The sequence below is a fragment of the Paenibacillus sp. J31R120 genome (assembly GCF_056269225.1).
This window is the reverse complement of the sequence record NZ_JBWDNN010000002.1, coordinates 172,884-230,218: the sequence shown is the minus strand read 5'-3', so window position 1 is coordinate 230,218 and position 57,335 is coordinate 172,884. Positions and strand designations below refer to the sequence as shown.

The following is a 57,335-nucleotide window of genomic DNA, read 5'->3' as shown; positions in this document are numbered from 1 at the left end:
CGTCTGCTTCCCTTTATCGATCCAGTCCCCCGCCAAAATAACTTTCGCTTGCTTCACTTTATCTGTCGGTTGAAGCCTTCCGTTCTCCACTTGAAAGCCATAACCCTTGAGCAGCCCTTGCAGCTCAGACACGCACTCATGAACGTCACCGATGACGATATGTCCATGTTGGGGATGCAAATGGACTGCCATATATTCGTCCCAATTCTGTATAGCTGTCTCGTATTCGCTATTCGCCTCACCACTAGCCGGATCATAGAAATCCTTCGCCCGAACTTTATGAATATTCTCGTAGCCTTCTCTCGACAATACAGGCAAGACTTCACGCTTCAGTCGCGTCAAGTGATTGCTGATCAACTTCTTAGAACGTTCTGATGCGTAATAATCTTCCCGCTTGCGGTAATCGAATAAGATAACCTCTACGTTATAATTGTTGTCCTCCGCAATCTGCCGAACCTTGCTTCGGAAATCTTCTGCCAGCCCTAATGTATCCAGCACGACAAACTCAGCGTTAATCGGGAAGGATGTCACAAGCCTTAATCGATCGAACAACAACTCGAATGCATGTGAGCTGGTTTCTAGCATAACCTGATCGTATTTGTCATGCGGGTATCCAAGAAGCTCTTGGCGGATCGCGTCGGAGGACAAGTATTGCACATTTGTCCGGACATTTGCGGAGGCATCGATTTTCGTCAACTGAGGGATAAGCACTTTTCTCGCAAAGGTAGACTTCCCGCATTCTGTAGGTCCGACCAGCATAAATATCGTATGAACCTTAACGGCAATATTCACAGTTGAACCTCCCTTCCATGGACAATAACCCCTTGTGTTGTATGTACGTCGTTGACACGATCGCCAATATCCACAAATTCATAGGTCAATCCTGTATGAACAACCAAGTCGCTGAACCATTGTCGGAATGACGCCTGCCCCTTCTCCCACTTGTGATCGTCGTGGCGGAACTGGTCCAGTTCATAATACAGATTAAAGTCAGCATTCGGAGTAGTGATGATCAATTGGCGGAAGGATACCTCCTTGCACAATTGACCAATAAGCGCCGAAGCCTCTTCTTCCGTCATATGCTCGATTACTTCTGTCAGAATAATATCTACCTGTTCGCCATTGTACGATTCCAAATAATGATCAATCGACTGATACAAGGCGATATTAACTATTTCCTTAGCAGCCGCTTTCCGCTCCACTACTTGATGCAATTCTTCATTCGTATCAATCGCATAATACATGCCTTCGAGTTTTCCAGCGAACGGAATCGCATAGAAGCCTTCACCGCAGCCCACATCCAAAATAGGTAAATCGAACTTGAGCAGGCTCTTAATATAACTCCTCCGTTGATGAGCTGTGCTTCCGTGCTGCAGCGTAATCTGGTAGCGGTTCGTCCGTTCAATCTCGGTTTTGTACCGGCCGAACCTCTCGCGAGAGACCAAGAAGTTGCGTGCGAATAAGCTTCGGATATAGAATGGCGCGTCAATCACATTCAAGCTGCGGATGTATTTATCCAAAATCTCATCGGAAATATCGATATATTCTTCTCCGAACATCGACAGGAACAAGCACAGCACGCTAACGGTATGCAGCAAGTGATACAAGCTTTTCTCCGTACTGATCGCGAGCGTATAGCTCTTGTAGGATTGATGCTGCAGGCTGAATTCATAATCTGGCATATGCTTTCGGAAAAAATCGATATAATGCGACCGCTGTACATGGATCATGTTCATCAGAAATGTGTGCTTGAAGCCCTCTGCATCACGATCATCATGTACCTTGAACGGCGAAGCAAAATATTCGTTAATTGCATTAAGCGGAAACATAGGCGTGTTGTAACGAGACACATTCAAGTATTCAAAATTGTCCTGCTCATGTTTCTTATAGGAAATACCGTTGTCCGCATCCTTGAAATATACGTTAAAGGTCGAATGATCAGAATACCATCCATAAGACATCCCTTGACGGATAGGCCGAAGCAGCATGCCTGTGCCGGGATTTTTCCGAATTAGAAATGTAAATTGCGGATTGGTTGAAGTTAATTGTACGATTGCCATTGTTCACACCCTCTTTTCATCAAAGTTATCTATTTCCCGTCAGCCCCACGCTTCCCCTAACAACTCGCGGAACAGCTCATCCAACTTGGCATCAATAGCAGACTTTGCACCTGGCAATTGTGATGCGGCTTGCTCCAATGAAGTCAGGCGATCTTCAATATATTCATTGAGCAACGGAAACCTCGGCTCATCGTCCAGTTCGTCTCCTGCCTTCTTGCGAGCAAGCAGCTCCCCAATCAATCGGTAAAGCTCGCCGTCCTTAGGAAGAAGCTCATCTACCAGGCTCTCGAAAGCCATGGGAGGCATCTTGCCCATTCGCAATATCCATTCACAGGCGAGAATAGGCCGAAGGACATAAAAGTATTTTTTAATCCGAACGACTTCGCCTTGTAAGTAAGTCCGGTAGTTACCTCGCGCCATGTGCAAATAATGATAGATGCTCGCTTTCGGCGAATACGCTTCATAACTGAGCTCACGCAGCCGGTCCGCCGTTTGGAACGCCTCGGAATAAATAATCGGTGAGTCCAGCCACTCCATCAGCGGCGGATTGGACTTGCGGAACAAGTTCAGCGTCTTTCGGAGATCCCATCCGCTTATATCCAGCATCTCGCTGATTGGCCGCTCAATCACATCCCGCTTCTCAAAGATGGAGAGGTACCAATCGACAGGACGCACATAGATGAAACGCACATCATAGTCGCTGTCTTGCGACGGGAAGCCCCACGCTCTGCTGCCCGATTCGCACGCATAGAGGATACGAATCCCTTCCTCTTGCTCCAGCCGTTCCAGCTCGCGTCTAATCTTCGTCGTCATTTCGATCATTGTACCCATTCTCCCGTCTATTCGCTTCTTCTTGTTGACCCTATTGTCCTTCATCTACGCGTGCGCGAACAGGGCAAAAGTATGGCGACCCGAAGAAAAAGCCTCCATTTCCACCACTCCATCCTTTTGATAGAATAAAGCGTAAACCGTTCAACAATTCAACCAGTGAGGAGATGCTGCTATGGCAAGAGAGAGCTTCGATAAGGAAATCCAGTTTCTACGGCTGCTCGCTCTGACTGGGGATGCGTACAACCGGCAGCAATTCGCCGCCCGACTCGGCATCTCCGTACATACCTATGACAAAACGCTGCGGTACTTGAAGGAAATGATGAACGCCAACCAACAAGGTCTTACGAATGAACAGGGTATAGCATTGACCGAAGCCATCAGGTACAACCACTATGAATCGGCCGACCCGCTGCTGTTGTTTCTATATCGGGCGAAGTCCATTAAAACTTCGGAGAGCGTGCGTCTCACCCTGCTGCTCTCAGCTATGCGCGAGCAAGCGTTAACCGCCATGGAGCTGATGGACCTATGCAGCGATAGCATGCCCGCTGACTATCCGGTTCCCGATGAAAAAACGATTCGCGGGGATCTGAAATATTTGGAGGAGATCGGGGTCATCTACCGTGCAGACGGCAAACGCCCCTACCGCTACCGCGCTTCAACCGAACTTGTAGATGCGCTGTCAGATGACGAATTAATCGATCTCTATGATTATGTTGATATATTAGCGAATACGCAGATCCCATCCGTACAGGGCTATCTGCTGCGGGATACGCTTAAGAAAGCGCTGCGGCTAAGAGGGCTTGAGACGGACATCACTGAGTCGCATGTGTACAAATACCACTACCATTCCCGCATTCTGGACGAGGCGCATCTCTATACGATCTATCAAGCGATCGAGGCAAGGCGCAAGCTGACTTTCCTCTATCTGTCACCAAAGAAGGAGAAGCGATACGCTGCCAAAAACACGAATCCGCTCTTCGAGCGTGAATCGGAAGGCTTGCTTCTGACCGTCCTGCCGCTCCGTGCGATCTATGACCATCAGTATGGCAGATGGTATTTAATCGCCCATGGCAAGCAAGGCGTCATGAAATTCCGTATGGAAGGATTAACGGGCGTGGAATTAAGCGATGCCGTAGCAGAAGAAGAATTCAATATACGGCTTGCCCATGCCGAGAAGCAGTTGCAGCAAAGCTGGGTGATCGATTCTATGAAGCCGATTCCCGTCAAAGCGCGCTTCTTCCGGCCGGAGGGCTCAGCCCATGATTTTGTCCGGGAGCGTGTAGAGTCGCAGGGGCAGTGGGGGACGATTACAGAGGAGTCGGAGACAACCTTTATCTATCAGATTATCGTGAATGGCATAACGGAGATCAAGCCTTGGCTCAGGAGCTTCGGCTCCAGCTGCGAGGTTCTCGCCCCCTTATGGCTGCGCAAGGAATTCATCGCGGAATGGAAGGAGATCCAGTCGTATTATGAACCCATTCGAGAAGATCTTTAACTATCAAATTCTATCGCGTCTGGATGAGAGCGGCGCATTCGCCCTTACCTCTCAGGAGCGGATATGGCTCAAATCCATGCTTGAGCTGGATGCAGCCGGGCATGCCTTTACGCCGGAAACGCTGGATAAGCTGAATGCTCTGCTGCAGAACGAGGCTCCCTTCCATCTTCAGCGCATCATTGTCGAGAAGGGCCGGAACAAGGATCGGCATGTGTACCATCCCCTGCTGCGCCAGCTTCGACGCTACATCATACAGGGTCAAGGCATGAAGCTGACTACCACACTGAAGCATGGAGGACAGAAAACCGACCAGACCGGTATTCCTTACAAGCTGGAGTATTCCATGGTGAAACGGGAGTGGTACCTGCTATGGTACGGCACAAGGCAGCATAACCTCATGTCGACCAAGCTTCGCAATATTGTCGAGCTGCATCCGTGGGAGCTGCCGGTAGAGCGTACAGCAGCAGCCAGAACAAAACTTCTCCTACTGATGGAGGCGCGCAAGCGGACGGCACTCGTCGAGGTCAATCCGCTGTACAATGCGGAGCTGTCCCGTATCCTGTCAGCCTTCTCCTGCTTTGATAAGAATGTGTCCTATGAGGAAGCAACGGATACGTACCGCATCCATATTCAGCATCTCGCGGACGAAAGCGAATTTTTGCTTTCCAAAATCCGTTTTCTGGGGCTCCGTGTCAAAGTGATTGACCAAGACTATATGAGAAGACGGATGCTGGAGGCCTCCACGAAGGCACTCATGAGATATGAAGCAAGCGAGCCTCTCCCTTAACGGGCAGAGGCTCTTATTCATTGAATGATCCATCAAGTCAAAGCCCGATATGCCAGCTATCGCTGCTCCTCTTCAGATAATCCCCTTCGACCAGTCCAACTCCAGCATCATGCGAAGCTCATCGAAGCTCCATCTTTTCACATTCGGAGGAAAACGATCAGCCTCAGAGCAAGCCGCCAGCTTATGATGCTCATCCAGCTCGTACGTCCTGAAGAAACAATGCTCGCCCTCTGGCTCCAACGTTATACTGCGATCTTCATTCACCATAATGGAGAAGGAATGAAGCGGAATAGAGAGCCCCTCCCCCTTGCACTTAATATAGCTTTCCTTGAGTGTCCACAATTCGTAGAAGTGCGGCAATCGCTCCCCGTGGTTATAGGACATCAGCCGCTGATATTCCCGTTCGGACAGAAACGATTCCGCAATATTCATATCAATGGGCTTAATCTCCTCCACATCAATGCCCACAGGGGCTTGGCTTACGAATACCGCCACCCATTCTCCTGAATGAGAAACGTTAAAATGGAAGGAGCCATGGCTGACTAATGACGGCTTGCCGTACTCATTTTTCGCAAAACGAATATGTTCATTGCCCAGCCCAAGCCGGCTCACAATTGCAGCACGCACAAGCGCTTCGCCCAGCAGTGTCCGGTATGCATCCTTCAGAAACCGCAGCTTCTTTACTCTCCCCCTCTTCTCCTCAGATACTTGATTAAGCAGCCAGTTATAATCATCCATCCCCATTACGGATGGTATGTTTAATACAATGATTTCAACGTTCAACTTGTCAAACACCCCCCGCTCGATGTCGGCCTTTGGACATATATCCATTACACATGTCCCACCCCTATCGTAGTGAATGCATCCGACTTTTGTAAGGGAGATTTTTGTGAGAATTGGGGGAAATTTCAATCATTTTGCATGAATTAGTCATTTTAGCGGTTGAAAATGGCATTGTATAGGAGGTATGCTAATAACGTTTTTTTATAACTGTTTTTTGAAAAGGAGGGAGTGCTTTCGCGTATTCGGATTGCACGGTCCATACCATCAGGGGGAGTCCAACATAATGTATAAACCATGCCGATCATTCCAGCTATGCTCGAATCTGATGATTGAAGGAGGTATACAAGATGTTCCCTGCTTCGCCGGCCTATGTCCCGGTACTCTTACACGTAAAATGGTTCATTCGGGACCATGACTGGACACCGCAGGCTATTTCTCGCGTTATAACCCCTACGTTTCTCTTTTGGCTAGGTTTTACCCTGTTTGTACTGTTAATCATTTCTTTAAGCACCCCTTATTTTAACCGCCATCCATGGAGCATGGCCATCGACCGTTTTATGAACCGGCTTAAGCCCCATATGCTTACCGTCCTTCGTGTTGGCCTTGGCATCGGGCTGATTATGCAGCTGGCCACTGGCACTTACCTGGCGCCGACGCTTGTATCCAATGACCCCGGCGTCTATGTCATCCTTACGATCGCCATATTAGGACTGGTGCACAAGCGAACGCTCGTCATAAGCGGGGCCGCTATTCTTACGCTTTACCTTATCGTTTCACGTCAATATGGATTGTTTCATGCGTTCGACTATATGTTTTACCTCGGCATCATCTACACATTGTTCGTTGCGAATACCCGCTTTCACTACACCTACCCCATCGTACTCTATCTCTTCTCGGGAATCTCGCTCGCTTGGCTGGCGATGGAGAAATTCACGCTCGCCAAGCTCGCTTGCTCGCTGATGCATGAATACGGCATTCCTTCTTTAGGTTTTACGGTAGAAGATTTTGTCTTGATCAGCGCCTTTATTGAAATCGGACTGGCTTGGGCTTTTATAGCCGGCTTGTTGAACCGATTCAGCGCGCTTATGTTAACGGGTCTCTTCCTGACGACTACAATGATATTCGGCGTAACCGAAATCATCGGCCATGCCGTTGTCCACACGCTTCTCCTTGTTTTCATCATCGGCGGCAGAGACGCCTCCACAACGCTTCATCGCCTTGTGCCTAACGCCATACTGCGGCATACGAGCGTGCTTGTATCGTTCGCGCTGCTATTATTCGGCCTCATGGCGATCTACGTCTGGATGGGACAGCCGAGTGGCTGGTTCGTCTAACGACGCTCCATTCATTCTGTCATCGTATGCCAACAAACTTTCATTCATGAAGCGGATGTTCATTCCTCTAGCGTATAAGTGCAACCGAAAGTCTCAGAATGGTGAACTTCATGCCAAATGACTCTCCTTGCGGCGTCTTCATTCGCACGCCCTCCATCTCTGGCCTGGCGCACAAGATGCAGCCAAAACCCCGGACAGGCAGCCGCCTTGGCGAAGGAATCATTCGTCGGCGGCTGATTATTCCTGTAGAAGTGAGCGAGCGGTGTCCGCGAATTTATTCGCATCGGATAAAGCCGGTAATCGCTCGATCATACCCGATCCCTCCATCTGCCGGATCGGGTTCATTCTTGTCAAAACAACTTTGCAGGCAAAGATATGCTAACAGGAGCGCCAGCTCCCTCCTAACTGTTGATGCCCCCGCCCTCCGGTTCGATCAGCTCCAGACATGTTCCTCTTGCTATAAGATACAGTCACCGTATTCTGACTTGAAATCTCTTTAACATGGTTATATACTTATACCTAGATATTCGATGCATTGAAAATATAGGTGTAGGAGGGAGATAAGACGTCACCATGAAAATTAACAAGGAATTGATGAAAGGAAGCACCGTCATCCTGATTCTGTCGTTGCTTGGCCGGAAGGATATGTACGGCTATGAAATGACGAAGGAAATCGAACGGAGCTCGGCCAATGTGTTCACCTTCAAGGAAGGTACGCTGTACCCGATTCTGCATACGCTTGAGGTGGAGCGCATGGTTGAGGCCTATTGGAACGAGGAAGGCGGGCGAAAACGCAAATATTATCGCATCACAGAGGAAGGACGGCGCCAGCTGGAGGAGAAGCATAAGGAATGGACGCTGTTCCGCACAACGGTAGACCGCGTAATCGGGGAGGGCAGCCTATGACCGGCCATATTGCCAGCCACCCTCTGGTTGTCACTTACATAGAAGAAATTTGCGCACATGTGAGAGCCAGAGATGTGCATGAGGATATCAAGCTGGAGCTGCTTGGGCATCTCACTGAACGAATCGAAGAGCTGATGGAAGCCGAGTCATTATCCGAGGAAGAAGCCATCAAGGCAGCTGTTAAGCAAATGGGCGACGCCAAGCAGGTGGGCGTTGGCCTTAATGCCGCGCATAAGCCGAAGCCGGAATGGAGCGTTATCGGCATTATCGCGGCTATGATTGGCATTGCGTTGTTTACAATTTTATTCGCCTTGCCGGAATCGACGCAAGTCAGCACATTTATTTACTCAAAGGTAGTTTTTAGTATAATAGGAGTCCTCTTGCTGGTTGTACTCTACTTCGCTAACTATCGCAAGCTGTTGAAGTTGTCGTGGCCCCTGTATTGGGTAACTATCCTATTGATGGCATTTGCCCAACTGTACGGGCCTCAAATTAATGGTTCGAGACAATGGATCTTAATAGGTAACGTAGGGTTTAATATCTTTTCCCACTCTCCTTATTTGCTCATCATAGCACTTGCAGGCATTCTCTATAGGCAAAAGGAAAACGCAAGGCCTGGTGCAAGCCTTGGTCGATACAGTCAATTCATTAAAGGAATAAAACAACTTGTTACCTTTATCCTGATACCAGCCTATTTGTACATAGGCGCTCCTGGGCTGGCTCAGCTCATTGTATATTCTTTCAGTTTGATCATCCTGCTCATTCTCTACAGAAAACTTCGGTTTCTATGGATGTCTATCGCTACACTGGCAACAGGTATATTTCTTGTTCTTTGGAATGATTTGAACCCTTATCGCTTGCATTATATTTGGCAGCGAATTGCAGGATTATGGGGGCAAGAAACCAATTCCAATTACCAAACCGTACGCTCCATCGAAGCCATCCAATCTGGCGGCATGTGGGGACAAGGACTAGGCGCGCCCTATACACGTTTACCGTTTTCTCACAGCGAAATGATGTACTCCTACCTCGTCTACAGCCTCGGCTGGGTATTCGGAGCTGCGATTGCCCTTCTGATCCTGGCTTTTATCGTTCGTATTGTCCGCATGGGCTTCAAGACTAACGATTTCTACGGAAGAGGCCTTGTCATCGGCTTATGCGCCGTGTTCGGCATTCGTCTCTTCTGGAATTTGCTCATGTGTCTCGGTTTGTTGCCAATCATGGGCATTGAATTGCCGTTCCTGCATCTCAGCTCCGTATCCGTCCTGGAATTCGCCTTGGTCGGTCTTATGCTCAGCGTGTATAGGCGCAAGGATATGGCGGGCAGTTCCGCCACCCTGCAATCGTCGACTCCGACCTGAAACGACGTGCAAAACAAAAAGGAATTTGCTCCTATCGGAAGGCGAAGCTCTGTTGCTAGGGCAACCTCTTCCCTCCATATGGACAAATTCCTTTTTGTTAATCAGACGGCTTTATTGCTTTTTCGCCAGCAATAACGAAGTGATTTTTTGCAGCTGCATCTCCAGGGAGAACGGATCTTCCATGACGAACTCGTCGCCAGACTGGCCGTATACATAGACATTGCCTTTTTTGACCGCCTCGGCACTTTTCCATACCGCGCTATCCATAATTTCTTTCGCATCCTCTGGCGTATTGATATAGACAAATACATGATCGCCCAGATATTCCGGCAGAGCCTCGAGGGATATGCTAGCAAAACCTTCAGGCATGTTTTTAGCTTGCTCCGTTGGAGGCAAGTCCATCATTTGATAGATGGTAGAGCTGCCATAGTTGCCTCCTTCTGCAGCCAGTACATAAAGTCCCTTGTAAGCAAACTGCACAACCGATACCGTCTCGCCTTCTTTGATCACGCCGGCGACTTGCTCCTTTGCTTCGGCTACTTCCTGCTCATAGCTTTTGACCCACTCATCAGCTTCCTGCTCTTTGCCGAATATTTTGGCAATATTTTTAAACTTTTCAATCGGGCCAGCCGTCGACAGCTCTTCCCAGTAAGGGAGAAATACAGTTGTGCCGATTTTTTGATACTGCTCGATATTGTCTTCGATAGAACCGATAATGAGATCTGGCTCAAGCATAATAAGCTTCTCCGGGTTCATCGGGAAGTCGCCCAGATTTTCAATCTTGGAGAGAATCTCGTCGGTTAAGCCTGCCTTCTCCATCCAAGCTTCATCCAGCATCTCTTCCCTTACACCAATAGGAATAATGCCGAGTTTAACCAAGTGGCCCATATATTGATCCGCCGCAACGCGCTGGGGATTGAACGGAACCTCAACATCGCCTTTCAGCGTAGATACTGTTCTTGTCTCCTTCTGTTGGGCTGGATTCTTCTGCTCTTGCTGTTCTTGATTACTTGTCTGCGAATTCACAGCCGTTCCGGAATTCGCCGTATTATTGGCAGCGCTGGAACACGCGCTCAATAACAATGTAATGCACAGCATAACCGTCATTGCTGTTAATTTAAAGCTCTTATACATGGACTTACTCACATCTCCCTTTAATTGATAATGATTATCACCCTCAAACACACTATAGCGGTTTGAGCGTTTTGGGAGAATAGCAATTTTTGATCTGTTGTATAGCAAATCTTCATCAAGCTGAACGCTCTTCCGTTCTCTGAACAGGGCGGGCGATACCCCTTTGTAACGTTTGAAGCTGCGGCTAAGCGTAAAACCGTCCGGGTATCCGACCTGCTCGGCGATCTGTTGCAGCGTAGCATTCGATTGCAGGAGCAGCCGGCTGGCATGCTCGATTCTAACCTTGCCCAAATAATGGATCGGGCTCATATTCAGCTGCTCCTTGAACTGCCTGGATATATACCCGGCGCTATAGCCTGTCGCTGTCGAGATCGAATCCAGAGAGATTGGCTCATAATAATGATCATGCATATAGTTCCGCACGTGAGCAAGCAGATCGGGCTTGATGACCGTCGTATTGTCTTCCTCCAATTGATCCATCAACTCGACAACAAATTGATACATGGACGATTTGACCTGCAGCCTGTGCCAGGAATGGCTGGACTGCCAATGATTGAACATGCCTTCTGCAAGGTTGTATAGAGGCAGCGGATGGCTGGGCTGGATCGCATAGTGGTCATAGAATGGATTCTGTTTGTGCCACAGCTGCATAATATCAGCCCTGAAGGTGAACGGCAGTATCGCTTTGTACATGATCATGTAGTATTCAAAATCGTCTAAAGCCTCAATGCTTATCGCCAGCCCCTTGCCGCCATGCAGCAGTTGAAAGCTGCTCGCCTTATGCCGCTCGCCGCCCAAATCAATATAAGCCGATCCATTAATGGCAAAGATGTATGAATGGGCTGGCAAGTGATAAAGGGGCAGCGTTTGGCCCCTCTCCATCCTAATATGCCGAATGTCCAATATTTTGATATAGGCATAATTCCACATTAACAGGTGCTTGTCTCTATCGATCACGAGAAAGGCTCCTTCCTGATTAGTTGTATAAGAAAATGACGGTGTTATGCCGCATCTCAGTGAGAATGATTATCAATATCTTTCAATGTCCAGTCTAAATGAAAAAGAGAAGCTTTTCAATGATGAATTGAAAAGCTTCTCTATGAAAACATCTTATATCTCCTTGCGCTGCATATAAGCCAGGCCCCCAAGCAGAAACACGCCAAAGCTTCCTCCGATTGTGATGAGCACATTTTCAAACGGCAATGTAAACGCCCCGAAGTCCATGCCTCCGCCGTTGACTGACAGCATCGCTAGTGCAGGCTGAGCCCACGGGTAGAACGGACCGTAATCTGCGGAGTTCACGATCAGTATATTCGGCAGCGTAAACGCCACATTGATAGCAAGCGGAGCGGCAAAGCTGCTCCAGCCGATAGAAGCCCACAGCTGCAAAGCCGCAAGCGGCAGGCAGGCTATCCATCCGCTGAGGAGTGAAGGCCACGCGATTGCCCAGTCTACACCGCCCGATATGTCATGATAATAGGTTGCCAGAACCAGCGCAGCCACAATCAACAGCTGCGTAATAGCCAGTAACACGGCTACCGTCACGAACTTCGCCATATACAGCCCCGTCCTCGTTACGGGAAGTGACAGCATGCTCTTCCATCCGCCGCCCCCATGCTCGAAGCGGCATACGAACGAAGCGAAGATGCCGGTCAGAATCGGGAGCAGCAGCATGGCGTGGAGCGTAAGCACGGCCGATTGAAGCACGGCATACTGCTCTGCAGCGGTCGTGCCGTCAAGCGATGCAAGCAAGCCGATAACAAGACCGATCACCGGGCTAATGGGAACAAGCAGCCAGATTGGGGAGCGCCCCAGCTTTAGCCGCTCGGAGGCCAGCAGCCCCATAAAGGATTTCAGCTTCATCTAGTTCACATCCCTTCTCGCAAAATGAACCGTTCCCGCAAGCAGCACAATGAATCCGCCCAGAGCCCCTGCCGCCAAAAAAATCTCTTGCTGCTGCGCCTTATAGGCAAGCAGCGGCCAGGTGAGGGGAAGCCATTCTGCGATGGCGAACATGGACAAGACGGCGAGCACGACGCCAAGCGTAATGGGAATCGCCTGATTGCGGAGTGTCAGGCACATCCAGAGCAGCAAGGCCAGGAGCGGCAGCGCTGCGATGAACGGGTAGAAGCCCAGCTTGGCAAGATCAGCCAAAGGGAGCGGCGAGCCGAAGCCAAGTCCCAGTCCAAGCGCCGCACTCCCGAGCGCAAGCAGCATGCAAGACACGCCGAGCATAATAACGGTAACTGCAAACTTGGAGAAAAATACAGCCGTCCGCGAGATAGGCAGCGCCAGAAGCTGCTTCCACGAGCTTGTATGATGCTCGATATTCGCGATAAGCGAGCATAGAATTGTAATGCCCATCAGCAGGGCTATCGGCACAAAAACAGCAATACTGTCAAGCAAGCCGCCCCATAGGTCGTCCGCATAACTTTTCTTCAAGTAGTCGTAGCGCAAGCCGAAATTAAGCGCCTGCATCGCGACAAGGCCGACGGGACCGAGACAGACGAGAAACCAGAGACCCTTTCCCTTAAGTTTGAGCCAATCGGAACGCATGGCTTTCAGTATCATAAGCTCCGGCCCTCCCCGACAATGCGCAGGAAGAGCTCCTCCAGCGACTTCCGTCTCTCCTCCACCCGATAGACAGCATGACCGCTTGCTACCAATTCCCTGACTGCCTTCGCGACATACTCGTCATCCGTTCTCCCGATTGTTAGCAATGAGCCGTCATGCTCCGATTGGATGCCGCTGCGCGCCAACACCCGCATCGCCTCCATTGAATCGGATACGCGCAGCGCCATCTTGCCTTGCGCTTGCTCCTGCAGGCCTGCCATGGAGTCCTGGAACACCATCTCGCCTTGGCGGATAATACCTACCGTATTCGCCATTTGCTCCACCTCGCTGAGCAGATGACTGGAGATCAGCACCGTAATGCCATGCTCGCGCGGCATCGCCTTAATCAGCTCGCGAATCTCCAATATGCCCGCAGGGTCCAGGCCGTTGGTCGGCTCATCCAGCACCAGCAGCTCCGGGCTGCCGAGCAAGGCGCTAGCGATGCCGAGCCGCTGCTTCATGCCGAGCGAGAACCCTTTGACCGGCCGCTTCGCTTCCTTCGCCAAACCGACAATGCCCAGCACCTCGCTAATTCTGTTCTTCGGCGCATCAATAATTCGGCGAATGGCCTCCAGATTGTCCGTTGCGCTCAGATGCCCGTAATAGGACGGGTATTCGACCAAGGAGCCTACTCTTCTAAGAATGTGCATACGATTGCGGCGCAGCGGCTGTCCGAAGATTTGAATATTCCCCCCGCTTGGCTGAATCAAGCCAAGCAGCATCCGTATGGTCGTCGTTTTGCCCGCTCCGTTCGGTCCGAGAAAACCGAATATTTCCCCTTTGCCGATCTTCAAATTCAAGTTGGAGACGGCATAACGTCCTTTATATCTCTTGCTAAGACCGCTCGTCTCGATAATCCATTCCTTCATCTCCATCACCTCGACTTCCAGCATACCGGCGCCAGGTTAAAAGAAGAGACGGCCAAGTTTAAATTTGGTTTAAAAAAAGCCGGCATCAGCCCCCGGCTTCATCACTTGTATGAGATTCATAGATTAAGATACGCGTCCCTTGCTCCAAGCTATCCCGCTGCCACGAAAGCCCCATCTCCCGCAGCAAATACTCCACGATCGCAAGCCCAATGCCTGCTCCCTTGGCCGCATCATGACCGTTACCTGCATCAAGGCCGGGCCCCCGGTCTTCAATGATAAGAACCGTCTGGCCGTTGCGCTGGCCCAGACCGATCCCGACATAACGGCCTTCGGCAGCATGCCGGACCACATTCTGGAACAGATTATCCAGTATGCGGCGGAAGCCCTCGCGGTCCACACTCCAGATAAGAGGTTCCTCTGGCAGCCTGATATCCGCCTCAATCCCTGCATTCTCCCATACCGGGTACCAGGATGCAGCGCTCTCGCGCGTCAGCCGCAGCACATCCTGTGGCTCCAGCGACAGCTGGTATCGCCCGCTGGTCATAAGCGTGTACGACAACAGATTATCGATCAGGCCTCCGAGCCCTTCCGTCTTTTGCTCCAGAACGGTTACCGCTTCCTTGCCCTTGCCGGTTAACGGTTCGTTCTTGAGCGTATAGAGATGCCCTCTCATCACCGTCAGCGGCGTTCTTAGGTCATGCGACAAATTCGAGATAAGCCGCTTGCGCAGCTCCTCCTCCTCCGCTTGCCTGATTCGGCCTTCCTTCAACTGCTCCACCATGCCATTAAAGGCGGACTCCAGGCCGCCGATCTCATCCTGCCGCTTCTCCTCTACAGGAGCAGGCAATCCATGCTCATCCTTCAGCGACATGGCTGCCTGCAGCGCCAGAAGACGCTTGCGGATATGCATGAAGAACAGCAGCGATACCGCCGCCAGAAAGGCAAACATCAGAAAGATAAAGCCAACGATGAATGGTGTGCCCGACGCAGAGCCGGTGGACGCATGAAGTTCACTTCGCGGCAATTGCAGCACCATAAAGGCGGTATCAGCGTTCTCCTTACCCAGGAAGGAGACAACGGTGAACGGATCCCCGTTAATGCTCGCTTTCATGAACCGGATTGCACCATCCACTGTCCACTGCTCTCCTCCCGCAGCTCCCTCCGGGAGCTCCAGCCGGGTTCTGCCCTCCCGGTCGACCCAGAAAAGCGTGGCGTCCGGATAGTTGATCGCCAACGCGTGCAGACGGTCGTTGATCTCAGCGTACGACAAGCCGTCCATCCTTCTTGCTTCGGCATGCCATGCGGACTCTACTTCGCTCGCACCCCCGTACTTCATCTCTCTTGTCGCATCAGGGTCCATCGCCACCTGCGCGAGCATGTAAAGCACGCTAGCGAGCGGAATGATAATCGGAATAAACAGAAACGCCCCCAGCACGATAAACAGGTACCGAGTAAGCAAGGATTGCCGCGACAGCCAGCCCCGCTTTCTGCCCTGAGCCTGGCGGCCGCTCACGCCCTCACCCGATAGCCGATGCCTCGCACCGTTTCGATGATCTCGGGGGCGGCCGGCTCTCTCTCAATCTTCTCGCGCAAATAGCGGATATGAACCATCAGCGTCTTATCCCCGTCGAGATATGGCTCCCCCCATACCGCCTCATAGATTTGTTCCTTCGTCATAATCTGATTCAAATGCCTCAGCAAATAATGGAATATATGAAACTGCTTGCCGGTAAGCCCGATCTCCTCGCCCGTATCCTGATTTACGATCCGATTCTCCCGTTCATAGATCAGCAAATGCTTAACGACTAGACATTCAGGCGCCGCCGAACCGGAGCGGCGCAGCAACACTTCAATGCGGGCGGTCAGCTCATCCGGATGGAATGGCTTCGTGACATAATCGTCCGCGAATTGCAGTCCTTGCAGCTTATCGTCAATGGCCGTCCTGGCCGACAGCAGCAGAATAGGCAGCGCGGGCAGCGATTTCTTCAGCCTCTGTCCCACTGTAAATCCATCCAGTCCCGGCAGCATAACGTCCAGAATAACCAGGTCGCAATTCGGCGCTTCATCAAGCGCCCGTTCCCCGCTCCGCAACCACTTCACTTCATAACCGCGGTCCTCCAGATGTCCGCTTACGAATTCCCCAATCTCCCGATCATCCTCTATGTACAGCAAAGTCGCAGACACTTGCTCTCTCCCCCCAGCAATGCGTAATGCACTTGTCAGCTTGTCATCAAGCTTGACCGATCTCGTCTATGGTAATTATCGCTATGTCTATCATCGTGTTAGTCCCTCCTTCATCATACCATGGGCATTGTCATTCTCGCACATCGCCTCCCTTGCCATCAGTCTCCAGCTTTCATCACGGCCCATACGAAAAAACCCGGCGTTTCCGCCGGGCCCTCCGCTTGCGCTACTGAATTACATGAGGCACTTGATCATAACCAATCAATTCGGATACGGTTACGAACCGGAAGCCTCGCTCCTTCAGCTCAGGCAAGATTTGCTTTAGTGCAGACACCGTCTGGGACTTCCCGCCCACAAAATCATGGAAGAGAATGATATCTCCGTTCCTTGCATTACGAAGCACCTTGTTCACAATCTTATGTACGCCGGGCCGCTTCCAATCCTCCGTGTCCTGATGCCAGGACCATAATACGACCTGATAGTGAAAAGCCTTCGCCGCATCAATCAGCCGGTCGCTGTAATAGCCGCCTGGAGGACGGAATAAGGCCGGTTTTTGCCCTGTAATACGCGTAAGCGTCTCCTCGGTTTGCTCGATTTCCTTCTTCATGGCGTCCAGAGAAGAGTGATTATTGAAAAAAGGATGATTAAACGTATGATTCGCCAGCTCGTGTCCTGCTTCCACCTCTTGTTTCACGATATCTGGATAGCGCTCCGCATGTTTTCCAATAATAAAAAACGTGGCTTTCGCATCGTATTCCGCCAGCAGCTTCAAGATTTCAGGCGTATCCTCGGGGCTAGGTCCATCGTCGAACGTGAGAGCGATCACCTTCTCCTCCGTTGGAACTTCCCAGACGATCTCGCCTCTTGTCTCATAATATTTCCGCTCCTTCGCACCTGCTGCCGGGCTTGCGTTGGAAGTCGAAGACATCATCAGCATAACGCAGCATAGAGCCGCAGCCGCTTTCCATTTCACCCTACTCACTCCTACTCGTCGATTCAAGATGCCTAACGAGTAGATTGCCTTGTTCAGCGCAAAACTATACTTTACAAAGGAGAATGATCATGAACCGTTCATTGCAAAGCTTACAATCCGTGGCGCGGAAAGCCGCCTTATTCGCTTTTCTCTCCGTCATCATCGGCCTGGCCTACTCTGCCAATTATGCAATAGCTGCGCCTTCCCGCGCAGAGCTGCATGTCCGGTCCTCCCCCGATGCCCGGCATGAATCCGTCAAGCCTCTGCCGCCCACGCTGCTGGACGGAGCGATGAGCATTGGGAGCGGGCCGCAAACTGCCTCCGATCTCTATCTTTCGATCCCTCAGGCTAAAGGGAGCAGTACCCTGGTCTATACCGTAGATACACTTGGCAATCTCCACCGTGAAGACGGACAAATCCTTCTCATGCGGCCTGCAGCTCGCAGCAAGCTCCTGCATGAGGCCCGGCAGTTGCGCACCCAGCATTATGGCGAGCTGCTTCCATGGCAGGAAGCGAAATCGGTCATTCCGCGAAAAGCCAACCTGACAGTCGTCGATCTGGAGACCGGCCTTCGCTTCAACGCCCAGCGCAGAGCCGGGAGCAGCCATGCGGATGTGCAGCCTTTGACCAAAGCAGACAGCGAGACAATGAAGGAAATCTACGGCGGCAAGTGGAGCTGGCACCGAAGGGCGATCCTTGTCATTGCAGGTGGCCGTACGCTCGCTGCTTCCATGCATGGCATGCCGCATGGCGGAGACGGCATTCCGGACAATGGCTTTAGCGGTCACTTCTGCATCCACTTCCAGGGCAGCGCCACGCATGGCAAAGGGAATATCGATCTGGGCCACCAGCTTATGGTCGCCAAGGCATCGGGGACGCTTGAACCCTTTATAAGCGCGCTTGATCCGTATGATACGGTCAATGCGTTCTTCCTGGCCAATGAATACGGTGATCGGGCGCTCATGCGCAGCGTTTTTGCCAACAGTCTGTCTCCCCAAGCGAATACCAGACACTTCGGCGTAGAGGAAGCCGCTATTCGCCATCAGTTTATACAACCTGAGGATATTCCAGACACGGCGCTGGCGGCTGACATCCCGGTTGAGACTTGCCAGGCGCGCGGAGGCCGATGCGTGAACAAGTCCGTGAGCGTATTTCATCTGGGAAGACTATCTCCGCTTGATGCATGGAGAATTGATGGCATTACAGGGTCGCAGCAATAGGAGCAACAATGCTCGTATCGCTTTCTTCTCTCGCCTTCTCTAATCCCGCAATCGCAAATGCGCCGGAGATGACCAGTACCAGAGCCGAGAAAATAAGCAAGCTGTCCGATAAGGAAATCTCCGGCTCGGAGACTTTTTTCTTAGCCATAACGCCATTACCTTCCCTTCACAGAAATGATACTTACCGCCAGCATATGTACGGGCGAATGCCCGCTGCACGGCGTACGCCTATTGTGATATGGAAAAACGGCCGCCTCCCTGATTGGAAGACAGCCGCTCTAACGGTAAAACCTTAAGTTTAATCATTATTTCAATTAAAGAGCTACTCATCCTAACCTTCTACTTCCAGATGTCTTAATGCAACGCAAAAACAAAACCGTCTTGTGAAGCGTAATAAATCACGCCGTCCCCGATGGCTGGCGATGATAGAATAGGCGCCTTGGTCCCGTCGAAACGCCATAGCTCCTGACCGGATTCCATGTCTATGGCATAGAACGCATCAATACCCAGTGAATTATCGGTGTACGCCGAGCCGAAGTAGGCAATCTTGCCAGCGATGGACGGCGAACCAAATACCCTGCTGGGCAGCCGGAAATCAAGGTGATGCTCGCCGCCGAGCCGTTTGAATATATGCACCACCTTGGCATCGGAAGAGCCAATGGTGACATATTCCTCGCTCACGGCAGCTGACGAGCCGAGCCAGGAGCCGCTCGGCGAGCGATAGCTCCACAGCTGCTTGCCGGTATTGGCATCCGTCGCATAGACATATTGGTCCCGGGAGCCGTAATACAGTACGCCGTCCTTATAGGCAAGCCCTCCGTGTATCGATCCGTGCGTCACCGACCACACCAGCTCGCCAGTCTTGCGATCCAGCGCTGTCACCTTGCCCTGATTGTCAGCGGCATAGACCCGGTCCTCGGTCACAACCGGCTTCCCATGTACGGTAGACTCCAGCGCATACGACCAAAAAACCGAACCGTCCTTGCGGTCAATCGCATAAAATAAGTTGCCTTCCGAACCCACATACAGCGTATCGCCATCCATAGCGGCCGAGCTATAATAGTAATCCCAGTAGTCTTTGTTCTTCTCTGCAAATTGATTATCCAGCTCCACCGACCATGCCTGCTTCCCTTCTCGCGTATCCAAAGCATACAAATTGGACTTCCCGTCCAGAAAGTAGACATATCCGCCTGCCACAAATGCAGAGGAGCGTATGGCGCCCTGCGCCTGGAACGTCCATATCTCGCTCCCATCGTCGGTATTCAGCGCATAGAACGCCCCCGCTTCATCCCCGATATATAACGTCTCTCCCGCCAGAACCGGGGAGCTGTTTGTCTTCCCTCCCAGCTGCATGCGCCACTTCTCGCCCGTCAGCTCCGGCAAACCGCTCACCTCGAATACGCCTGTATTATGCAAATCTCCCCGATACTGCCCCTTCGCTCCGTCTTGCACAGCCGATTCGCCGCCAGCCTTTGCGCAGCCCGCAGCAAGCGTCGCGCACATCGCCAGTATAACCAACCACTTCTTCGCCATCGGTATCCCTCCATCGTCATCAATAGCGCATTGGCGCCCAATAGGATGATCCCGGCACGGCTCATTTTCTTACACTTTTTTATGACAAAAGCTGCAGCATCAACTTGAGCTTATTGATCCCCCTGCACTCTGCTTCCCGAATAGAACGAAGCAACTCGACACCTTCATCTCTGACCTCATGCCGATCGATCAGCCCCCCATGGGGAAAAGGAAACAGCCGCTTCAGCTTCTGATAGGCGGAAAGCGCTTCCATATATGCCGCTGCCGCTTCGCCGGCCAGCTCTGCGAGTCTGGTGCCTACCGCTCTGTAGCGAGTACATTCCTGCTTCAATTCCACTAAAAATTGATAAGCAAAATAACGGCTGCTTGCCGAGCTCCAGACGAGATGTGCATGCTCGCAGGGGTCGGCTTTCCCTGCAGCCAGCCCGCTCATCCAGACGCCGTAGGCAGCAAGCCCGTATTCATATTCCGGGTAACGCGAGCTTTCCATCCCTTCCGCATGCTCGATAATATCAGTCAAGGCCGCAATCAGCGTATCCTGCTGCGCCGTTCCCGCATATCGGCCAAGGGACAACACGAACAGCTCCGAGCTGCCCGCAGGACCAAGCTCTTCGTATGGAATGCGCGTCCCCTCGAACAGCCCCGTCATATGGAAGCAGCGGAGGTTGTCATCGTATCCGTGAATCAGGGCAAAATATCCCACTCGAATCCCCCATACGATAACGGGATGCCCTCCGTCCAGCGATTGCTGGACGAACGAATAAGCTTCCATTAGCTTATCGCTGGCTGAGGAAACCTTCTGCCCGTCCCCGATGCTCGCAGGCTGGAAACCCAGCCGCCGAAGCGCTTTCTGGTATACGGCAGGCCAATGAATGCCCTTCACGGCATTGTCATCAATGACCGTCCGCTTCACCTGCAGTCGGAAGGCAAGGCCCGTCCAACCCATAATCTGGGGCAGTGTATACGGGACGTTCTCCTTATATTGGGTCGCATGCAGCACGCAAAGGGCGAATGAATCCCAAATTTCACCGAAATACAGGCTGTCGATGCCAAGCTGTTTGCTGCGTGTTGTCTCCCCGCCACCGGATCTCTCCTTCAAGTAATGAGTCAGCTTAGTCTGATAAGTCAGCATCTGCAGCTTGCGGCGCGACCTTGACAACGTCGTATATACATTGGTAGAGGAGGTGTCATACAGACTTGCGATTTCCTGCGGAGTACGCTGATAGAACGCGAGCTCCTCCAGCATGCCGCGCTCCTTCCGGTTTAATTGGCGCAACAGACGATGCAGCGACTGCTCGTTCTCACTGCGCATCAGCCGTTCAAGCGGGTTGTCATCCAGCTGAAATGTACCGGATGCGGACAGCCGTGCATGGAGCCGCCACTCCATTGTCTCCTCGTCATACCCCGAAGAACCGTCCCCATTCGCATAGTCGGCGAAAGGCAATTCCTTGGCATACGGCCCTCCCCTTCGGACCGCCCGATAAGCGCGATTGCGTACGATGCGCCTCATCCAGCCGAGAAACTTCTCCGGCATGCGCAGCGTGCCCAGCATCATATAAGCGCGCAGCATCGATTCCTGGAGCACATCCTCGGCCAAGTACGTCTCGCGCGTCACCTCCAGCGACCATCGCAGCATACGGCCGCGGTGCCGCTGCATCAGCTCATTGTAGGCCGTGTCGCTGCCGGATTGCGCAAGTCGGACCAACTCTTCGTCCATCAGTTCGTGATAGCTGTCTATCCACTGCATCCGCAACTCTCCTTAGCGTCTTGCATTGCATTCTTCCTCCATGGTAGCAAATAACTTCAGCCCGAATAAGGTGACAAATTAACGATTAATAGGCCATACAGCGGAACTTTCCCTGCATGGCCTTGTATGATCCTACATGTATAACGATAAGATGGGTGAAGATGATCTCTCACATCCTACATAAAACCTACGGAGCCTCTTTCCTTCATCCAATCGCCGCTGCGGCTCTTTGAATAGTCCGATTTCATCTCGTCGATGATGCCCATCAGCCGCACTTCGCCTTCGTAATGCTTCTGCAGCGCCGCCGACACATACAGCTCGCTCAATTGGGCGAAGGTGAAGCCGTCCGTCCGCCTGGCCGCCTCGCGCATCGTCTCGCCGTCTACCAGCTTCTCGATTCCCTTGCGCTGCATATAAGCAAGCCGCAGGGGCTCGTCCGGCGACTTCACCTCGTACGCCCGGTCGAAACGGCCGGCGCGATTCATCAGCGCAGGGTCGATTCGCTCGGGATAGTTGGTCGTGCCGATCAGGAAGACGCCTTCCTTGGAAGCGACGCCGTCCAGAATGTTCAGGAAGTACGAGCGGCAGGATTCCGGCATGGAGTCGATATCCTCAATGACGAGCACCATCGGTGCCATCCGTACCGCTGCCGAGAACACTTCGCTGATCGATTCGCTGTTCGTATACTCCGTAATCTGCCAGTAGGCGACCGGCGCTCCCACCGTGCCGGAGATGGACTTGACCAGCGTCGTCTTGCCATTGCCAGGCTTGCCGTAGAGCAGTATCCCTCTTTTATAAGGAATGCCGTATGTCTCGAAGAAAGAGCCTTCTTCGTTAAAAAACTCGTCTACCGAGCGGTAAATATGCGTCTTCAGCGTCTCGTCCATAAAAACATCGGTTCGCTCGACAGGAGTGGTCGCGCTAATAGGCTCCCGTTCCAGTCCGTCTCTCGTATCGCTGTAGAGCATAATCTTCCGGCTGGCGAGCTGTCGCTCCCTCATATCCGACAGAAAGGCGGTCATCCCTTCGTCATGCTCGGCGAAGATCAGATCCTCGTAGCCCAATCCGTGATTCAGCATTTTTGGAATGCGGGCGAACGCGACCTTAAAGTCAGGGTACAGGAACAGATTATTGCGCACGGACGGCCTGATCTCGTATGCGCCCTGGCGCAAGGCCAAGGCCGGGTCCGATTCATAACGGAACATATCAGTCTCTACCAGATCATACAAGCTGGCTGCATGCTCGACGCCGGGATGCGCTCTGCGGATATCCTCCTCCAGCGAATCCCACATATCATTGCTGTCCTCCTGATAATAGAGGCGGAACGGACAGCCGAACCGCTCCTGCAGAAAGTGGAAGATACGACGCACGGTCTCCGGATAGTCAAAGTACATCTTCCCTGCCAAGGAAGCTCCCTTACCCCGAGGGGCAAGGAAAGGGACGGAATCGGTATTGGTGGCTGCGTTTATGACGGCTTGTGTGAATGGTGCGGTTGCTCTCATCGTCATACTCCTTTTACTGTCGCGAGCGGGCTGCATTTGGCCACGACAGTGGCAAGGCCGGCTCCTACGACGCTTTCGATTATTTGGTCAACATCCTTATAGGCTTGGGGAGACTCGTCCAGAATTGACTCCAGTGCGCGATGGTTAACGACGATCTCGTCCTCTTGCCCCACACGCATGGCGGCTGCGAATTCATCGACGGTTACCAGCTGCTTCGTCGCGTTCCGGGAACGGATGCGTCCTGCTCCATGGCAGATGGAATAGTAATTGCTTACGCCGCCAGGCGCTCCTACCATCAGATAAGAGGAGGTTCCCATCGAACCCGGAATTAGCGCGGGATGGCCGGTCGCTGCATAAGGCGCCGGATTGCCGGGATGCCCCCCCGGAAGCGCCCTTGTCGCTCCTTTCCGATGGACGAAATAACGATCCTTCTCGCCCTCGCTGCAAGCATAATTGTGCATCAAATCATACAGCGTCTTCAGCTCCACGGCAGGACCAAGGACGTCGCGGAACGCCTCCCGCACCGCATAAGCCAGCAAGTGGCGATTCACAATAGCATAATTCAGCGCGGAGTACATCAGATTCGTATACGTATCCCCGGCCTCGCTGTCCAGCGGCGCGAACTGCAGCTTGGGATCTGCTGTGCCAAGGCCCAGCTTGCGCATCGTCTTGGCGACATCGGTGCTGCAATATTGATTCACCGCTCCGCCCCAGGCCCGGGACCCGCTATGAATCATGACGATGACTTGCCCGTCGAAGAGACCCCATTGCTCAGCGACCTCCCGACTCTCAGGGTTGATCTGCAACGATTGAATTTCGATGAAGTGATTGCCTCCGCCCAGCGTGCCAAGCTGGCGATGCGCCCGGTGCCATACCGGCTCGGGCAGCCTGTTCAGCGCGTTCTCGTTATAGCGGAAGCCGCTGCTCTCCACATGAGTAAGCGAAGTGGCGCGTCTTGGCGTATAGGCATCCGGCACATATTTCCCCGGTAGGCCATGAAGGCCCTTGCGCAGCACATGCTCCAGTCTGATGTCGGAGAAGTGGCCTCTCGTATGGCTTTCCACCGGAATGAGCCGCTCGATCGCCTTCACCAGCTTCCGCCGCAGCCTGACATCCTTGATTTGCTCCGCATTCAGATTCGTCACATGGACGCGCATGCCGCAGCCGATGTCACTGCCTACAATGGAAGGAGAGACAAAGCCGTCTGCCTCACCCCATACCGCCGTTGTGCCGATGCAGGTTCCGACGCCTACATGCGCATCCGGCGTATAGCTCATATAGCGGATATTCGGGATTTGCAAATTGTTGTTCGCCATCTCCAGCACCTTGGCTCCCATGTCGCGGAACAGCCGGTCGCTGGCGTAGATATGCAGATCACCAGCCGGAAGGTCGATCTGTCGATAATAGGTTTCTTGATTGTTATTCATATAATCGTGTATCCTCTCTTGTTTGGAAAATAAAAAAGAAGACCGTAAGCCCAGTAGCTTACGGTCTTCAAGCATAAAGAACAAACCGGCACAAGGGCGCCACCCGATTGGATGCACGCTGCCGCTTCAGCTCAGGCCCGTAGAGGCCGAAGGACAAAATTATGGAAGTTTCGATTTGCTTTGCGTGTTCTCATCAACTTTACGATCACGGCCCTCGGCCCCCTCTCCAAATGTAATAGAGCAATCATACTTCATGCATTTCGCAGCTTCAATGTAATAAATGACTATAACTGTTTTGGCATGCTTAAGGCTTCAGCAAATTCAGCTTCTCAGCCTTCGCTACCGCCTTCATCCGGCGATCGACATCCAGCTTTCTGAATATGTTGCGGACATGCGTCTTCACGGTTTCACTCGTCACGATCAGCCTGGTCGCAATTTCTTTGTTGGAGGCGCCTTCAGCCATCCATTGCAGCACTTCCTTCTCTCGCTCCGTCAGCTCAAGCGGCAAGCCAGCTGGCTCCTTGGCGGCTGAATGGGCCTTCCGCCAAAAGTTCATCGCCCAAATGCCGAATCCTCCGCTCCGGTGGTCGAGCGATAACAGCTCGGATTCGGCGAATGACGTATCGCATTTGCCGGTGACTGCAGGGCTCGCTACGAACCCTAATCCCGATAAAAATGCCTTCAAATGACTGTTTGTTGCGACGAGCAGCACTCTTGTCCCTTCGCCTAGAAGTGACAGCCGGTCCAGAATCATATGGCCGATGAGCTCTTCTCTCGTATAACCTGGATGATCTCCCCGGGCAGCAACCAGGACAGCCAGATGCGTATCAGCCTCTTCCGGCGTGACATAGACATCCATCACCGCCTCGCATTCTTCCAATTCATCGAACTCACTCCGCGCCAGCAGCGCACTGGTCTCCCGGTGCAGGAGGGTCACGATAATCATTCCGATCGGCTCTCCTTCGCGATCGCGAAGCACTGCGATGCTTTCCGGCGAATGGAGATACAGCTCATCCAGCAGCCTATAATACTTCACGGCTTGTTCGGGATCGATGCTATATTCGCACCATTGTCTCAGCAGCTCATGAAGCATCGACAGATCATCCTTACGCGGCAAATCCAGGCTCCCAGTGAAAGGCTCCGCTGAAATATCCGCGTATTGACGATTCAGCAGCGGCAGCGCTTCCCTGCAAATCTGCAGCATCTGGCTAGCAATTCGCAGCCGCATGGCGGGATTCTCATACTGCTGCAATCGGCTATGCAGCATGCCCATAGCGCGATCCCTCAGCGTATACAACCGGCCGGGCTCGCGCAGCTTCAAGTCCCGCAGAAGATGAAGGCGCGCAGAGTCATGCAGCGTAATGCCTCCCGGTGTCTGCCGAATGAACGAAAACCCTGCAAGCGCCTGGAACTCTGTTATGGAAACTCCGCTGCCGCTTACATGCGCCAGCTCCTCCTGATTCGCGGTGTGCAGCACGGACAATACATCCACAAGCGGAAGCATGCCGGAACCGGCCAGCTCCTGCAACATCCGTGCGCTAAGATGGCTGGAGATATGGCATGTTCCTTGCGCAAGCAGATGCAGCTCCCCGTTCCGTTCGAGCGTATCCATCGTAAGCGCCAGCGTTAGCGGATGGCCGCCGGTTAGATCATATAAGCTGGCTTCCCGAAGCGGATGATCCCCTTGTCCCTTGTCCACTGTGATCCAATAGCGCTCCGTCTCGACACGGTTGAAATTTTCTAGCGTAATTAACCTGTACGATTCCCCGAGCTGAGGATGGCTTGACCAGTCAATGGAGAATGCGGGCCGAGACGCTAGCACGACCATTACACCTTGCCTCGACAACTTCGGAATAAAAGCGTCCATCATCCATCGCTCCAGCATCCGCATATCCTCATAATTGTCGATACAGACCAGAACGCGCTTCTTTGGCGTTGCCTTTATGAGAGGAGACAACGGAGCCGCAGCATAATAGCCCCCAGCCTCCAAGGCGAGCGCCGCTGTCAAATGATCCATGAAGGCCAGTGGAGAAAGAAGCAGATGTCTCCCGTCCAGCCATAGGCACAGCACGCCTCGCTCCGAGCTTATGCGCATATATTCCGACAGAAGCGTCGACTTGCCGACTCCGCCGATTCCCGTAATGGCCAGCAAGGAGAGCGGCGCTTCCGCATCATCCAGCCACTCCTCCAGCCATGCTTTCTCCCTGGCCCGTCCTACAAAACGATTCTTAACCTCTGCGCGCGGCATGTTCATCGATGATTAGCCTCCGAATTAGTTCACTACCTTAACTGTATTATGATCAGGGAAGGATGACAAGGCATTCGGCAAAAGATCAATAACGCATTCCCCCGCGTCTGCAAGCGTGGAATGTCACCGGCCCGCTTGGCAGTTAACACCATAAATGATGTTGCAACTAGCAGTGACAAGTAATAGATGGCTATCAAAAAACCGCTAGGGTGAGCTCCTCACCCTAGCGGTCTGAAAAAATCTTTATTTTATAATACGAGAAGCAATCCCAGTCCCAGCACCCAAAGCATCGGTATCAAATTGACGATAACCGCTGTCCGCTTCTTCCGCTTATGAATGAACCAAGCGATTAAAGAGCATGCGGCAGCCGCAATAGGATACACGGTAATAGCCAGCACAAAAGACGTATTGGCAACCCCGATGCCGCTGTCAAAGCTCATGAAAGACAAGCCCCAGAACACAAACCAAGGCAGCAAGCCAATGACATATACGATTTGAGTCAGAATCAGATAAACCTTCATGTGTATCTCCCCTATTCGCGGATAACGAAAACCTGAGCACACCGTTTGCCTTCAGCCTTCGATTGCTGGATCATTGCTAACAAATTATAGCATTTCTTATCGGACCCAGCTATTGTTATTACCACCGGATGGAGGATATCAAACCCAAAATGCCGCTTCTTTCACCATCGCTAATCTGCCATGTCTCTATTTCATTTTTGATGCGTTCCATGCTGGTATAGCCTTTCGCCAACCCGTTCAGCCTGGCGGCAATCGTGGAATCGTTCAATCGGGGTTGCAAGGTACTGAGCGCTTCGATCGCTTGCGGGTACCGCTTTAGGTAATATTTCTGATGACGTTCCTCTGCCGCATAGAAGGGGCTGCAAGGCACAATGTCCGTCTCTGGCCTGCCAAGCCCGCTCCGCTCCCGCTCCAGCAGCACCCGGTCAATCGCCGACCGCTGGCTTTCGTTCTCATAGAAGAGCAGCGATTGGTACTGCCTGCCTTTATAACCATTAATATTGACGGGTTGATGCCGCTCCCAGAAGATCGCAACCAGTTCCTCAAAGGCTACTGTGCCGCTGTCAAATTCAAGCTGAACGCACTCCGTATGATCCCCCATCTCACGGTATGTCGGCTTATCGGTTGTGCCACCCGCATAGCCTACCCGTGTATGAACCACGCCTGGCATGGCGCCGAACAGCGCCTCCGGGCTCCAGAAGCAGCCCATGCCCAAGGTAATCCGCTCAGCTTCTCCGTTCCATGGACTGTTCACACGGACTATTTTGTCTATTTCCACGGGTCCGACCTCCTTCCACCGCTGCATGACTACTCTGTGTCGATGAGATACACGCGATCCGCAAAGCCGCCCCGCTGCTCCGCTTTCCTCACCCTGATCGCCTCAAGCTCCTCGGCATCGCTTCCGTGCAGCAGTGCCAAGGCGCGTATAACCTCCAGTATATCCGCCAGTTCCTCCAGCGCATCGGCAGGCTCGGCCGCCTCCAGATACTCGTGAAGCTCTTCCTGCAGCTTGGCCTTCAATTCCTTGCTGTATTCCGAGGGCTCCAGAATTCACGTACGGCAGCTCTCGCCTTTAGCCTTAATCATATGAGGGATACGGTCACGGACAAGCTTATGATAAACCGGCATGAGAGGATTCTCCTTTATAGGGATATTTCTGATCAATAAAAAGCCAGAGATTATTATATCACGAATGATCTCCGGCTTTTTTCGCGCCGACCAGAGCGTTCAGCTGCTCCAGCAGATTGCCCCCGCCGGTAAGCGAGATGCTGCCTACCCGATCGCATATCTTCTCCAGATACTCCAGCTCCTTCAGCCTGTACAGCGTTCCGTTCTCCTCCATCAGCTTCGCTGTGTTGAGCAAGCTTCGAAATGAATCTGACTGAACTAAATTAACCAAAAATATGTATATACTACTAAATTGTGTTATTATGTTTAAGATGGACAATATGAAAGGAGGGATTATATACTACCATTCTGACATAGTTTCCTTTACTACGAACGAGGTTTAGACTGAAATCATCTTATCAAACTATCCTGCATAATGGCTGTATCTCATGTATATTAACAAACTAAGGAATATTAATCCATTTTAAAAGGAGATGTCATTTTTGAAAAAAATCTACTTGAGTTTACTATTAGTTTTCACACTGACACTAAATGCTTCCACTGTTATAGCATCAACGGGCACTAAAATCACATTAAACCATGATTCACAAATATCTCTAATTGACAGTGAAAATGATGATTTATTAGTTTCTTTAAAAGAATTATCTTCTGTGGATGAAACTTTTTCTCAAATATCCGATTATTTGCACAGAATTGACGTTAACGATGATAAAAAAATAAAAATTAACAACTCTAATGACGGTATTTTTATATACAATATTAGTGAATTCAGAGAAAATATCAATCGAGTTTTTCCAGTGATTGAAAGTGGTGCAAATGTGTATTTTTACGGGGAAGATTCCTTAATAAAGTTGGTTCTTCAACATTATGATGATGAACAAACAGTGACAAAAAACCTAAAGGAAATTGATACATCTCTTGCTGAATATAATCCACAGTATAACCTGATATCTTTCAAGGATAAAAAGCTTGTTCTTAATGCATCAATTAATGTTTTTGATTTAGAGGGTACGATTTTAGAAACTCCTGCATCTTCATTTGTTCATTCCATTTTATTAAATATTAAAAGTTCTAATGAATCAACTGTCAGCCCCTTGAATTATGGGTCGGATACAATTGTCTGGAACCCAGGTGACATAGTTGATAGCACCTACGTAGTAAATGCAAGTAATCAACCTATCCTGAGAGGTAAACTACTTTCCCAAATGATTTTATTTCAAAATACAAGAAGTGATACTGATCCAAATTATGATTATTTCTATTTGAGAAATAATGTTGAAACCACATCATATAATAGTGGACTTATGAAAAATGCTGAAGCAAATCATATTTTACCCTTTCCAGCAGACCAACTTCTCTCTTGGGGCCCATCAGCCACAACTACATCAAGTCAAATAACCGTTGGACTCCCTTGGAATGTATCTTGGACATTCACTGTCTCTCCTGATACGATGAAAATTACGAACAGTGGGGATAGTGCTACAAAAAACATCCACTGGAAGCTATTCAAGCCAGGTATCTTTCCTTTTCATAATACTGAATATACCATGCCAAGCCCCTCCAGAATTCAACCAGGAATCGCATGGTCGTCTGCAGGCAGTTCCCTAGCTGGTATAAATGTTATTAATAAAGCAAAGCTAGAGTTTGGTACAAGCACATATACTATGCAAAACAGTAGAAATATAAGATATAATTATTAGGTATTGCCAGCTTAAAATAAACAATAGTAATCGTACAACATATTCAGCCTGCTCTTTGTTGAGGCAGGCTGGATATGTTGCATATTAAGGAGATGGACAATATCAGGCCCAACAACATTTTTCTTGTATTTCTTGCTATATTATTCCCATTTGCTTTTGCCATGATTACAACTGCATTAGAACGCATGTCAGGACTTTTGTTTATTAATCAATTAAATATAGGTATAATAATCACTCTATTAGTTGTAATTATATATAGATTGTACTTCAATAATAACAACAAAAATAAGCAGTGATCCACTCTACTCACATCTACCAATCCAACTGAATAATTCAATCTCTGAATTATTCCGAGAAAACTCATTAAAGCCGACATCAGCTTTACCGCATTCTGCTCGATCCGTCCGATACGTAGGTTTCCTACAGTCGGATAAGAAGACACCCCTTCTTTACTCCAGCGTTTCTTATAGACTTCATGTCTCTCGGTATAAAAGCTATCCTTCATAATTACTGGGACGATTTAGGGAAAATCATGAAATTTCTCATGATTAACGATACAGTTAATAATCGCCCATCCATTCCTGAAGAGACGGCATCAACTTGCCCGCATCGTGGTAGCCCTGCATGTAGAGCGCATCCAGCTTCTCCTTATCCCGCTCCATTCTGCCTACGCTCAAGGTCTCTTGGGGCCGAATAACGAATACGTTCCCCGCCTTCTCCTGCTTATCAATATAATCCAAAGTCTCATTGTAGACCTCATGCCTGCGCAGCATTGTCTCCACAAGCTTCGGATACTTGGCATAAGCTCGCTTCATCAGCCAAGGGAACCGCGAGCGGGATTTACGATAGTCGCTATTGCGCGTCAGAATGAGCACATTGCGCTTGTAGCCTTGTCTCTCCGCTTCTCGCAGCGGGATGGGATCGGCAATGCCCCCGTCAAGCAGCTTCCTGCCGCCGAACTCGACGATCGGGGCAATGAAGGGAAGCGAGCTTGAAGCCCTTAACAGCCTTAACAAGTCATAATCGGGATCATTCTTATGATAATAGACTGCCTCGCCTGTCATACAATCCGTCGTGCCGATGGCATATTCCTCCGGGCTATTCTGAAAAGCTTCATAATCAAACGGAACCAGCTTGTTCGGAATCTCATCGAATATAAAATCCATCCCAAACAACTGGCCCTTCTTCAACAGATTGCCCCATGATATATATCTGGGATCGCTCACCCAGTTCACATTCACGATGCGATTGCGTCCCAGCTGCCGGGACAAATAGCTCGCTCCCATGCAGGCGCCAGCCGACACGCCGATTGTATATGGAAAATAAAGTCCATGCTCTGAAAAATACTCCAGCACGCCCGCCGTATAAATCCCGCGCATGCCTCCGCCTTCCAATATTAAGCCGTTCGCATTCATGAGCTGCCTCCTTCGCGACATGGATCACGCACTAAACCCTCTCTTCAGCCTAGCACTTGAACACCCAAAAATCTATAGCTCTCTTGCTTTATACAGTTCAACTGTATATAATCAAACTATATAGTTTAACTGTATAGTTTGAATGATACCATTAACACTACAATTCGACGATCTATCATTCAACTACTGAACGGGAGAGAACCATCATGCAAAGAGACCGTCATTTGCCGCTTACCGAGACCGTCTATTATATCCTTCTTGCATTGACTGAGCCCGCGCATGGATATGTCATCCTGCAGAAGGTCGAAGAGCTGAGCCACGGCCAGGTCCGAATGGCAGCCGGAACGCTGTACGGCGCTATCGACAACCTGCTGAAGCTGAAGTGGATTCAGCCCGTCCCGAGCGAGGACAGCCGCCGCAAAGTATATGTCATTACAGATTACGGTCTATCGATGCTGAGAGCCGACTTCGACCGAATGATGCATATGATTAACGTAACGAATGACAGATGGAGCAACAGGAGGTAAGGACATGCGCAAACATAAATATTTCGTGAACCTGGAGAAAGAAGAACAATGGCTGAATGACATGGCTATACAAGGCTATATCTTATCCCGCAAGTCGTTCGGATATGAATTTGAACCGGCTGTACCCGGCGTGGAAGTCGCCTTACGAATCGACTACCGCACCTTCCGCCGCGCTTCCGACTTCGAGGATTACCGCGCGCTATTTGAGGACTGCGGCTGGACGCATATTGCCGGTACGAGAAGCTCCGGCGCTCAGTACTTCAGGAAAATCGGGGAGAGCCAATCAGACGACATCTTCTCAGACGTAGATTCCAAGGCAGGCCGATACAAAAGGCTGGCGGACATGTGGTCATCGCTGGCTGCATGCTTCATTCCGCTCTTCCCCGTCTTGATCATGACGGGGAACATTGACCTCGCTGCATTCCTGAATCCGAAGATGCTCTATTTCACACCGGGGCTATGGAATAAGGAAGGGCCGGCATTCTGGGGCTCCTTCCTGTTCGAGACACCATTTGCTCTAGGCAGGGGATTCCTGTGGATGATCATTCCGCTCATGATCGCTCTTGCCAGCATCTTCTCCTATAAGGCCAAGAAACAATATGAATCCACTCGGATCATGTAGGAGAAGTAACCGCCCTGCATGAAAAACACCACAACGCTGCCGTGGACTGCCCCCACTTGTTAGATGTGTCGAACAAATGGGATGCCGTTCAGCGTTGTGGTGTTTTTGGGTTACAAGTTTGAATGGATGCCTTCCAGGCCTTTACTTATTTGAAGGAAGCGTAGCCTTGATCGGCCATGACGACGCTGCCGTTGATCGCTTCGGCTTCGTCCAACGATACCAGGTATACCGTCTTCGCCAACGCTTCAGGCTGGGTGAGCTCGCCGCCCATAACTTTCGCCCTCATGCTATCAAGCATGCCATGGTCCTTGTAGCCTTGAATAATCGGCGTATCGACGGCGCCCGGGGCAACCGCAACGACGCGAATGCCGTGCGGCGACAGATCAAGCGCCGCTGATTTGGACATCATAATGACAGCACCTTTGGTCGCATGATAAGCGAACGTTCCAGGCGAAGCTAAGAAGCCGAATACGGATGCGGTGTTAATAATGACGCCTTTGATACCCAGCTCTCGCATCTTTCTGCCTGCTGCCATAATGCCATACGCAACCCCATGCTGGTTAATGGAGATTGTGCGATGGTACAGATCCATATTCTGATCCAGTACAGGGCCTGCGCCTCCAATACCGGCATTGTTGAACATGACGTCGATTCTGCCGTAAGCTTCAACCGTTTTGTCGACAAGCGCATCCACTTCCTCTTGCTTCGATACGTCTACTTTGACGAAAACGGCTTCTCCGCCTTCTTTGATGATTTGCTCTACCGTCTCTTGTCCGCCCGCTTCATTAAAGTCAGCTACCACGACACGGTCTCCCTTGCGGGCAAAGTGAAGGCTCGTCTCTCGGCCAATGCCGCTGGCTCCGCCTGTAAGTACCGCTACACGTTTAATTGTTGTCATCTGAACAACCTCCCGTTGATCTAGTTGTGAACATTTATTGAATAAGGTCTTGTCATCATCGTACTGCCGAATAATGTTCAAGTAAATTTAAACGTATTAAACAATCCTTAAGTTCAGCTAAAGGAAAATGGAGGCGGTAACCATGCAGCTGGAGCAGTTGGCTTGTATTGTAGAGGTAGCCAAAACCGGCTCTGTTACCGGGGCCGCGCAAAACTTGCATCTTAGCGTCTCGGCCGTCAGCCAGTCTCTCTCCAATCTGGAGTCGGAGCTGGGGATTATGCTCTTCAATCGCTCCCGGACCGGAACGGTTCCGACTGCGGAAGGCAAGTCGATTATTCAGAAAGCATTCGAGGTGCTGGCTAAAATCAATGAAATCGAAGATGAGGCCAAGAGCTACACCTCCGAGTTAAGCGGACAGTTGAGGCTGGCTGCGATTCCAGTCCCCCTCTCCTTATTCGTCGATACAATTATCAGCTTCAAACGGGACTACCCCCGGGTCGAAATGGAGATTACCGAAAAAGGAACAACCGAAATTGTAAATGACATTCGGCAAAACAAAATCGATCTCGGCCTTATTATTTGGAACGAGGAGCTTCATCGGCATATGAGCCTATCGTTCGAGCGGCTGCTAGAGGGCAAGCTGATCGCGGGTGTCAGCCGGTACTCCCCCTTCGCACGACAGTCATCTATGTCTTCCGAGCAATTAAGAAGTCAGCCGCTAGTCTTATACAACGACGATTATTTGAAGTGGTTCATTCAAGAATTCGAGTCCCGCTATGGACCTCTCCATGTATTGTTCTACACCAACAACAAAGACGCTATTATTAAGGCGGTGGAGGACGGTGCCGCCATTACCGTCGGCTTAAATTTCTCCTTCTCTGATCAATCCGCTTCCTCCAAAGGAATAACGACTATCGAGCTGGATATCGAGGGCAATAAGCCGGTCTATCTGGGATGGATACATTCAGAGGAGCAGCATCTTCCCCATGCTTCCAGCGTTTTTGTCCAAAAGCTCAAGCTACAGCTGGATCACTTATCATAACGTTCCCCCTGACGGACAAGCGTCCATTCATGAGCAGCCAAGTCAACTGAAAGAGACCTGGCCTGAGAGGCCAGATCTCTTCCCTTATATGCTTAATGGGGTTAAGTGTAGCCATGCAAGCAGCTCCAATTACGAATGGAGTTATGCGCCTGCGTAAAAAGGAGATGCCTCGAATCAGGCTTATGGCCTAATGGAGACATCTCCTTATCTTTTACGTCACAATCTGCTAAGACAGATCCCAATTCCTTCTCGGCTTATAGCCTGCTTTCTCCAAAAAATCCATCTCCGTGTCACGTGACAACCCTGCCATCGCGATATTCGCCGATTGGGAAACCACCAGCATTCGGCAAGCCATCTCCAGTGTCTGGAGCGCCATGCGCGCTTCGCGGATCGACGTATCATAGACAAGGACGCCGTGATTCTCAAGCAGCAATATATTCGCATGCTTCGCCTTCTCTCGGACACCCTCGCCTAGCGCTGCACTGCCTGGATGATAATAAGGCACACGTTCTATCTTTTCCAAATAGTACATCGTCTCCACGAACCAATTGGACGGAATCTCGATATCGGAGCAAGCTACGAGCGTGCTATAAAATGGCGATGCGTGCAAGACAGCACCGATCTCCGGGCGGCTCTCATAGACTGCGCGGTGCATGGGCGTCTCCTTGGACGGCATCTTCCTCTCCGTTCCATAAACAGCACCGGACATATCACATTCGACGAGATCCTGATCTTCCAGCTCTCCCAGGAAAGTTCCGCTAGCCGTAATCATATAGCGGTCCCCTTCCGTGCGGGCACTAATATTGCCGGCATTGCCCCAGGCAAGGCCGTATTGCATCATATATTGGCCGGTATGCTGCAATTGCTTCATGATGATGTCGACTGACGGCACAGGGACCATCTCCTCTCGTTACTTATTCACCTCAGTTACTTATTCACCTCATATCCAGTGAGAGCGAGCTCCACTGCTTGCCCGCCCCTATTATTTCAATATGCTAGGCAAGAACAACGAAATCTGTGGAATATAAGTGATTAGCATAAGAGCGATAATCATGGCGATGTAGAACGGTATCATCCCCCTCGTAATCTGCAGCAGGTTAATCTTCGCAATCGAAGACGAGATAAACAGGTTAATGCCGAGCGGCGGCGTACACATGCCGATAGCCAGGTTGACGATCATAATCATGCCGAAGTGAACTGGGTCAACGCCCAAATGCACTGCGACAGGCAAGAGCAACGGAGCCAATATAATAACCGAAGCGTTGGTCTCCATGAACATCCCGATGAATAGCAGGAACAAATTAACGAGCAGCAAGAAGACGACCGCGCTGTCCGAGAAGTTGATAAAGAATTGGGCCACCTGCTGCGGAATGCCTTCGCGCGTCAATATCCAGCCAAACAAGCCCGCGCTTGACAGGATGAACATAATGGCTGATGTCGTAACAACAGACGACGTGAAGATATGCATCAGCTGCTTGAACTTGATCTCACGATAGATGAATACACCTACGATAAACGAATAGAGTACTGCTACACCTGCTGCTTCAGTCGGTGTGAAGATACCGCCATAGATGCCGCCAAGAATAATAACGGGCATAAGCAAAGCGAGGAACGATTCTTTGAACGCAACCCACAATTCTTTGCCGGACTTCTTCTTCTCGCTTGGGTACTTTCTTTTCTTGGCAATAATCACGACGGTTATCATCAAGGATGCCGCAATCAGCAGCCCAGGCAAAAAGCCTGCCATAAACAGGTCGCCAATCGACGTTTCGGTCGAAATGCCGTACAGGATAAGCGGAATACTTGGCGGCAGAATAACGCCCAGCTCTCCGGATACCGATTGTACAGAACCGGCAAAGTTGCGGTGATAGCCGCGCCGAATCATCGCCGGGATCAGAATGCTGCCTAGCGCCGCCGTCGTGGCGGCAGCCGAACCGGAGATTGCAGCAAAGAACATGGAAGTTACGATCGTAACGAATGCCAGCCCTCCTGAAAAGTGTCCGGTAAGCGCATTGGCGAAGTTGATCAAGCGCTTGGATATACCGCCGAATTCCATCAGCACGCCTGCAAGCACAAAAAACGGAATCGCCATGAGCGGGAACATATCAATCGAGGTGAACGCGCGCTGAACGAGAACGATCAGCGGCGTGCCGCCATCCCACCAAATCGCTACTGCAGATGCCAAGCCCATTGCGACAGCAACAGGGACGCCGATTGCAAAAAACAGCAGCAGAAATATAAATAGTATCAGACCCATTACAGCTGCTCCCCTTTCTCTTGCTGTTCAATTGCTTTCAGCTCGCGTGCTGCTTCACTTGTCTCTACATGCTCATTGGTCAAAAACTCCATAATGACGACAATCGCATTCATAATCATCAAGATCGCCCCGATTGGAATCGCCATGTAGGCCATGCTCATCGGCATGCCCATCGCAGAGGAAGTCTGCTTACTGACGATCGGCATCATTTCAAAGCCCTTAACAGTCAGAATGACCATAAAGACGATAGTAATGAGCATGACCGCAATTTTCAGGATTTTACGCGGCTTCGGCTTTATCGTCTCTGCCAGAACCTCTACGGCAATGAGCTTATGATGGCGCAGCGCCAAGGCTGCTCCTAGAAATACAGTGTAAATCATCAGATACCGCGCAAGCTCCTCGGTCCAGTGAATCGGAACATCAACGACGAAGCGGCTAATAATCTGTACAATAACCAAGACTGACATGACCATAAGCATAGTTCCAACGATATAACCAACAAGCTTATTGACCACGTCAAATCCTTTGATGATCGCTTTCATCCTATATCCTCCCGTCTTCATACGGAAAATTCACAATATAGGCCGACTTTCCTCCAGACGCAGACCGAGGATGAAGGCCGGCCAAAATCAGGTTTAAATGAAATTTATTTCGTAGCTATAATGCTGTCATACAGCTCTTGGCCATAACGGGCTGCAAACTTCTCCAGAACCGGCTTCACTTTCTCCGCAAAAGCAGCCGTATCGACTTCAATGACTTCCATGCCTTGTTCCTGCAGAGATTTCATTAGCTCTTCCTCTTGCTCCGCTACTAAAGCGTTTTCAAACTGAGTCGCTTCTTTGGCAGCCTCTTCCACTGCCTTGCGTTGGCTCTCTGATAATTTCTTATACGTGATGTCGCTCATCGCTAGCTGCACGTAGCCATAGACGTGATTAGTCATAACCAAATAATCCTGAACTTCTTGCATCTTGTTGCTTGAGATAAAGGCAAGCGGGTTTTCCTGAGAGTTGATGACGCCCGTCTGCAGCGAGGAATACACTTCGCCAAAGGCCATCGGCATCGGAGAGGCGCCCATTGCGCTCCAAGCCTCGATCGACGCCGGGATTTCCGGTACGCGGATTTTAACGCCTTTCAGATCATCAACCGTTTCAACTTTTTTATTAGTCGTCAGCTGACGCGGTCCACGCACCCAAAACTCCAGGCCGCGAATGCTTGCATCCTCCAGCAGGTCAGCTTTCAGCTTGTCGCCGACTTCCCCATACAATACTTTCTCCAGGTGATCCTGGTCACGGAACAGGTATGGGACTTCGAGAATCGAATAAGGTTCATGGAAGTTGGACAATACGCCTGCTACAAGCGCAAAGTCGACGGAGCCGAGCTGCATGCCTTCGATCAAGTCGCGGTCATTGCCAAGCGTGGAGCTTGCGAATACATCGACTTCTACAGTGCCTCCGCTTTTTTCTTTCACCAGCTCCGCGAATTTCATTGCTCCAATATGCCAAGCGTCGCTTTCGCCCGTAATATGGCCGAGACGCAGCTTTACTGTCTTTTCCTCAGACGATCCGCCATTGCCGCCGGAAGCGGACCCGCCGTTGCCGCAAGCGGCAGTAATAAACATCGCTGTAATGACCATGATGGTTGCCAGCTTTTTGAACATGATACATCCCCCTATGAGTTAGTCTTATGATGTATGGCTGCCGGAGCGGCAGGCGCCGCCCGGATATACCCTTCGCATCGACGCGATTAATTCGCGTCCTCGAATGTGACCAGCACTTTCATGGATTGATCTTCTTTCTTGTCGACAAGACGGAAGCCCTCGGCAGCCTGCTCGCAGGTCAGCTTATGAGAAATGATAGCCTGCTCGTTGACTGAACCGGCCATTAACATGTCAATGGCAGTTATCGTATCTTCTCGTGTATAGGTCATGCACCCGATGATTTCTTTCTCCTGATTTTGCAAATTATGAATGTCGAAGGTTTGCGTACCTTGGAACATCGCTATTGTCACGATACGCCCGCCTTTGCGCAGCAGCTTAAGAGATTGATCGATAATGCCGGGAACGCCCGCCGCAATTAGCACCTTATCGAAGTCTCCTCCAATTGCCACTTTGGCTTCTTCCGTCCAATCCGGCAGGTTCATAATGTTCATCGAATGGGTAGCTCCCATCTGATCCGCAATCTCTAGCGCGTAGTCCATCACATCTGTGACTAGCGTCGTCGTTGCGCCTGCCGCCTTGGCTGCTGCCATAGCCAGCAATCCGATTGGCCCGGCTCCCAGTATCGCCACTTTATCGCCTACTTGAATACCCGCTTTTCGTACGGCATGAACGCCAACGGCGAATGGCTCTACTAGCACGCCCAGATCATAGTCCATTCCATCAGGCAGCTTGAACACGGTCTGCTCGGGAGCTGCGAAGTATTCCGCCATCGCCCCATACCAGCTTCCAATTCCCGGCGCTCCGCGGCCAGCACAATAGTTCACGCTGCCCGTCAAGCAATATTCGCAATGGCCGCAACCTGTCTGAGGCTCCACCGTAACCCGATCGCCGACTTTGAATTTCGTGACGGCTTCCCCAATCTCGACTACTTCTCCGGCAATTTCATGTCCGATAATAACCGGCGGCTTGCGGAAAGGATGCAGTCCTTTGTACGTATGGATATCAGACCCGCAGATGCCTGCTGCTTTTACTTGGATCAAAACCTCGTTCTGACCCACTTTCGGTTTGTCTACCTCTTTCACTACGACTGTGTAAGCATCGTCCACGTACACGGCTTTCATATATTTTCCCCCATTCTGCCATACTCATGCTGTCTATAGCTTTTAGAACAATAGCTTCCGCTTAGAGGCTTGAAGATGCTCCTTCATACGATCTACGCAATCGCCATTCCCCTTCTCCAGTAAAGCGAATATATCAAGGTGATCCTGCAAAAAGTCCCTCATGCGATGCGGATCTTTCTTTAGATGTCTTAGCGTGATGCGGAGCAGATGATCCTGATAGTTAAGCAGGACTCTATGAATTTCTTGATTGCCTGCAAATTTGCAGATTAACAAATGGAATTCATGATCCGCTTTGGCGAATTCCTTGACGTTCAGACGCCCGACAATCTCCTCCGTCGCTTCCAAATTAGCCTTAAGCGCCAATGTCTGTGCCTCGGAGAGCCCTCTGCCTACTATGCTCTGGATGTTGAACGTTTCAAGCGCGGTACGCAAATCATAGATGTCGATAATGCGATCGATCGCCAGATCGTTAATAATGATGCCTTGCTTGGAGGAAACGGTCAGGAATCCCTCCGTCTCCAGCCGCGTTAGCGCTGACTTGATCGGCGTCTTGCTCATCTCCAATAGCTCGATCAGCTCACGCTCTGACAAGAAGCGGCCAGGCTCGAAGCGTTCGTCAAGAATATGCTCCTTGATTTGATTGTAGGCAATGTCCTTCAATAGAAGTGATTCCTTCTTTTGTTCAACCATCGTACAAGACAACATCCTTTCAACACGATTTCTCTATTATTCGTTATCCGGACGCGGCATCCCGCACCTTCACAAAGTAATCCGGGCTTCCAAACTGCCCGCCTTTGAGCGCGAGCTCCAATCCGTCCATTCCCTCATCCTGCGAGTAAACCTTGCACAGCGGCGCTCCGGGAGAGATCGGTAATGCCATCTCCAATCCATAGATGCCCATCTCGCTTGTCACGAATCCCGATGTGTCACCGCCTGCAATAACAACTCTGCCAAGGTTCGCCTGCAGCATAATATGCTTCGTCCATCTGCCAAGCTGTCGTCCAATATGCTCTCCCGTTTGCGAACCGCCGACACCCCTGTCGGCGATAGCCTTGCGGGTCGCCGCGATAGCGGGGTCCTCCGGGCCTAACGCAGTATACAGCACGACACTTCGCCCTTCTTGAAGATGCCAGATAACCTCGTTCAACAGCTGTTCCGGCAAGCTCCGGTCTTCGGCCAGACATTCTGGCGGAATTCGGATGCCGGCAAAACCTTGCTCGATCGCCGTCTCGATCTGACGCTGGCTGACCGGGGAGGCGCTGCCAGATACGGCTAGAATTCGGCTTGCTGGAACGATCCCTGCGCCGACCGGATTCTCATGTTGATCCGCTTTCTGAATACCCGCCACATCCCAATGAGCCGTCAGCGCATATTCAACGCCGGAGGAGCCAACAACGAACTGGAGTCCTGCTGTGGCTGATTCCCAAATCAGCTGGCCTGTCAGCCTCATTGTCGCATCATCCAGCGCATCGAACAAGATGACGCCTGGTTTGCGCTCCAGCTTCTCCCGATAGATTGCCCCCGCTTTCTCTGTGCCGCCTTCAAGCTCCACAATGCTCATCAGCTCCATGCTGACATCCAGCTGCTTCTGCAGATGGAGCCTTAAATCCGCTTCCTCCATCGGAGTGACGGGATGACGCGACATAACCGGATGTCGATCAAGCCGATATACCTCTCCGTCAAACCTTGCAAAGTGATGGCCGAAAACCGTGTAGCGGCCAAGTGCAGGCGCTCCTACCAACAGTGGGACCGTCGCTTGATTCTCGAAGTAAGGCAATGTGACTTTTATTGCTTCCCCGATACTGCCGAATTCCGGCGAAGAATCGAAGGTGGAGCATGTTTTATAATGGATGACACCGACTGGCAATTGCGCTAGTCGCTCCATTACTGGCCCCACTTCCTTGCCCAGTTCCTCGGGATTCTTCGCTCGGCTTGTTCCGGCGACACCTACGCAGCGGATGCCTTCGAAACGCTTCAGCATATCGGGCGAAGGTGCTTCAAGGAACAATACTGTGCGGTAACCGCTTCGCGACAGCGCTTCCATGGCATCCGTCGAGCCTGTAAAATCGTCCCCGTAAAAAGCCAGTAGAAGTTCATTGTCCTGCATATTTTGTACCTCCGTCTAGTCTAGTTGCGAGCTTTCCTGAATTTCTCAATCGCTTGTTGAAGAGCCGGATGCGTCTTGGCGTATTCCGCTAATGGAATGCCGCTTGCAGCAGCTTCCCAGCCCTGCTTCATGCTCAGCACGCCTTCTGCTGCGCCGCCTGGGTGAGCCAGTATGCCTCCCCCAGCCAAGTGAATCACATCACTTGAAGGAACCGCCTTGTAAGTAGGTTCCGCACTGCCCGCCCATTGCGCGGATGACAGCACCGGCATTACGGGATATCCGCCAAAGAGAGGCGTGAGGCAATCCTTGATGGATTGGGCTACAGCTTTATTGCTCTCGGCAAATTTACTGTTCAGCCCGTTCGTGTGCAGATGATCCACGCCGGCTAACCGGCACAGCTTCTGGTAAGCCTTGAAGCCCATCCCCAGCATCGGAGAACGAGTCATCGCTCCCCATTGCGTGCGATGTCCATGAATCGGAACCTCGGCGTATTGCCTCAAATGTGCGACAGCCGGCAAGCCCATGCTGTTAACGGCAACCATGATGCAAGTTCCGCCAGCTTTCACGACGATGTCGTGATGCCGCTTCATCTCATCGATATCGCCAGTAATGTTAAAGGCGTACATCAGCTTTCGGCCTGTGCAATCAGCTGCCCGCTCAATCTGTTCCATCACCGTATTCACCCGCTGCTCGAACGGAGCATACGGAGGATTAGCGCAGAGCTCATCGTCTTTGATGAAATCCAAGCCCGCCTCAGCCAATCCTCCTACAAGCGAGCCATACTCCACAATCGGAAGCCCGATGCTAGGTTTGATGATTGTTCCGATAATCGGGCGGTCATACACATGAACCAGCTTCCGTGTACCTTCGATACCGAATCGAGGACCTGGATAACGGTCGGTGAATGGAGAAGGCAGCTCCAGATCCACTAATCGAATGCCCGACAGCTCGCGCAGTTCGTAAAGGTTGCCCGCTACGGTGCTCATCAGATTAGCTAGTGAAGGTCCAAAGTTATCAAGGGGAAAGGACAACTGAACCAATCCTCTGCGGTAAAGAGTTTTTCCTCCGCCGACTGGCCTCGCGCTATCAGGCAGCGAAGGCTGATGTGACCCGTCCAGCTCTTCTATTCGAACAATCTCGGCACGATGGCGCGCGTTCAACTCTGGCGTCTCGCCAGGCACCGCTATGAACGTGCCCGTAGACTGTTCCCCTGCCATTAGCTCTGCCGCATGCGCCAGAGAATAAGGAGTTTCGATAAGATAAGATGCCATTACCCGATGTTGCGACAAACTCGATCAACCTCCATTCCTGAGGTTTATTTCGATAGATCTATGATAGATCTATGTTGGATCTATTAGTACCCATCATAAATAAACCGCTTTCAAAAGTCAACGCATTTGTGATCATTTTTTCAAAGCTGTGAACGGTGTAGCCGTCAGGAATGGCAGCAAGTGAATAGATTAACCCATTTATCGAATATTAAAAGAGACCAAAACTGCAGGCGTATTCACATTAATCGATTATGGATTTTTACTGGAAGGACGGATAAGATGACGCAACTTAAAAAGCCGCAGTATAAGGGCAAGCTGTCTGTATTTGCGCTTGGCGGCGTATTCGAGATTGGAAAAAATATGTACGTCGTTCAGTACGACGACGATATCATCGTGATTGATTGCGGCTCCAAATTCCCAGACGAGAGCCTGCTCGGCATCGATCTCATCGTTCCCGATATTACCTATTTGCTGGAGAATAAGCAGCGGATTCGCGGTTTATTTATCACGCATGGACATGAGGATCATATCGGGGCTATTCCTTACATATTGAAACAGTTGAATATGCCGATATATGGAACTCCACTGACACTCGGGCTAATAAAGGGAAAGCTGAAGGAGCATAACCTGAGCGATAGCGATCTGCATGACATTAACACTGACAGCATCGTTGAGCTGGGCTTGCTTAAGCTATCCTTCTTCCGTACCAACCATAGCATTCCGGATTGCGTAGGCATCGCCATCGACACGCCGGAAGGAACGGTCGTCCATACTGGCGACTTCAAGTTCGATCTCTCGCCTGCGAACAAGCAATTTCCCGACGTGCACAAAATGGCCAGGATCGGCGAACGCGGAGTGCTCCTTCTGTTATCCGAGAGCACCAATGCGGAGCGGCCTGGATTTACACCATCCGAGAAGCTGGTCGGAGAGAAAATTGAAGAAGCGTTCCAGAAGGCGAATAACAAAATTTTTCTCACCACCTTCGCCTCCAACGTAAACAGACTGCAACAGGTGATTAATGCCGCGAGCAAAACCGACCGCAAGCTTATGCTGCTAGGGCGAAGCATGGTTAATGTCGTGAAAGTATCTCAAGAGCTCGGGTATCTGGATATTCCGGAGGGGATGATCATTGAGCCCAGAGAAGCCGGGCAGTTCACTCGCGATCGAATCGCAGTATTATGCACAGGCAGCCAAGGCGAACCAATGGCAGCCTTGTCGCGGCTTGCCAGCTCTACGCATCCTTTAATCACAGTCGATCCCGGCGATACGGTTATTTTTGCTTCTTCTCCAATCCCCGGCAATGAACGTAATGTGGCCAGCACGCTGGATCATCTGTATCTACTTGGAGCACATGTCATCCACGGCGGCAGCGGGGGAGCCGGCATGCATGTGTCTGGGCATGGCAGCCAAGAGGAACTAAAGCTGATGCTCACCCTCATGAAACCGACCTATTTTGTTCCGATTCACGGGGAATACCGTATGCTGCACCAACACCGTCAGCTTGCCGTGGACGTCGGCGTCGAACGTGAGCATATCTTTATTCTAAGAAACGGCGATGTGCTGGATATCAGCGGCAGCCAAGCAGCTAGCACGAGACAAGTCCCGGCAGGCAATACGTTAGTGGACGGATTCGGAATCGGCGATGTCGGGAATATCGTCCTGCGGGATCGCAAGCATCTGTCCGAGGATGGCATTATCGTCATCGTCATTACATTAAGCCGCCAAGAGAACGCCCTGCTTTCTGACCCGGATGTCATTACAAGAGGCTTTGTCTATGTGAAGGAATCAGAAGGCTTGCTTGGCGAAGTCGGCAGAATTGTCATCCGGACGATCGAGGAGCTGCAAGAGTCGGGGAATGACTGGAAGTGGTCTCTGTTAAAGACCAAAACCAAAGATTCGGTCGGCGCTTTCCTATATTCCAAAACAAAGAGAAGGCCCATGATTCTTCCCATCATTATCGAGGTTTAGAATCAGTATCCTTCGCCTCGCATATTTAACAGTCTAACTAGGCATTTTAAACACGGTGCACACTTCAACCCTGAGGAGGAAAAACTTTGGCAGCACATTTAGGCGCTCACGAAACAATGGAAGTACATGAAGTACTGTCCACAGCCATTACGATTATCAATACGATGCAACTGTATCGTCCGTACGCCAAGGATTCACGGCTTACTCTAATTTTGGACAAGCAGCTTCAGTTCACGATAGACGAATACAACCGCTTCGTTCAAGCCGTTCAGCATCTGTCTGGACAAGGGGCTGCTCAAGGCTCGCCTTATGCAGCGTCTAAAAACTTCACACCGACTTACGGTCTGGATCATCCAGCGCCTGCGAGCCCGAATGCATCTGCGAATCAAATCGACGACAGAGATGTCGCTTGCGCATTGCTAGGCCTTCACAAGTCCTCCGCATCCATGAAGATTATCGCTGCCTTGGAATGCGCCAACCCGCAGCTGCGCTCCATGATGCAGCAAGGCGCGGTGAATTGCTCCGAGCAAGCTTACGAAGTATGGCAATACATGAACCAAGCAGGCTATTATCAGGTTCCCACGATGAAGGAGATCACGACCAATACGGTATTGAACCATTATCAGCCAGCCAATATCAATGCAAGCGCAATGGGTCTTCAAGGCAACTACTATCAAAGACCTGCAACGATGACATACCCTACCATCACGCAATAAATCAGCAACAACCACTAAAAATGAATCCTGCATCTACAGGTGAATAAGGAGAATTATAAAATGGGCATTTTATCAGGCAATCCGAAAGACAACCCGCTTCACTACGGAGAGATCTATGATATTTGGCAATTCTCCATGGTCGCAAAAGGATGTGTCTCCACATATAGCGCCTTAAAAATTCATGCAGGCGACAATGACTTGAAAAAGTTCCTTGATCAATGCATTGATCAGGCGAAGCTTGAAGCGGAAGAGTGCGATGAGCTATTAAAAGAGAACGGTATTGCTCCTCCTCCTTCCCCGCCGGCAAGACCTGATGCAAGGCTGGAGGATATCCCTGCGGGGGCGCGCTTCGCTGATAATGAGATCGCTCCGATGGTTGGAGCTGACGGCGCTGCAGGGCTAGTGGCTTGCAGCCAGATTATGGGCAAGTCCATCCGTGAGGATGTAGGGGCTCTATTCGCTAAATACCATTTAACCAAAACGGCTAATGGTCTGAAAATACTTCGCATGAGCAAAGAGAAGGGCTGGCTCGTCCCTCCTCCTCTTCAGATTAAACGTCCGGAAACGGTCGAAGTATAGCCAGTGAAAGGATGGTCCAGGCTTATAGCCGGAGCCATCCTTTCTTTGTGCTTATGGGATCTGAACGCCTTGCCCTTGCCCAAGCTCCTCGCGATGGTCAAAGCCGATCGGAACGATGCGATACGACTCCTGCCCAACATCCATCGGACCGAATCGAATATACGACCTCTCCCCCGGTTCGTCCGATATATAACCCTCCGATTCCAGAATCTCTTGCCCGCTGTCCGCGACAAGCTTCAGCCTCAGCGAATCGGATGCCTCCGCCGCGTCAAAATAAATCAGCGTCGATATTGGCGTCAGGATCGCGCTTTCGATTGTTACGGCTTCTCCCTGAAGCAGCGGTATCGTTTCATTCAGATCAACGGTTGTCATGGCAGCGGCAAGCTCGCTCGTAGATACCTCTACATGGAAAACCCAAGGCTGCTCGATTGGCTTGCCTGTAATCGCATGCTCGCCTTTTCCGCTGATTCGATCGTAGGTAATCGTCAGTTGAAGCGGTTGTCCGTCTCGCGGGAGCTCCCGCACGTTAATATCGCCGTATACGGAGTACATGCCTTCCACAACCTTAATTGATTGCGAGCCTCTCGTAAGCTGAAGATCCTCTCCGTTCACCAGCACGCTCGGCCTAAGCTGCGTCTGATAGCTGAAGTCTACTCCCTTCGCTGGCTCGAAGGTTGAACTGATCAGCAGTCGATCGGAATCGACGAGCACTTCATTCAGCGTCAGCTTGCCATACGCATTCTCGCCGGATTCGCCAATGATGGTCTTGTAAGCGGAATAATCCGGCGGATTCTCGCCGTGGATGAATCGTTCGATCTGGCCTGCTGCAGATGGGATTTTGGCAAGCGTCAGCTTGCCGTAAGACAACGTCACGCCTATGGCGAGTATTAATACAGCGGCGAAGCCTACCCATCTTCTCGATGCCAGAGCGTTGCGGCGTCCCAGCTTCCTTTTTACACGGTTCACCCATTGCTTCTGCTCAATATCGGACTGCGACTCCTCCTCATATTGCGATAAGTCCAGTCTCTTTTCATTCAAATCTTTATAGATCGACATCCCTCTACACCTTCCTCGGAATCAATATGTCCCTAAGCTTGCTGCGGCCCCGCGACAGCTTGTTATGAATCCATGATTCTTTCACGTTCAGTTGCTGCGCCATCTCTCGCGAAGGCACGCCCTCGAGATAGTACTTCTCGAATACGATTCGCTCCGACTCCGACAATTGCTCCAGCACATCCTCAACATCATGCGACGGCATGGATTCAGGCTGCTTGTAATACAGCTCATCCGTTATGTCCGCCGTCACCACATGCTGGCTTCTTCTCGACATTCTGCGCTGATAATCGATGGCGCGGTGCTTGGCGATCGCGGCGATCCATTGCTTGAATGTATTCCTCTCTTCATCGAATGAGTCGATATGATGCCAGATCGCCAGCAGCACATCGTCAAGGCATTCCTCATACTCTTGCTCATTGAACTGTACATGCCGCTTAATAATCGCCGCAAGCAATCCGCCGTATGTCTTGACGATGAACGCCAGCGCCCTTTCGTTGCGCCTCTTGATGTGCTTTACGATGTTTTCCTCTGTCATGCCCACGCTGCCTGCCCTCCTTTGCTTCCATGTGTGGTACTACAAGCTAATACGCCTGTCATTGCCGATTCCTATCAGCATCTATTTCAAATCAATTTGTTTCACTGTTAATCCTGCACCGATCCGAGTCTGACCTTCCTCCTATCTTAACTCTTTCTTGATACCGCCGGTGAACGAGTCGCGAATAAAACAGGGATGTCTTAAGCTGTCATGGCTCCGGTTCAAACAAAAAAGCCAGACCTTCTGGTCCAGCTCCTCTGTCACTTATCCGTTAAAACATTCATGCGATTAAATAAATCCGCCGTTCGCGCGAAGCGTCTGCCCCGTCACCCAGCGGGATTGCTCGCTGGCGAGAAACAGGACGATCTCGGAGATGTCCTCCGGTTCACCGATTCGGCCAAAAGCATTCATGCTGCCGGTCGCCTTAATCTGCTCCTCGGTCTTGCCGACGGTGAACAGCTCCGTGTTCACAGGGCCAGGCGCCACAGCATTAATGGTAATGCCTTTAGGCCCCAGCTCCTTCGCAAGCTGGCGGGTGAACTGCTCCACTGCGCCTTTCGTACCGGCATAAGTGCTGTACGCCGGGAACATCTGGCCCGCCACCGAGGTAGAGAAATTAATAATGCGTCCGCCTTCTCCCATATGCTTCGCAGCCTGCTGGATCGCAAAGTAGGTCCCCTTCACATTAATGGCGAATTGCTTGTCGAAGTCTTCCTCAGTCGTCTGAAGCAGCGGCTTCGTAATCATAACACCTGCGTTATTCACTAATATATCAACCTGTCCATACGCTTCAAGCATCTCCCGGAACAAGCGCTCAACCTCTGTTACCTGACTGATGTCCGCCTGAATCGCGATGGCTTCTCCTCCGCGCTGTATAATACCCGCCACAACTTCCTCCGCCTTGGCGGGGCTGCTTGCATAGTTCACAATTACCTTGGCGCCATGCTTCGCCAAATCATCGGCGATCTGCTTCCCCATGCCTCTTGATGCGCCGGTCACCAGAGCAACTTTTCCAGCTAATGTTCGTTCCATCCCTATCCCGCCTTTATATCGTCATTCTTCTGCAAGACATAATTATCATCCATACGGATTATTCATCTTTAGCTAGTCTATCCTCATACGCCAGTTGAATACTTTGGCCGCGTACGATATGAGATCATCATAGCGTATGGGCTCAACAAATGTCAAATGACATTTTTTATTATTTGTCATTCAACAGTAGTGCTTCCCCGCCTCCACATGTCAAACTATCTATTCATCCCGCACAAAACCGCACAAAAAAACCTTCGAACCGAGTTAAGCGGTCGAAGGTTTCACATACCGGATTGCGCAATAAGCGTATTCGTGATCCTAATCATTTACACTTTCAACAAGCCCGTCAGAAGCAGCTTCCACACGGAATCAAAATCATTGGCACAGCTGTCCATCACCCATTCCTGCGCGTGAGCGGGATGATGGAAGCGCGATGTCGCCAGGAAGAGGGCTCTCGCCATTTGCGCCGAATCCCCCGGCTTTAATTCTCCGGCATGCATGCCCCTGTCAATCAGCTGCCCCATCTGTGCAATGAGCCGGTTCACATGCTCGGATATCATCTCCACCTCGATCAGCGTGACGGCGGCGTACATGCTGAACATCTCCGCATCTTCGAGCGAGAAGGTTCGCTTCAGCCGAATCAGCGTCTCCATCCATACGCGCAATTGATCGACCGCGCTGCCGCTAGCCTCATCCGCTATGGCTGCCAGCGGGACCGTAATGCTCTGATGCAGCCATCTCTCCGTCACTGCCTCCCGAATCGCGGACTTGCTCGCAAAATGGCGGTACAGCGTGCCATGGCTCACCTTCAGCACCTTTGCAATATCAACAACCGACGTCTTGTCCGGTCCAAACCGACGCAGCACCTGCTCCGCCGCATCCAGTATCGCCTCTCTTGTTAAAGGCAAATCATTAGCCGTCATAGGAATCAGCAGCCGAACATTCAATCACGCTCGCTCGGCCACTTGCCTCCCCCCTTTCACTTCGTTCATTATAGCATCGCAGTGAGCGAACACAACTATCAATAATCGTCTTTTGTTATGGATGACATCTTGATCTCGTTCATGCGAAACGAAACGAAGCGAAGCCACAGCTTCAATAAGCTGTGGCTTCGCGATGGACAAGCTTTTTCGATCATGCCAGGGTCGCAATCAATCGATGCTCCCCTGCTGGCAAGTCCATAAGAATTCGCCCTTCTTCAACGCTCATGGCTTGAACTTCAGAGCCATGCTGATCTTGAATACTCGAGTCGGCTGGCAGCATCAGCTTTACTTGAGTCGCGGCAAGCAGCGTAAGCGCGATGGTATAGACATCGCTGTCATGCCGTACAGACCCGCTCGCCGAATGCGAGAACGAAAGCAGCTCCTTGTCATCCACGAGAAGCGATTGGCCTGCAAATAGCGCATAGGCTTCCGGTATTCGATTGAGAGCAGACTCGCGGACCCATTCCATGCCGCCGTTATTCCAGATGCGCAGCCGGTCCCGGCCATTGATCGGTAGCGAATATTTGGCGGAGGCACTGTTCGTTAAGGAACGAGTGGCCATGATCTTGAGTACGTATTATTTCATGAATGAATTCAGAGGAAACGCCCTGTCATGGAACCTCCGTCCCGTACCGAAGGAAAAGTCTGAAGGTACGCTGCTACTTGGCGGAGGACTCGCCATCAACAAGAACAGCCAGCGGCTTAAGTTATCGTAAAGCTTCGTTGATTATATGGTCGGAGCCGAAGCGCAGACGCTGCTCAAGAAGCAAGGCTGCACTATCCCGGTACGGAAGGAAACCGCGGAGGACGATTCGTTGCTTAATCCGCAGATCCATCCCAAAGATTACAATATCAAGATGCTTGCAGCCGCATCGAAGTTCTCATTAACGATCAGCGCAAAGAAAAAGCTGTAACTAGCGTGTAGACCATCCCACCTATCCGATATAGTGCGTTAACGATAACCTTCCTCCAGATGAATGGAGGGAGGTTTTCTCATTCTAATGTCTATATGCGTCATTTAATGAAAAAAGGAGCGCATCAGCGCTCCTTCAGTTTTTTAGTGCTACAGCAATTTCTCCATAAGTACATGGTTATTACAAATTATTAAGCTTTTTGTCGATGGCAACTGCGGACTCATAATTATCAGCAGGTGCAACGATCTTTTGATTTGAAGGATGATAAAATCCAATCTCCAGTTGTTCGAAGTTATTCGTTTGAAATATCATTAATAGCTCTACACCTGAAACACCTTCTAATTTAAGATTTACATATCCTATCGGCGTAAATTCACCCCTTGTTTTTTGGGAAAAATCGATATCTGTTAGGTCATAGTTTTTTGTAAAGTCTAAGTTGTCTATCATAATGCTCCCTATGAACTTTTGGGAACGGAACAGGGGGTTCATTATCGTACCGTTTATTGTAATTTTTGTACTTATAGCCGAAGATGAGTCCCCTTGGATAAACTGTATTGCCGGGTAAGTAACATTTATTTTTTGAGGGAATGTATAAAAAGAGCAGAAAATTATGGCCGTAGCAACCAAAAAAATCAAGACGAAAATGATCTTTCGTATAGTTTTTATATGATGCATACAGCCTTCACCTCATTAATTTACTGTTAATAAATATGACTTATATTTTGTAGATTTACAGGATAATAGGTCCAAGCAGGTTTGTCTTCAATTGCTGTATGGCCGAAGCCACATACAAGATTATGAAAACAGAGTTTGTGAACTAGATGACCTTCCAGAGTCTCCGTCATCTGGAATTGGAATGATATGATTACGTCAACTGGTTTAACAAGCATCGCATCCATGGAACCTTAGACTATATGACGCCTGTTCAGTATCGACAAGAAGCCCTTAAAAAGTTGTCTGATTTACTGTTGACAATTCAAGGCTGACAGAAAAGAAGAAATCTTCATATATGAAGGCAGACAGTTGACAGAGCCCTCATTATGAGGGCTCTGTCAACTGTCTAGGAGCGCCTCAGCGCCCCTTTCCTTTGGGTCCTTAATCATGTATGCCTAATCATGTATGATCTTAATCATTGATCGCTTGAATGGATTACAGCCCCAGCTTATGCCCTTTCTCCAGACGCAGAATTTGCTTCTCTCCCGTGTCGGCCAGCTCTCTGAATTGCGTGATGGTATCTCTCATCTTCGGCAGAGCATCCTGCTTGTAGGTGCTGATTGAATCCAGCGCGTCCAGCACATCGGAGAACGCCTGCTTAAGCGTATCGACCGAGATGCTCGCCTCCAGCGATTGCTTGTGGATCGCCGCTCCTTGGTTTTTCAGCATCTTGGACGTGCCGCTGATCATATTGTTCGTTGTCTCGTTAAGCAACTCAATCTTCTGCAGCACGATTCTTTGATTATATAGCGCGCTTGCCACCGTTACTGAAATCTTAAGTGCGGAGACCGTAACGTTCCGCGCGCGATCGACACCGCGAATCAGTTCTTTATTATTCCGCATGACGACTTCAATCGCCATAATGCCTTGCTGGTTCACGACCTGCATCTGCTGCAGATCCATTACCCGCTGACGCAGCGGGAACAACACTTCCTCGGTTATGAACCGAATCTTATCCTCCGATTCCATCCGAAGCTTCGCCGCCTCAATCTGGGACTCGATCTCTTGATCCATCAGAATGCCGAGCTGAATCTCCTTCTGCAGACGCTTCGTCAGATCCCGCAACGCTTGCTGCTCGAATTCCAGAGTCGTGTTGTCGTTGCGCAGCACCGTCTTGCCCTTATCCAGCGATACGATAATGTCAGAGATGACCGAATCCGCCTTCTGGTACTTGGCAAAGTAGTGGCGCAGCGGATTAAAGAGCTTGCCCAGCAGCCCGCTCTTGGCGAAGTCTACCGCGCTAGGGTCCAGATCCTTAAGCTGCATATGCAGCTCCGTCAGCCCTTTCGCCACTTGCCCGCCTTCATCGCCGGTCTTGGACAGCTTTCCTACAGAAACTTGCAACAGTGCGTTTTTATCCGAGGATGATCTCATCGTGTTCATGCCAAAGCTGTCGATCGATTGCAAAATTTCTTTGCGCTTCTCCAGCGACTCGATGTCGAGCGCCAGAATGGAGGAAACATTGTTCTGCGCAAGCTCCTTCAGCTGGCTTACTTCTTCAGGCTCCGGCTTCACCTGCTCTTCAATCGCAGATTTGATTTCCTCCGGCTTAATCACTTCCATCGTAAACGACATGCAATCCCTCCTCAGCGAATAGGTACTCCGTCTATATCAAACGCTTGCTCCAAACCTCGCTATATCCTACATCTGAACATTCAGCAGATTGCCGATTTTGTACACGACATCATCGGTGTCGGCATTGATGCTGGCTGCTTCATTAATACTTGATATGCTCCTCAGCGCTTCGATATTAGCGTTGTAGCCGATCGTGTACACCGGAATTTTATACGTCTCGATCAGACCTCTAATATCCTTGAGCGAATGGCCTTCATTCGTCTCTCCGTCGCTTAGAACGAAGATAACCGGCTTTACGTCGGGATTCAGCGCCACCTCATCCTGAAGCAGCTTCATCGCAACGACGATGCCGTCGAACGTCGCCGTCCCGCCGCTTGCCTGCAGACTGTTGATTGCCCCGACGAACATGGACTGTTGATTCGTATCGTACTTCGCGATCGGCAGATTAATGGACACGTCGCTGGAATAGGACACAAATCCGATGCTATTGTCGCGACCGAGATACTTCTGTCCTTGCAGAAGAGATTCCTTCAGGCGGTTCAGCGGCTCTCCGTCCATGCTGCCGGATACATCGGCTACGAATACGGCTGCGATCGGCTTGCTGCCGTCCTTCTTCTCTTTCCACAGTCTCTGAGCGGATACTAGCGTACCGCCATCAACTGCCTCCAGCTCCGACTGGTATTCCTCGAGGCCGTTAAAGCCCTTCTCCGTCCCAAGCTTCTGGTTCTTATCCTGGGCGACGAAATCCGCGAATGCCTTAATGATATCCCGCTTCTCCTGCGGAAGATCACCAAGTGCATACAGCGGGCTGTCATGTCTTACGCCGAATGGCGTGAACACATAACCGCTCTTCAGATCAGCCGCATTCACATACGTCTGGTATTCCAGTACAAAGGAGTCCAGCATGCCTGTCTTGGCTGCGTCGCGCATCTGAATCGTTGTCGATGCGATAAACGGCACATTGGCCTGGAAGCGCTCGAACCCTTGCACCGCCGTATCTCCAAGCAAATTCGTATGGTCAAAAGTTCTCAGTGAAGTCACAAGGAAATTAAGGCCTGTCGAGCTTGCGAAGGGATCGGTATAGCCCATGGACAGCTCATTGTCCGCGATGGCATCCGTAATCGTCTTTACATTAATCGAGCCGTACTTCTCGACCAGCTCGTCATACTTTGCTTTCCGCGTGACGATCCCCGTCACGTTGCCGACAATACGCTTCGACACAAGCTCAGTCGGTATGCCTTCAGCCTTCACCATCTCTCCCCACAGCTCGTTGGATGGCGTGAACGCATCCGGGACGTATTTGCCCGATCGTATGTAATCTGCGGCCGTACCCGAAGCAATATTGCGAATCTTGACGGATACTGGCTTGCCGCTCACCTGTGTATTCGACTTATTGAAGGCCTCGGCCACTTCATTCAACCAGCCGTCAATGCCAGTGCCGGACTTCTCCGTAGAGGAGAATATCTCGACGAAGCTGTCTGTCGTATTCTCGACTGATATCGGAAACTTTGAGATATCCGGCAAGGAGTCACCGACTGCAACCGGATCAAGGTCGATTTGACCCTTCACAGGCTCCACATTATTGACGTTAATATTTTTGTACAGCTTATCCAGACGCTTGCCCGCGTCTTCCACGTTCACCTGCGAATCCGTCTTGCCCAGATTGGAGGTTAATGTAATACCTGCATATACGAGTCCAAAAACAACAGCGGCTATAGCAATGAGTACGAAAAACGCTTTGCCTTTGTTTGCCATGCTCCACTCCCCCTTATTGCTTATAATATTTAGTTTGATTAATAAGCTGATCAATTTCCTTCATGCAAGGCATATCCTCAACATCACGATAATCCGTGCTGCCCAGCAAGGAAATCTCCAGCAGCAATTTGTCCAGCTTTAGCAAAATCTCTTCATTGACTCCCAGATAGCCAGACATATGAGCCATATATTCCTGATAAAGCGCCGCTTTCTCCTGCACAAGCCTATTCGAGAATAAACCCGACTTCTGCTGCTGGCCGGCAAAGCTGGCGAACTCCTGAGCGTCAAAGACGCTAAGCTTATTCAAGATGCCGCGTATATTCAAATAAAACAGCTTGCGAACCTCGTCAATGACCGTAATAAACTTCTTGTAGCTGAGCTCCGAAGGCTCGAATCGTTGCGCCAGCACATCAAGCAGCGTATCCTTCTTCTTCTCGATTCGATCCAGCTGATCAAGAGCGAGGGCGATTTCTTTCTTTAGACCCTTCACATTACGGAACTGCGCAAGTGCGGCTACATAATCCTCATGTGTCTTAACCTCTCTTACAGTCGGCACATAGGGAGGCTTGATCAGCAGCGTGTAGCTTCCGTACACCAGCACCAGGAAGCTGACAACCAGCAGCGTAATGCCAGAGGCCGTCTCCAGCACGCTGTCGCCGCCGATCTCGACTCCCAGCAGCCCCGGGGACAATACGGCGATATTCAAAACGACGATTCCGATCATTAATCCAAGCAGCTTAACGCCCTTCATTCGACACACCCCCTCCATTCCTGCGAATGGGCTCTACGAGCTATGAGTGGAACCATTATCCATCTCTCCATAAAATTAATTACGTACTACATGCCAGATCGATGCAAAATTTACAAGGCAACATATTGCTGCCAGTCCGCATCCCTTAGTTATTTTAGCAGAGTTTACCTGTATTGGCTCCTTAATTTTACAGGACAATCTGCAGCTGGACTTTGCCGATGGATCAATATTGAAGCAAGTGATAACGACTGTTCAACAAAAAAGAGCCCGAACCAGGTTCGGACTCTTCGACAGCAGGATGCTGCGTATTATTTTTTCTTCTTCCAGGATGTTCCGTCTGTATAATGCACGTTCGTAACCGTAACGTTAACCTTCGTCGTATTGTCGAATAAATTCAACGTCCACACAAAAGTATCCTCCGTGCCAGACGGAATCATTACTTCCTGAGCGATTCCACGGAACAGGTTGCTGTATCCAGGGAACGTAACCGCTCTTCCGAATGTATCATAGCAGCGAATCTCAATTTCAAGGGCATCGATTGTTTTGCCGGACAGATTCTTGAAGGTAATTTCCGGCTCAGGAATGCCAATCAGATTATACCCCATTACCGTACTTGTTACTTTAACGGGGATGTTATTATTCGCTTTCAGCTCATTGGCCAGTTCCGTTTTGCGCACCTTCTCGAGCATTAGCGCATAATTCAAATATTTCGTTTTAACGTAGTTGGCCTCGTCCTTGTAAATCGGGTTTTTGACGACCTTTCCATTCTCGTCCGTAGTCGATTTCAGAACAAAACCAAGGAAGACATATTTCCATGCATCTGAATATCCCAAGTGAATACTTGGGCTCCAATGGCTGCGGTAATTTTTTTTGCGGGCTTCAATGCCAGAAAACATATCCGAGTATGTCTCCACTTTCTGAGTCGCCCGATTATAGTAGAACAAATCGAAATCGATATAGTGGTATTTTGTGTCGGAATAATTGGACATATGAATGCTATAGTCAGCCTCAGAAATTCTCATTCCAAGCGGCAGATCTTTGCCAGGATATTTGGACAGCGTCAATCGCTGCTCCTTCGCTTTCGTATCATAGCTGATCGATCCGTAGCGGAATAAATCTTCCGCGTAGATAGCTGTCGCATTATCCACATAGAACACAGGCACTATACGATTATCCAAATAAACCCGAATATCCGTATGAAGGACATTAACCGATTTGGCGCTTGTTGTATCCTTGATTTTGGCGAACTCATTGCTGCTTAAGTCTCTGCGGACAACGATATCCCGCTGCTTTTGATTCCATGATGTTGCAAAACCAAAGCTCTTCAAATCTTTCGTAAACACAATCAGCCTGCCATTAAAAGTCATCGTAGGCACTTGTACATCATTCATAAAAAAGGTTGTAACTGATTTGTCAGCTTTGCCAAGCACAATTCCAGATTTCAATTCGGACATTGTAACCGCTTGGGCTGACATAGGCATCAT

56 protein-coding genes and 1 pseudogene (2 of these 57 cut by a window edge) are annotated in these 57,335 nt (G+C 50.5%); 16 read left to right on the top strand and 41 right to left on the bottom strand.

Translation table 11 applies throughout. The features are described 5' to 3' along the window. The 3 genes in view from AC0YNW_RS07670 to AC0YNW_RS07660 are tightly spaced (at most 39 nt apart) and all read right to left on the bottom strand, a layout consistent with a single transcriptional unit that may run on beyond the window. Window positions 1-792, bottom strand: the 5' portion of a protein-coding gene (locus AC0YNW_RS07670) for a metallophosphoesterase (RefSeq protein ID WP_475831439.1). Its footprint begins 1,794 nt before the window's first position; 792 of the gene's 2,586 nt are visible here — the first part of the coding sequence; the start codon lies at window positions 790-792; its stop codon lies off the left edge, out of view. After that, the gene (locus AC0YNW_RS07665; RefSeq protein WP_475831438.1) at window positions 789-2,060 is read right to left on the bottom strand and encodes a class I SAM-dependent methyltransferase; all 1,272 of its coding nucleotides are present in this window, start codon (window positions 2,058-2,060) and stop codon (window positions 789-791) included. Before AC0YNW_RS07665 ends, AC0YNW_RS07670 begins: the two co-directional genes overlap by 4 nt. Before the next feature lie 39 nt (window positions 2,061-2,099). After that, a complete protein-coding gene (locus tag AC0YNW_RS07660) occupies window positions 2,100-2,882 on the bottom strand; it encodes a nucleotidyltransferase domain-containing protein (protein ID WP_475831437.1) in 783 nt (260 codons plus the stop codon). 181 nt (window positions 2,883-3,063) lie between these two features. Here AC0YNW_RS07660 and AC0YNW_RS07655 point away from each other — a divergent pair, with 181 nt between their 5' ends. Further along, window positions 3,064-4,386: a helix-turn-helix transcriptional regulator gene (locus AC0YNW_RS07655; RefSeq protein WP_475831436.1), complete on the top strand. Its 1,323-nt coding sequence runs from the start codon at window positions 3,064-3,066 to the stop codon at window positions 4,384-4,386. Further along, the gene (locus tag AC0YNW_RS07650) at window positions 4,361-5,173 is read left to right on the top strand and encodes a WYL domain-containing protein (RefSeq protein WP_475831435.1); all 813 of its coding nucleotides are present in this window, start codon (window positions 4,361-4,363) and stop codon (window positions 5,171-5,173) included. Before AC0YNW_RS07655 ends, AC0YNW_RS07650 begins: the two co-directional genes overlap by 26 nt. A gap of 72 nt (window positions 5,174-5,245) precedes the next feature. Here AC0YNW_RS07650 and AC0YNW_RS07645 read toward each other — a convergent pair whose 3' ends face one another. Beyond that, entirely contained in the window at window positions 5,246-6,004 is a 759-nt protein-coding gene (locus tag AC0YNW_RS07645) for a 4'-phosphopantetheinyl transferase family protein (protein WP_475831434.1), read from the bottom strand. A gap of 491 nt (window positions 6,005-6,495) precedes the next feature. On the opposite strand from AC0YNW_RS07645, the gene AC0YNW_RS07640 reads away from it, so the two are divergent. The 3 genes from AC0YNW_RS07640 to AC0YNW_RS07630 all read left to right on the top strand — a co-directional run bounded on the left by AC0YNW_RS07640 (window position 6,496) and on the right by AC0YNW_RS07630 (window position 9,557). Then, a complete protein-coding gene (locus AC0YNW_RS07640) occupies window positions 6,496-7,290 on the top strand; it encodes a hypothetical protein (protein WP_475831433.1) in 795 nt (264 codons plus the stop codon). A gap of 573 nt (window positions 7,291-7,863) precedes the next feature. Next, window positions 7,864-8,196, top strand: coding sequence for a PadR family transcriptional regulator (locus AC0YNW_RS07635; RefSeq protein WP_387478058.1), 333 nt, complete (start codon window positions 7,864-7,866; stop codon window positions 8,194-8,196). Continuing rightward, a complete protein-coding gene (locus AC0YNW_RS07630; RefSeq protein ID WP_475831432.1) occupies window positions 8,193-9,557 on the top strand; it encodes an FtsW/RodA/SpoVE family cell cycle protein in 1,365 nt (454 codons plus the stop codon). The genes AC0YNW_RS07635 and AC0YNW_RS07630 overlap by 4 nt, the downstream gene beginning before the upstream one ends. Before the next feature lie 111 nt (window positions 9,558-9,668). Here the strand turns inward: AC0YNW_RS07630 and AC0YNW_RS07625 are convergent, their stop codons facing one another. The 7 genes from AC0YNW_RS07625 to AC0YNW_RS07595 all read right to left on the bottom strand — a co-directional run bounded on the left by AC0YNW_RS07625 (window position 9,669) and on the right by AC0YNW_RS07595 (window position 17,294). After that, the gene (locus AC0YNW_RS07625; protein ID WP_475831431.1) at window positions 9,669-11,648 is read right to left on the bottom strand and encodes an ABC transporter substrate-binding protein; all 1,980 of its coding nucleotides are present in this window, start codon (window positions 11,646-11,648) and stop codon (window positions 9,669-9,671) included. A 153-nt stretch (window positions 11,649-11,801) separates the two neighbouring features. Then, window positions 11,802-12,554: an ABC transporter permease gene (locus tag AC0YNW_RS07620; RefSeq protein WP_475831430.1), complete on the bottom strand. Its 753-nt coding sequence runs from the start codon at window positions 12,552-12,554 to the stop codon at window positions 11,802-11,804. Further along, complete coding sequence (locus tag AC0YNW_RS07615) at window positions 12,555-13,262, bottom strand: ABC transporter permease (RefSeq protein ID WP_475831429.1); 708 nt, start codon at window positions 13,260-13,262, stop codon at window positions 12,555-12,557. After that, entirely contained in the window at window positions 13,259-14,173 is a 915-nt protein-coding gene (locus tag AC0YNW_RS07610) for an ABC transporter ATP-binding protein (RefSeq protein ID WP_475831428.1), read from the bottom strand. The genes AC0YNW_RS07615 and AC0YNW_RS07610 overlap by 4 nt, the downstream gene beginning before the upstream one ends. 85 nt (window positions 14,174-14,258) lie before the next feature. Continuing rightward, window positions 14,259-15,686, bottom strand: coding sequence for a sensor histidine kinase (locus AC0YNW_RS07605; protein WP_475831427.1), 1,428 nt, complete (start codon window positions 15,684-15,686; stop codon window positions 14,259-14,261). After that, window positions 15,683-16,357: a response regulator transcription factor gene (locus tag AC0YNW_RS07600; protein ID WP_475831426.1), complete on the bottom strand. Its 675-nt coding sequence runs from the start codon at window positions 16,355-16,357 to the stop codon at window positions 15,683-15,685. Before AC0YNW_RS07600 ends, AC0YNW_RS07605 begins: the two co-directional genes overlap by 4 nt. 226 nt (window positions 16,358-16,583) lie before the next feature. Continuing rightward, the gene (locus AC0YNW_RS07595; RefSeq protein WP_475832175.1) at window positions 16,584-17,294 is read right to left on the bottom strand and encodes a polysaccharide deacetylase family protein; all 711 of its coding nucleotides are present in this window, start codon (window positions 17,292-17,294) and stop codon (window positions 16,584-16,586) included. A gap of 125 nt (window positions 17,295-17,419) precedes the next feature. Between AC0YNW_RS07595 and AC0YNW_RS07590 the strand changes: the two genes are divergently transcribed. Then, window positions 17,420-18,550, top strand: coding sequence for a hypothetical protein (locus AC0YNW_RS07590; protein WP_475831425.1), 1,131 nt, complete (start codon window positions 17,420-17,422; stop codon window positions 18,548-18,550). On the opposite strand, the gene AC0YNW_RS07585 is transcribed toward AC0YNW_RS07590, so the two are convergent. The 10 genes from AC0YNW_RS07585 to AC0YNW_RS07540 form a co-directional block, all read right to left on the bottom strand. Continuing rightward, the gene (locus tag AC0YNW_RS07585) at window positions 18,531-18,698 is read right to left on the bottom strand and encodes a hypothetical protein (protein ID WP_475831424.1); all 168 of its coding nucleotides are present in this window, start codon (window positions 18,696-18,698) and stop codon (window positions 18,531-18,533) included. The two genes, AC0YNW_RS07590 and AC0YNW_RS07585, sit on opposite strands and share 20 nt — an antisense overlap. Window positions 18,699-18,904: 206 nt before the next feature. Then, window positions 18,905-20,083 carry an outer membrane protein assembly factor BamB family protein gene (locus AC0YNW_RS07580; RefSeq protein WP_475831423.1) on the bottom strand — a complete coding sequence of 393 codons (1,179 nt, stop codon included), beginning with the start codon at window positions 20,081-20,083 and terminating at the stop codon, window positions 18,905-18,907. Between the two features lie 79 nt (window positions 20,084-20,162). After that, the gene (locus AC0YNW_RS07575; RefSeq protein WP_475831422.1) at window positions 20,163-21,830 is read right to left on the bottom strand and encodes an RNA polymerase sigma factor; all 1,668 of its coding nucleotides are present in this window, start codon (window positions 21,828-21,830) and stop codon (window positions 20,163-20,165) included. 176 nt (window positions 21,831-22,006) lie between these two features. After that, on the bottom strand, window positions 22,007-23,332 hold the full coding sequence (locus AC0YNW_RS07570; RefSeq protein WP_475831421.1) for an AAA family ATPase: 1,326 nt from the start codon (window positions 23,330-23,332) through the stop codon (window positions 22,007-22,009). A gap of 2 nt (window positions 23,333-23,334) precedes the next feature. Then, a complete protein-coding gene (locus AC0YNW_RS07565; RefSeq protein ID WP_475831420.1) occupies window positions 23,335-24,759 on the bottom strand; it encodes an RtcB family protein in 1,425 nt (474 codons plus the stop codon). A 304-nt stretch (window positions 24,760-25,063) separates the two neighbouring features. Continuing rightward, a complete protein-coding gene (locus AC0YNW_RS07560) occupies window positions 25,064-27,013 on the bottom strand; it encodes a LuxR C-terminal-related transcriptional regulator (RefSeq protein ID WP_475831419.1) in 1,950 nt (649 codons plus the stop codon). A 242-nt stretch (window positions 27,014-27,255) separates the two neighbouring features. Next, a complete protein-coding gene (locus AC0YNW_RS07555) occupies window positions 27,256-27,528 on the bottom strand; it encodes a hypothetical protein (RefSeq protein ID WP_475831418.1) in 273 nt (90 codons plus the stop codon). A 118-nt stretch (window positions 27,529-27,646) separates the two neighbouring features. Then, window positions 27,647-28,306: a peptide-methionine (S)-S-oxide reductase MsrA gene (gene msrA / locus AC0YNW_RS07550; RefSeq protein ID WP_475831417.1), complete on the bottom strand. Its 660-nt coding sequence runs from the start codon at window positions 28,304-28,306 to the stop codon at window positions 27,647-27,649. 29 nt (window positions 28,307-28,335) lie between these two features. Beyond that, complete coding sequence (locus tag AC0YNW_RS07545; protein ID WP_475832174.1) at window positions 28,336-28,578, bottom strand: nucleoside triphosphate pyrophosphohydrolase; 243 nt, start codon at window positions 28,576-28,578, stop codon at window positions 28,336-28,338. Between the two features lie 136 nt (window positions 28,579-28,714). Continuing rightward, entirely contained in the window at window positions 28,715-28,927 is a 213-nt protein-coding gene (locus AC0YNW_RS07540; RefSeq protein WP_475831416.1) for a hypothetical protein, read from the bottom strand. Window positions 28,928-29,138: 211 nt separating this feature from the next. Here AC0YNW_RS07540 and AC0YNW_RS07535 point away from each other — a divergent pair, with 211 nt between their 5' ends. Further along, a complete protein-coding gene (locus AC0YNW_RS07535) occupies window positions 29,139-30,356 on the top strand; it encodes a hypothetical protein (protein WP_475831415.1) in 1,218 nt (405 codons plus the stop codon). A gap of 560 nt (window positions 30,357-30,916) precedes the next feature. Here the strand turns inward: AC0YNW_RS07535 and AC0YNW_RS07530 are convergent. Further along, entirely contained in the window at window positions 30,917-31,792 is an 876-nt protein-coding gene (locus AC0YNW_RS07530) for a patatin-like phospholipase family protein (protein WP_475831414.1), read from the bottom strand. A gap of 185 nt (window positions 31,793-31,977) precedes the next feature. On the opposite strand from AC0YNW_RS07530, the gene AC0YNW_RS07525 reads away from it, so the two are divergent. Then, window positions 31,978-32,298 carry a PadR family transcriptional regulator gene (locus AC0YNW_RS07525; protein WP_475831413.1) on the top strand — a complete coding sequence of 107 codons (321 nt, stop codon included), beginning with the start codon at window positions 31,978-31,980 and terminating at the stop codon, window positions 32,296-32,298. A 4-nt stretch (window positions 32,299-32,302) separates the two neighbouring features. Next, window positions 32,303-32,920 carry a DUF2812 domain-containing protein gene (locus AC0YNW_RS07520; RefSeq protein WP_475831412.1) on the top strand — a complete coding sequence of 206 codons (618 nt, stop codon included), beginning with the start codon at window positions 32,303-32,305 and terminating at the stop codon, window positions 32,918-32,920. Window positions 32,921-33,065: 145 nt separating this feature from the next. Here AC0YNW_RS07520 and AC0YNW_RS07515 read toward each other — a convergent pair whose 3' ends face one another. Beyond that, the gene (locus AC0YNW_RS07515; RefSeq protein WP_475831411.1) at window positions 33,066-33,818 is read right to left on the bottom strand and encodes an SDR family NAD(P)-dependent oxidoreductase; all 753 of its coding nucleotides are present in this window, start codon (window positions 33,816-33,818) and stop codon (window positions 33,066-33,068) included. 142 nt (window positions 33,819-33,960) lie between these two features. Here AC0YNW_RS07515 and AC0YNW_RS07510 point away from each other — a divergent pair, with 142 nt between their 5' ends. After that, entirely contained in the window at window positions 33,961-34,860 is a 900-nt protein-coding gene (locus AC0YNW_RS07510; RefSeq protein ID WP_475831410.1) for a LysR family transcriptional regulator, read from the top strand. Between the two features lie 226 nt (window positions 34,861-35,086). Here the strand turns inward: AC0YNW_RS07510 and AC0YNW_RS07505 are convergent, their stop codons facing one another. From AC0YNW_RS07505 to AC0YNW_RS07470, 8 genes are all read right to left on the bottom strand, one after another. Next, the gene (locus AC0YNW_RS07505) at window positions 35,087-35,752 is read right to left on the bottom strand and encodes a class II aldolase/adducin family protein (RefSeq protein WP_475831409.1); all 666 of its coding nucleotides are present in this window, start codon (window positions 35,750-35,752) and stop codon (window positions 35,087-35,089) included. Between the two features lie 90 nt (window positions 35,753-35,842). After that, the gene (locus AC0YNW_RS07500; RefSeq protein WP_387477997.1) at window positions 35,843-37,117 is read right to left on the bottom strand and encodes a TRAP transporter large permease; all 1,275 of its coding nucleotides are present in this window, start codon (window positions 37,115-37,117) and stop codon (window positions 35,843-35,845) included. Continuing rightward, window positions 37,117-37,659, bottom strand: a complete 543-nt coding sequence (locus AC0YNW_RS07495; RefSeq protein WP_387477994.1) for a TRAP transporter small permease — start codon at window positions 37,657-37,659, stop codon at window positions 37,117-37,119. The genes AC0YNW_RS07500 and AC0YNW_RS07495 overlap by 1 nt, the downstream gene beginning before the upstream one ends. A 104-nt stretch (window positions 37,660-37,763) precedes the next feature. Next, on the bottom strand, window positions 37,764-38,774 hold the full coding sequence (locus tag AC0YNW_RS07490) for a TRAP transporter substrate-binding protein (RefSeq protein ID WP_387477991.1): 1,011 nt from the start codon (window positions 38,772-38,774) through the stop codon (window positions 37,764-37,766). A gap of 86 nt (window positions 38,775-38,860) precedes the next feature. Next, window positions 38,861-39,895 (bottom strand): zinc-dependent alcohol dehydrogenase, encoded by a 1,035-nt coding sequence (locus AC0YNW_RS07485; protein ID WP_475831408.1) that lies wholly within the window; start codon window positions 39,893-39,895, stop codon window positions 38,861-38,863. Window positions 39,896-39,937: 42 nt separating this feature from the next. Further along, the gene (locus tag AC0YNW_RS07480) at window positions 39,938-40,585 is read right to left on the bottom strand and encodes a GntR family transcriptional regulator (protein WP_475831407.1); all 648 of its coding nucleotides are present in this window, start codon (window positions 40,583-40,585) and stop codon (window positions 39,938-39,940) included. A 43-nt stretch (window positions 40,586-40,628) separates the two neighbouring features. Further along, a complete protein-coding gene (locus AC0YNW_RS07475; RefSeq protein ID WP_475831406.1) occupies window positions 40,629-42,002 on the bottom strand; it encodes a four-carbon acid sugar kinase family protein in 1,374 nt (457 codons plus the stop codon). Between the two features lie 20 nt (window positions 42,003-42,022). Beyond that, window positions 42,023-43,291 (bottom strand): ribulose-bisphosphate carboxylase large subunit family protein, encoded by a 1,269-nt coding sequence (locus tag AC0YNW_RS07470; RefSeq protein ID WP_475831405.1) that lies wholly within the window; start codon window positions 43,289-43,291, stop codon window positions 42,023-42,025. 261 nt (window positions 43,292-43,552) lie between these two features. Here AC0YNW_RS07470 and AC0YNW_RS07465 point away from each other — a divergent pair, with 261 nt between their 5' ends. From AC0YNW_RS07465 to AC0YNW_RS07455, 3 genes are all read left to right on the top strand, one after another. Next, entirely contained in the window at window positions 43,553-45,241 is a 1,689-nt protein-coding gene (locus AC0YNW_RS07465; RefSeq protein ID WP_475831404.1) for a ribonuclease J, read from the top strand. An 86-nt stretch (window positions 45,242-45,327) separates the two neighbouring features. Then, window positions 45,328-45,957: a spore coat protein gene (locus tag AC0YNW_RS07460; RefSeq protein ID WP_475831403.1), complete on the top strand. Its 630-nt coding sequence runs from the start codon at window positions 45,328-45,330 to the stop codon at window positions 45,955-45,957. Between the two features lie 60 nt (window positions 45,958-46,017). After that, on the top strand, window positions 46,018-46,536 hold the full coding sequence (locus AC0YNW_RS07455) for a DUF3231 family protein (RefSeq protein ID WP_475831402.1): 519 nt from the start codon (window positions 46,018-46,020) through the stop codon (window positions 46,534-46,536). A gap of 51 nt (window positions 46,537-46,587) precedes the next feature. Here AC0YNW_RS07455 and AC0YNW_RS07450 read toward each other — a convergent pair whose 3' ends face one another. From AC0YNW_RS07450 to AC0YNW_RS07430, 5 genes are all read right to left on the bottom strand, one after another. Then, window positions 46,588-47,592: a DUF4179 domain-containing protein gene (locus tag AC0YNW_RS07450; RefSeq protein WP_475831401.1), complete on the bottom strand. Its 1,005-nt coding sequence runs from the start codon at window positions 47,590-47,592 to the stop codon at window positions 46,588-46,590. Window positions 47,593-47,596: 4 nt separating this feature from the next. Continuing rightward, window positions 47,597-48,133 (bottom strand): sigma-70 family RNA polymerase sigma factor, encoded by a 537-nt coding sequence (locus AC0YNW_RS07445; protein ID WP_475831400.1) that lies wholly within the window; start codon window positions 48,131-48,133, stop codon window positions 47,597-47,599. Between the two features lie 282 nt (window positions 48,134-48,415). Next, window positions 48,416-49,159, bottom strand: coding sequence for an SDR family oxidoreductase (locus AC0YNW_RS07440; RefSeq protein ID WP_475831399.1), 744 nt, complete (start codon window positions 49,157-49,159; stop codon window positions 48,416-48,418). A 326-nt stretch (window positions 49,160-49,485) separates the two neighbouring features. Then, on the bottom strand, window positions 49,486-50,106 hold the full coding sequence (locus AC0YNW_RS07435; protein ID WP_475831398.1) for a TetR/AcrR family transcriptional regulator: 621 nt from the start codon (window positions 50,104-50,106) through the stop codon (window positions 49,486-49,488). Window positions 50,107-50,293: 187 nt separating this feature from the next. Beyond that, a complete protein-coding gene (locus AC0YNW_RS07430; protein WP_475831397.1) occupies window positions 50,294-50,704 on the bottom strand; it encodes a hypothetical protein in 411 nt (136 codons plus the stop codon). Here AC0YNW_RS07430 and AC0YNW_RS07425 point away from each other — a divergent pair. Both AC0YNW_RS07425 and AC0YNW_RS07420 read left to right on the top strand, forming a co-directional pair. Then, entirely contained in the window at window positions 50,703-50,858 is a 156-nt protein-coding gene (locus AC0YNW_RS07425; protein WP_475831396.1) for a hypothetical protein, read from the top strand. The two genes, AC0YNW_RS07430 and AC0YNW_RS07425, sit on opposite strands and share 2 nt — an antisense overlap. A 15-nt stretch (window positions 50,859-50,873) precedes the next feature. Beyond that, a complete protein-coding gene (locus AC0YNW_RS07420) occupies window positions 50,874-51,056 on the top strand; it encodes a hypothetical protein (RefSeq protein ID WP_475831395.1) in 183 nt (60 codons plus the stop codon). Window positions 51,057-51,236: 180 nt separating this feature from the next. Here AC0YNW_RS07420 and AC0YNW_RS07415 read toward each other — a convergent pair whose 3' ends face one another. Next, window positions 51,237-51,731 (bottom strand): hypothetical protein, encoded by a 495-nt coding sequence (locus tag AC0YNW_RS07415; protein ID WP_475831394.1) that lies wholly within the window; start codon window positions 51,729-51,731, stop codon window positions 51,237-51,239. Window positions 51,732-51,928: 197 nt separating this feature from the next. Between AC0YNW_RS07415 and AC0YNW_RS07410 the strand changes: the two are divergent. Beyond that, window positions 51,929-52,042: pseudogene (locus tag AC0YNW_RS07410) on the top strand (IS3 family transposase); the annotation flags it as partial. Between the two features lie 163 nt (window positions 52,043-52,205). On the opposite strand, the gene AC0YNW_RS07405 reads toward AC0YNW_RS07410, so the two are convergent. The 4 genes from AC0YNW_RS07405 to AC0YNW_RS07390 form a co-directional block, all read right to left on the bottom strand. Beyond that, window positions 52,206-53,345, bottom strand: coding sequence for a toxic anion resistance protein (locus AC0YNW_RS07405; protein WP_387477965.1), 1,140 nt, complete (start codon window positions 53,343-53,345; stop codon window positions 52,206-52,208). 66 nt (window positions 53,346-53,411) lie between these two features. Continuing rightward, the gene (locus tag AC0YNW_RS07400) at window positions 53,412-55,100 is read right to left on the bottom strand and encodes a vWA domain-containing protein (RefSeq protein ID WP_475831393.1); all 1,689 of its coding nucleotides are present in this window, start codon (window positions 55,098-55,100) and stop codon (window positions 53,412-53,414) included. Between the two features lie 13 nt (window positions 55,101-55,113). Beyond that, entirely contained in the window at window positions 55,114-55,851 is a 738-nt protein-coding gene (locus AC0YNW_RS07395) for a hypothetical protein (RefSeq protein ID WP_475831392.1), read from the bottom strand. Window positions 55,852-56,159: 308 nt separating this feature from the next. Next, on the bottom strand, window positions 56,160-57,335 hold the 3' portion of the coding sequence (locus tag AC0YNW_RS07390) for a hypothetical protein (protein ID WP_475831391.1). 48 nt of this gene lie beyond the right edge of the window; only the last 1,176 of its 1,224 coding nucleotides appear in the window; its start codon lies off the right edge, out of view; its stop codon occupies window positions 56,160-56,162.

What these genes read in the sequence shown, in the direction of transcription:
- AC0YNW_RS07555 (WP_475831418.1), bottom strand. Translation starts at nt 27,528, where the DNA reads ATGAAGGTTTATCTGATTCTGACTCAAATCGTATATGTCATTGGCTTG.
- AC0YNW_RS07570 (WP_475831421.1), bottom strand. Translation starts at nt 23,332, where the DNA reads ATGAGAGCAACCGCACCATTCACACAAGCCGTCATAAACGCAGCCACC.
- AC0YNW_RS07620 (WP_475831430.1), bottom strand. Translation starts at nt 12,554, where the DNA reads ATGAAGCTGAAATCCTTTATGGGGCTGCTGGCCTCCGAGCGGCTAAAG.
- AC0YNW_RS07610 (WP_475831428.1), bottom strand. Translation starts at nt 14,173, where the DNA reads ATGAAGGAATGGATTATCGAGACGAGCGGTCTTAGCAAGAGATATAAA.
- AC0YNW_RS07395 (WP_475831392.1), bottom strand. Translation starts at nt 55,851, where the DNA reads ATGAAGGGCGTTAAGCTGCTTGGATTAATGATCGGAATCGTCGTTTTG.
- AC0YNW_RS07485 (WP_475831408.1), bottom strand. Translation starts at nt 39,895, where the DNA reads ATGAAAGCCGTGTACGTGGACGATGCTTACACAGTCGTAGTGAAAGAG.
- AC0YNW_RS07665 (WP_475831438.1), bottom strand. Translation starts at nt 2,060, where the DNA reads ATGGCAATCGTACAATTAACTTCAACCAATCCGCAATTTACATTTCTA.
- AC0YNW_RS07635 (WP_387478058.1), top strand. Translation starts at nt 7,864, where the DNA reads ATGAAAATTAACAAGGAATTGATGAAAGGAAGCACCGTCATCCTGATT.
- AC0YNW_RS07425 (WP_475831396.1), top strand. Translation starts at nt 50,703, where the DNA reads ATGATCTTGAGTACGTATTATTTCATGAATGAATTCAGAGGAAACGCC.
- AC0YNW_RS07615 (WP_475831429.1), bottom strand. Translation starts at nt 13,262, where the DNA reads ATGATACTGAAAGCCATGCGTTCCGATTGGCTCAAACTTAAGGGAAAG.
- AC0YNW_RS07530 (WP_475831414.1), bottom strand. Translation starts at nt 31,792, where the DNA reads ATGTCGCGAAGGAGGCAGCTCATGAATGCGAACGGCTTAATATTGGAA.
- AC0YNW_RS07650 (WP_475831435.1), top strand. Translation starts at nt 4,361, where the DNA reads ATGAACCCATTCGAGAAGATCTTTAACTATCAAATTCTATCGCGTCTG.
- AC0YNW_RS07465 (WP_475831404.1), top strand. Translation starts at nt 43,553, where the DNA reads ATGACGCAACTTAAAAAGCCGCAGTATAAGGGCAAGCTGTCTGTATTT.
- AC0YNW_RS07660 (WP_475831437.1), bottom strand. Translation starts at nt 2,882, where the DNA reads ATGATCGAAATGACGACGAAGATTAGACGCGAGCTGGAACGGCTGGAG.
- AC0YNW_RS07450 (WP_475831401.1), bottom strand. Translation starts at nt 47,592, where the DNA reads ATGTCGATCTATAAAGATTTGAATGAAAAGAGACTGGACTTATCGCAA.
- AC0YNW_RS07405 (WP_387477965.1), bottom strand. Translation starts at nt 53,345, where the DNA reads ATGTCGTTTACGATGGAAGTGATTAAGCCGGAGGAAATCAAATCTGCG.
- AC0YNW_RS07645 (WP_475831434.1), bottom strand. Translation starts at nt 6,004, where the DNA reads ATGGATATATGTCCAAAGGCCGACATCGAGCGGGGGGTGTTTGACAAG.
- AC0YNW_RS07560 (WP_475831419.1), bottom strand. Translation starts at nt 27,013, where the DNA reads ATGAACATGCCGCGCGCAGAGGTTAAGAATCGTTTTGTAGGACGGGCC.
- AC0YNW_RS07525 (WP_475831413.1), top strand. Translation starts at nt 31,978, where the DNA reads ATGCAAAGAGACCGTCATTTGCCGCTTACCGAGACCGTCTATTATATC.
- AC0YNW_RS07430 (WP_475831397.1), bottom strand. Translation starts at nt 50,704, where the DNA reads ATGGCCACTCGTTCCTTAACGAACAGTGCCTCCGCCAAATATTCGCTA.
- AC0YNW_RS07495 (WP_387477994.1), bottom strand. Translation starts at nt 37,659, where the DNA reads ATGAAAGCGATCATCAAAGGATTTGACGTGGTCAATAAGCTTGTTGGT.
- AC0YNW_RS07400 (WP_475831393.1), bottom strand. Translation starts at nt 55,100, where the DNA reads ATGGCAAACAAAGGCAAAGCGTTTTTCGTACTCATTGCTATAGCCGCT.
- AC0YNW_RS07585 (WP_475831424.1), bottom strand. Translation starts at nt 18,698, where the DNA reads ATGGCTAAGAAAAAAGTCTCCGAGCCGGAGATTTCCTTATCGGACAGC.
- AC0YNW_RS07565 (WP_475831420.1), bottom strand. Translation starts at nt 24,759, where the DNA reads ATGAATAACAATCAAGAAACCTATTATCGACAGATCGACCTTCCGGCT.
- AC0YNW_RS07510 (WP_475831410.1), top strand. Translation starts at nt 33,961, where the DNA reads ATGCAGCTGGAGCAGTTGGCTTGTATTGTAGAGGTAGCCAAAACCGGC.
- AC0YNW_RS07475 (WP_475831406.1), bottom strand. Translation starts at nt 42,002, where the DNA reads ATGCAGGACAATGAACTTCTACTGGCTTTTTACGGGGACGATTTTACA.
- AC0YNW_RS07515 (WP_475831411.1), bottom strand. Translation starts at nt 33,818, where the DNA reads ATGACAACAATTAAACGTGTAGCGGTACTTACAGGCGGAGCCAGCGGC.
- AC0YNW_RS07415 (WP_475831394.1), bottom strand. Translation starts at nt 51,731, where the DNA reads ATGCATCATATAAAAACTATACGAAAGATCATTTTCGTCTTGATTTTT.
- AC0YNW_RS07440 (WP_475831399.1), bottom strand. Translation starts at nt 49,159, where the DNA reads ATGGAACGAACATTAGCTGGAAAAGTTGCTCTGGTGACCGGCGCATCA.
- AC0YNW_RS07500 (WP_387477997.1), bottom strand. Translation starts at nt 37,117, where the DNA reads ATGGGTCTGATACTATTTATATTTCTGCTGCTGTTTTTTGCAATCGGC.
- AC0YNW_RS07595 (WP_475832175.1), bottom strand. Translation starts at nt 17,294, where the DNA reads ATGCTGATGATGTCTTCGACTTCCAACGCAAGCCCGGCAGCAGGTGCG.
- AC0YNW_RS07480 (WP_475831407.1), bottom strand. Translation starts at nt 40,585, where the DNA reads ATGGTTGAACAAAAGAAGGAATCACTTCTATTGAAGGACATTGCCTAC.
- AC0YNW_RS07580 (WP_475831423.1), bottom strand. Translation starts at nt 20,083, where the DNA reads ATGGCGAAGAAGTGGTTGGTTATACTGGCGATGTGCGCGACGCTTGCT.
- AC0YNW_RS07520 (WP_475831412.1), top strand. Translation starts at nt 32,303, where the DNA reads ATGCGCAAACATAAATATTTCGTGAACCTGGAGAAAGAAGAACAATGG.
- AC0YNW_RS07420 (WP_475831395.1), top strand. Translation starts at nt 50,874, where the DNA reads ATGGTCGGAGCCGAAGCGCAGACGCTGCTCAAGAAGCAAGGCTGCACT.
- AC0YNW_RS07455 (WP_475831402.1), top strand. Translation starts at nt 46,018, where the DNA reads ATGGGCATTTTATCAGGCAATCCGAAAGACAACCCGCTTCACTACGGA.
- AC0YNW_RS07655 (WP_475831436.1), top strand. Translation starts at nt 3,064, where the DNA reads ATGGCAAGAGAGAGCTTCGATAAGGAAATCCAGTTTCTACGGCTGCTC.
- AC0YNW_RS07590 (WP_475831425.1), top strand. Translation starts at nt 17,420, where the DNA reads ATGAACCGTTCATTGCAAAGCTTACAATCCGTGGCGCGGAAAGCCGCC.
- AC0YNW_RS07630 (WP_475831432.1), top strand. Translation starts at nt 8,193, where the DNA reads ATGACCGGCCATATTGCCAGCCACCCTCTGGTTGTCACTTACATAGAA.
- AC0YNW_RS07640 (WP_475831433.1), top strand. Translation starts at nt 6,496, where the DNA reads ATGGCCATCGACCGTTTTATGAACCGGCTTAAGCCCCATATGCTTACC.
- AC0YNW_RS07490 (WP_387477991.1), bottom strand. Translation starts at nt 38,774, where the DNA reads ATGTTCAAAAAGCTGGCAACCATCATGGTCATTACAGCGATGTTTATT.
- AC0YNW_RS07575 (WP_475831422.1), bottom strand. Translation starts at nt 21,830, where the DNA reads ATGCAGTGGATAGACAGCTATCACGAACTGATGGACGAAGAGTTGGTC.